Source organism: Pseudomonas sp. LBUM1659 (assembly GCF_059716045.1).
Genome location: NZ_CP166797.1, coordinates 1207646 through 1265316 on the forward strand (window position 1 = coordinate 1207646; position 57671 = coordinate 1265316).

A 57671-nucleotide genomic window follows, 5' to 3' on the forward strand; every position below is an offset into this window, starting at 1 on the left:
TGCACGCGACCCTTGTTCGGCTTGCCGTCCGGCAGGTTTTGCGCATTGAACACCACGCCCCAACTGGTCGGCGCGGTCTTGAACACGTTGGTGTTGTACATCAGCACGTTCGGGCCCCACTGATAGGGGGTGCCATAGGTCTGGTTGTTGACCACATACCAAGGCGCATCTTTGAGGCGCGGGTCGATGTTTTTCCAGTTCGGGATCAACGCCGTATTGATTGGTTGCACACGCTTGCCGCCGATCAACCGCAGCGAAGCATCGCCCGACGCCGTTACCAGGTCGTAACCACCCTTGGCCATCAAGCTGACCATTTCGTCGGAAGTGGCGGCAGTCTTGACGTTCACCTTGCAGCCGGTTTCCTTTTCGAAACCGGTCACCCAGTCGTAAGCCTTATCGCTTTCTCCACGTTCGATGTAACCGGGCCAGGCCACAATATCCAGTTGACCTTCGCCGGCGCCGACAGCTTTGAGCGGTTCGGCGGCCTGGAGACAGGCGCTGGCCAACAGCGCGGTAGTGATTGCACTGAGCAGTGCGGTCTTGTGCACGAACATGGGAATTCCCTCTTCTTTAATTATGGTCGGGGCAGTTGTGAACGTGGTGAAGCATGCCGTTAGCGGCTTGTTATTAGCGTAGTCAGAGATGCTGTCCGTGGCGCGCCATGATGTGCCGCACCACGCTGTAGTCCTGAAGCGAATCGCTGGATAAGTCTTTGCCGTAGCCCGAACGCTTCAGGCCACCATGGGGCATTTCGCTGACCAGCATGAAATGGCTGTTGATCCAGGTGCAGCCATACTGCAAGCGCGCCGCGACCTGCATCGCCTTGTCCAGGTTCTGGGTCCAGACCGAGGAGGCGAGGCCGTATTCGGAGTCGTTGGCCCAGTCCACCGCGTGTTCGAGTTCGTCGAAACGGGTCACGGTGACCACCGGCCCGAACACTTCACGCTGAACGATCTCATCGCTTTGTTTGCAGCCGGCCAGCAGTGTCGGTTGGTAATAGAAGCCGGCACCTGAGTGCACCGCTGCGCCGGTCACGCGTTCGATGTGCGGTTGACCGAGGGCGCGTTCGACGAAACTGGCCACGCGGTCGCGCTGGCGAGTGCTGATCAGTGGGCCGATTTCGTTGTCGGCATCGCGTTTGCCGGCGAAGCGCAGGCTGCTGACCGCCGCGCCGAGTTCGGCCACCAAACGGTCATGAATCCCGGCCTGTGCATAAATCCGGCACGCGGCGGTGCAATCCTGGCCGGCATTGTAGTAACCGTAGGTGCGCACGCCTTCGACCACGGCCTGAATGTCCGCATCGTTGCAAACGATTACCGGCGCTTTACCGCCAAGTTCGAGGTGCGTGCGTTTCAACGTTTTGGCGGCGGCCTGGAGGATTTTTTGCCCGGTGACGATATCGCCGGTCAACGACACCATGCGCACTTTAGGATGACTGACCAAATGGCTGCCGACGCCTTCACCGCCGCCGCAGATGATGTTGATCACGCCGCGCGGCAGGATCTCGGCCAGCGCAGGCGCCAGGGCCAGGATCGACAGCGGCGTGTGTTCGGACGGTTTGAACACCAGCGTGTTGCCGGCGGCGAGGGCCGGGGCGATTTTCCACGCGGCCATCATGATCGGGTAATTCCACGGCGCGATGGACGCGACGACCCCGATAGGATCGCGACGCACCATGCTGGTGTAGCCCGGCAGGTACTCGCCGCTGAGCTGTCCGGTCTGGCAACGCACGGCGCCGGCAAAGAAGCGGAACACATCAACTGTTGCGCTCAAATCGTCCTGGCGGGCCAGGTGCAACGGCTTGCCGCAGTTCAGCGATTCGAGACGGGCGAGGAGGTCGGCTTGTTTTTCGATGGCGTTGGCGATGTCCAGCAGCAGGTTTGAACGTTGCTGCGGTGTGGTCCGCGACCAACCGGCGAAGGCGCGGTGGGCGGCGAGGATGGCGGCTTCGACTTGCTCGGTGCTGGCTTCGGCGATATGCGTCAGCACTTCCCCGGTGGCGGGGTTGAGGATTGGTTCGACAAAACCCTGGCCTGCGACCAATTCGCCATCGATCAACAACGCGGTGAACAACGGGGTCTGCGCGCCAGCCATTTTGCGGGTTCTCTTTTCTTGTGTGGCCATGCTGCTCCCTGTGACTGGGGCCCGGCCGTCTTATATAGATGCATAAAGACTAGTGCGCGGACCCGAGGTCGACAAATTCTAAATACTGAAGGTGGCGTTCGATTAAATAGATGGCTTGCGCCCGCCGTGAGGTTGCTCGCGGGCGACGGTCAGGAACGGGTCCACCAGCGCCGGGCGCGCGGTGCCACGGCGCCAGGCCAGGCCGACGTCGAGGGTCTGGCTCAGGTCGGCAATCGGTCGTGCTTCGATAATGTCACCCTCCAGTGACCACGGGCGATAGGTCATGTCGGGCTGGATCGACACACCCAAACCGGCGGCCACCAGACTTCGTACTGCCTCTGTTGAAGCCGTTCTGAGAGTGATGCGCGGTTGCAGTGATGCCGCGGACCACATGCGCTGGGCGTTGCGATCCATCTCATCGACGTTCAATTGAATCAGCGGTTCTCGCGCCACGTCGGCAAGGTTGATGCTGTCGTGTTCCAGCAACGGATGCTGTGCCGGCAGCCATAAGCGATGGGGCGAATGCGTCAAGACTTCGGTTTGCAGGGCATGACGGTCTTCGAGGTTGGACAGGATCAGCACGCCGACATCAATCTCGCCACTGACCAGCAAATGCTCGATGTATGGGCGTTCATCCTCCATCACCCGGATCTCGACATTGGGATAGGCGCGCTGGAAACGGGTGAGCAAATCCGCCAGATAGTAACCGGCGACCAGGCTGGTCACGCCGATGATCAACTGGCCGGCAACCTGGTCGGTGCTTTGTTGCAGGCTGCGTTTGGCGTTGTCCACCGTTGCCAGAATCAGGTGCGCCTGGCGCAGAAATTGATGACCCTGGTGGGTCAGCGTCATGCCCTTGGCGTGACGATTAAACAGGCCGACGCCGATTTCCTGCTCCAGTTGCTGGATGGCCAGGGTCAGTGTCGATTGGGAAATGAATGCGGTTTGTGCGGCGGCGGAGATCGAACCGGTCTCGGCCACAGCAATGAAATGACGAATCTGACGCAAGGTCATCATGGGGGAAGTACCCGGTGGGCGGTTTTTATAGATTCGTATGAGTGTATATCGTTTTAATCGATGGGCTCCTCGGCGTTACAAGAGATGAGCAACATCTGGAAGCACTCTCGCCGGCAGGGGGCGGGCACTTTCGATCTAGGCTGGTGGCCGGTTTTCCCTTTCGTGGAGGCGGCAAATGAATACTCGTGGATTGCTTGACCAACTTCTCAAGTCCGGTCAGGACCTGTTGCAGAACAAGGCCGGTGGAAATCAGAACAAGGCATCCAGCGGCGGCCTCGGTGGTTTGCTCTCGGGCGCGAGCGGTGGTGCGTTGGCGGCGGGGGCAATGGGCCTGCTGCTCGGTAGCAAAAAGGCCCGGAACGTCGGCGGCAAAGTCGCCATTTACGGCGGCCTCGCCGCATTGGGCGTGGTTGCCTACAAAGCCTATGGCAACTGGCAGACCCAGCAGGCCACCGCGCCGCTTTCTAACACAAGAAGTGAACCACAAACCCTCGACCGCTTGCCCCCGGCGCAAGTCGAACTGCACAGCCAGGCAATACTCAAGGCGTTGATCGCTGCGGCAAAAGCCGATGGCCACATTGATGAGCGCGAGCGCGCGCTGATCGAAGGGGAATTCACCAAGCTCGACAACGATCAGGAGTTGCAGCACTGGCTGCATGCCGAACTCAACAAGCCACTGGACCCGGCGGAAGTAGCCCGCGCCGCGAGCACGCCGGAAATGGCCGCCGAAATGTACATCGCCAGCGTGATGCTGGTGGATGAACAGAGCTTTATGGAGAAGTCCTACCTTGCTGAACTGGCGCGTCAGTTGAGGCTGGAGCCGGGATTGAAAGCTGAGTTGGAGAAACAGGTGCTTCAAGCTTCAATGTAGGCCTATCCAGAGCAAATCTGATGTGGGGGCGGTGTACTGCCTAATATTCGATGTGACCACTTATCGGAATGAGGTGACTACTGTCAGATCTGACAGTAGTCAGTACCATTTCTCAAGCTTCCAATGGCTCTGTCTATTACTGGCAGGAGCCACCACCATGACAACCAAGTCTTCAACCGATAGCCGCAATGAAAAAATCGAGTCGCACGGCAGATTGACCGATCCTCGCGCCATTCCGCAAAAGCCTCTGCCCGAAGAATGGATCCACAACGCTGACGCTGAAATCCCGGTGGGGGATGGGCCGATCACTGTTGTCTTCAGTCGGGAGGGCGACCTTGCTTTTGTCCTGAATAACAGAGAGAACTCGGTCACAGTCATTGATGTCAGGTCGGCAAGGCCAATCAAGACTATTGAAGTTGGCTCTGGTCCCCGAGGTGCCAGCGCTAGTCCAAATGGTCGTGATGTTGTTGTTTGTCATGGCAACGCGGCTTCGGTTATCGATTGCAGCACCCTTGAAGTCAGGGCCGTCATTGAGGGCGTTTCAACCTTGGTGAATACGCCTTTTAGTCCGGATGGAAAATACGTTTATTTCTGCTCTTACGGGGATCCGGAAATTACGATTGTCGATGCGGAAAATTTGGAAGTGGTTGACAGGATTTCTTTAGAGGGGCGTCCTGACGTATTTTCCATAGTGTTGAGTCCGTCTAAGCCGTTGGCGTACATCAGTAACACCGAGCAGGGCGAGGTCTTGATTTTCCATACGCAGACTTGGGCATTAATCAAGAAGGTAAAAGTGGGTCAAGGCCCTACTGGTCTTGCCATCTCTTCAGATGGCGAACTTCTGGTGGGATGCAATTTTCAGGATGATACGGTTTCATTCATTCGTCTCAATGATGACGCAGTAGTTGGAACAGTTCGCGTTGGACCAAATCCGATTGCAGTTGTATTCAGTCCAGATGGGCATCGTGCCTACGTCGCCGATGGTGGGGGGGATACGGTATCGGTTATTGATGCTGAAAATTTTGAGAGAGTCGAGGTGTTGCCTGTTGGGCCTATTCCGTACGATGTGGCGATCAATCCTGAGGGGACGCGGGTATACACCGCTAATGTTGGTTCTGGCTCGGTTTCAGTCCTTAACGTAGGCCCATCCGAAATTGTCGAAGACTTTGAGTCTGTCGAGCCCACCCAAATCGGAGGGATTGGCGAAACAATGTTGACCGATATCTTCAAGGTGACACTGCTTGATGTATCGGATCCGAATCAGTATCTGGCAATTTCCAATGCGGATTGGGGGCGTGAGTGGGTAAGCGGGAATGCCCTCAATAATTATGATGCTTACACTGACAAGATGATGACGTACTCTTTGGAGTTGATTGAAGGTACTGCAAGCACCATCAGATTTTGGGTGGCTAACGGTAATAACACGTCGCTGATCCCTTATTTGGACGTATGGTTTATGCATGGGCCGGACAATGTGATCGATGCCCAACATTTCTCCTGGCCGCGGGATACCGTTTTCGAAATGCAGGTTGATTCTGGTCTCCTCCAAGGTATTCAGGCCATACAGATCAGGACGAATGGTCAGTTTGTTATCGATCAAATTACAGTTGTGCCGGAGTGAAAAGGTAAACACCCAATGTTGCCGGTGGTGACAAGTGTCACCGCGTAATCGTTCTTCGCGAGCAGGCTCGCTCCCACACTCGACCGAGTTGTCCAAACGGACGCGATCCAAGGTGGGAGCGAGCCTGCTCGCGATGGCATGCTCAGCAACGCCATGGATTTCATCGCCATTCCAACTTCCGTTTCTTCCGATTCACTACTGGCAATAGTCTTATAAATGAAACACTGCCCTCGGCTATACTCCCCAGCATTTGAACCACCCCGAGGACTGACTGTGAAGAATTGGACGTTGCGCCAACGCATCTTGGCGAGTTTTGCTGTAATCATCGCCATCATGTTGTTGATGGTCGTCGTCTCGTATTCGCGGCTGTTGAAGATCGAGTCAAGCGAAGCCAGTGTTCGCGAAGATGCGCTTCCCGGGCTGTATTACAGTTCGATGGTTCGCGGTGCCTGGTCCGACGGTTATCTACGGATGCTGGGCATGCTTGGTCTGGAGCAAGGGCAGGGCCTCAGCGCTGAGGATGTCTCGGAGTTCAAGGGCTACGCCACGCGTCTGCAAGAGCAAATGGAGCTCTATCGCGAGACGGTCACAACCGATCAAGATAAAGTCGAGTACGCCGCCTTCGAAAAATCTCATGAGGATTACAGCCGGATTCTGTCAGCCGTGATCGAGTTGTACAAACGCAACCAGGGCGCCGAAGCGATCAAGATGTTCAATGAAGAGCTGACCCCGACCTGGACGGCGGGTCGGATGAAACTCTCTGACATTTTGCGCCACAACAAAGCGGTGGCAGACCAGGACGTAGCAGCCATCGATGACGCCGTCGTCACCGCCAAAGTAGTCATGGGCATTTCCTTGCTGATCGCCGTACTGGCTTCCGCGCTTTGCGGCCTATTGTTGATGCGCGCCATCATGGCGCCGATGAACCGTATCGTGAGAATCCTCGACATCATGCGTACCGGCGACCTCAGCGGTCGCTTGAACCTGGAGCGCAAGGATGAATTTGGCGCCGTGGAAACCGGCTTCAACGACATGATGACCGAGCTGACATCCCTGGTCTCTCAGGCCCAGCGCTCGTCGGTGCAGGTCACCACGTCTGTCACCGAGATCGCCGCCACGTCCAAGCAACAACAAGCCACCGCCACCGAAACCGCCGCCACCACCACCGAAATCGGCGCGACGTCCCGCGAAATTGCCGCGACGTCCCGTGATCTGGTGCGCACCATGACCGAAGTCTCCACCGCCGCCGATCAGGCCTCGGTGCTGGCCGGTTCCGGGCAGCAAGGCCTGGCGCGCATGGAAGAAACCATGCATTCGGTGATGGGCGCGGCTGATCTGGTCAATGCCAAGCTGGCGATCCTCAACGAGAAGGCCGGCAACATCAATCAGGTGGTGGTGACCATCGTCAAAGTCGCCGACCAGACCAACCTGCTGTCGTTGAACGCCGCCATCGAGGCCGAGAAGGCCGGTGAATACGGGCGCGGTTTTGCCGTGGTCGCCACTGAAGTGCGGCGTCTGGCGGATCAGACCGCCGTGGCCACTTACGACATCGAGCAAATGGTGCGTGAGATTCAATCGGCGGTATCCGCCGGGGTCATGGGCATGGACAAATTCTCCGAAGAAGTGCGCCGTGGCATGTCCGAAGTGCAGCAGGTCGGTGAGCAGTTGTCACAGATCATCCACCAGGTTCAGGCGCTGGCGCCGCGCGTCTTGATGGTCAACGAAGGCATGCAGGCGCAAGCCACCGGTGCCGAACAGATCAACCACGCGCTGGTGCAATTGGGCGATGCCAGCAGCCAGACCGTCGAGTCTTTGCGCCAGGCCAGCTTCGCCATTGACGAGCTGAGCCAGGTGGCCGTCGGACTGCGCAGCGGCGTTTCGCGATTCAAAGTCTGATGAGCGAACTTGCGGCCAAACGCGGCGCCGTGGTGCCGGTCAAACAATCGTTGTTTCTGGTGTTTCGCATCGGCAGCGAACGCTTTGCCTTGCAGGCCATCGAGGTGGCGGAAGTGCTGCCGCGTCTGCCGTTAAAGCCGATTGCCAAAGCGCCGCACTGGGTGGCCGGGGTATTTGCTTATCGGGGTGCGGTGGTGCCGGTGATCGATCTTAGTGCGCTGACCTTCGGCCAACCGGCCCAGGCCCGCACCAGCACGCGGCTGGTGCTGGTCAATTACTGCCCGGATGAAACGATTCCGACGCAATGGCTTGGGCTGATTCTGGAGCAGGCGACTGACACGTTGCGCTGCGACCCGGCGGAGTTTCAGCCGTACGGCCTCGACAACCGTCAGGCGCCCTACCTGGGGCGGGTGCGCGAAGACGCGCAGGGGCTGCTGCAATGGGTGCGGGTTGCCGATTTGCTCGAGGAGCACGTTCGTGCGCTGTTGTTCCCGTCGCCGCCACTCGATCCGGCGCTGCTTGAGGAGCCGTCATGAGCAGCGATCAACGGTTTTTCGATTTCCTCAAAGAGCGCATCGGCCTCGACGTGACGTCGGTGGGACCTGCGATCATCGAGCGTGCGGTGCACCAGCGCAGCCTCGCGTCCAATGCGCTGACGGCCGACGAGTATTGGCACACGCTGCAACGTTCGCAGGACGAACAACAGGCGCTGATCGAAGCGGTGATCGTGCCTGAAACCTGGTTTTTCCGATACCCGGAATCGTTCGCGACGCTGGCGAAGCTGGCCACCAAGCGACTGGTCGAGATCAACAACATGCGCGCGCTGCGGATTCTCAGCTTGCCGTGTTCAACCGGTGAAGAACCGTATTCCATCGCTATGGCCTTGCTCGATGCCGGGCTCAAACCGCATCAATTCAAGGTGGAAGGCATGGACGTCAGCCCGCTGTCGGTGGAAAAAGCCCGGCGTGCGCTGTACGGCAAAAACTCGTTTCGCGGTCAGGACATCGCCTATCGTGAGCGGCATTTCCGCGCCGAAGATGACGTCTATCGCCTCAGCGATCGCGTGCTTGAACAGGTGCGTTTGCAAGTTGGCAACTTGCTGGATCCGGGGTTGCTGGCAGGCGAGCCGCCGTATGATTTTGTGTTCTGTCGCAACCTGCTGATCTATTTCGATCAGCCGACCCAGCGGCAGGTGTTCGAGGTGCTCAAGCGCCTGACCCATGTCGACGGTGTGCTGTTTATCGGTCCGGCCGAGGGCAGTTTACTGGGGCGTTTGGGGATGCGCTCTATTGGCATTGCGCAGTCGTTTGCGTTCAGCCGTCAGAGTGTGCCGGAGCCGGAACCGTTTCCAGTGTTTGTGCCGGCACCGCTGCCGGTGCGCCAACCGGCGCGCAGTGCGCCACCGCCACCCGTGCGCATTCGCCCGTTCGCCACCGTTACGCCGCCCCCCGACACGGCGAAAGCCTCGGACGCCACCGCGTTGCTGGCGAACATCGCCGTGCTGGCCAACGAAGGCAAAAGTGTTGAAGCCCGCGCCGCGTGCGAACAGTATTTGCGCAGCCACGAACCGGTCGCGCAGGTGTTTTACTGGCTGGGATTGCTCAGCGATGTCAGCGCAAACGCCTTCGAAGCCCAAGGTTTTTATCGCAAGGCGTTGTACCTTGAGCCGCAACATCCCGACGCGTTGATGCACCTCGCAGCCTTGCTGCAATCCCAGGGTGATGCAGCGGGTGCCAGACGATTGCAGGACCGCGCCGCCCGCAGCGAGCGCGCTGACAGTGAGCGTAAACGATGAACGCCTCCGACAGCTTTAGCGTCACCCACGAAGATGCCCAGGCCATCGACGATTGCTGGAACCGCATCGGTGTCCACGGCGACAAGTCCTGCCCACTGCTGACCGAGCACATTCACTGCCGCAACTGCTCGGTGTACTCGGCCGCCGCCACGCGCTTGCTCGACCGCTACGCGTTGCAACAGGACGACCGCGTACAACACTCGGCGACGGTCGAAACCGAGGTAAAAACCCGCTCGCTGCTGATGTTCCGGCTCGGCGAAGAGTGGCTGGGGCTGGCCACTCGCAGCCTGGTTGAAGTGGCGCCGCTGCAAGCCATTCATTCCTTGCCGCATCAGCGCTCCCGAGCCTTGCTCGGCGTGGCGAATGTGCGCGGTGCGCTGGTCGCGTGCCTGTCGCTGGTGGAGCTGCTAGGGCTCGACGCGACCAATAACGTTACTTCCAGCGCGCGGGTCATGCCGCGCATGCTGATCATCGCCGCCCACGGTGGGCCGGTGGTGGTGCCGGTGGACGAGGTCGACGGGATTCATGCCATCGACGAGCGGATTCTCGATGCCGCCTCACAATCCGGCACTCAGGCCAGCGGCAAATACACCCGAGGTGTGTTGCCTTTCAAAGGTCGCAGCTTGCGTTGGCTGGATGAAGAACAGCTGCTGTCCGCCGTGACCCGGAGCCTCACATGACCCCCGAGCAAATGCGCGACGCCTCGTTACTGGAGCTGTTCAGCCTCGAAGCCGAGGCCCAGACCCAAGTGCTAAGCGCAGGCCTGTTGGCACTGGAGCGCGACCCGACCCAGGCCGATCAACTCGAATCCTGCATGCGCGCGGCGCACTCGCTCAAGGGAGCGGCGCGGATCGTCGGTGTCGACGCCGGGGTCAGCGTTTCGCACGTGATGGAAGACTGTCTGGTCAGTGCACAAGAAGGGCGCTTGTACCTGCGGCCCGAGCACATTGATGCGTTGTTGCAAGGCACCGACCTGTTGATGCGCATCGCCACGCCCAACAACAGCCTGACGCCGGCGGATATCGACAGCTATGTGGCGTTGATGGCGCAGTTGCTCGATCCGCTGGCACCCGCCGCGCCGATCAGCATGCCCGTCATGCCCGAGCGTCAGCTAGAACAGCCCCGCGTCGAGCTGCCAGTCCCGGTCGTTGAGCAGCCTATCGCTGCGCCGGTCGAGCCTCTACGCCAGGCTAAACGCACCACCGAAAACGGTGAGCGCGTGCTGCGCGTGACGGCCGAGCGTTTGAACAGCCTGCTCGACCTGTCGAGCAAATCCCTCGTCGAAACCCAGCGTCTCAAGCCGCACCTGGCGACCATGCAACGCCTCAAGCGCATGCAAAACAACGGTCTGCGGGCGCTGGAAAACCTCAACGTGCATCTCAAGGATCACGCCCTGAGTCTGGAAGCCCAGGAAGCGCTCGAAGATGCGCGACGGTTGCTGGCGGAATCCCAGCAACTGCTGATCGAAAAAAACGCCGAGCTGGATGAGTTCGCCTGGCAGGCCAGTCAACGGGCGCAGGTGTTGTACGACACCGCGCTGGCTTGTCGCATGCGGCCGTTTGCCGATGTGCTGACCGGGCAGGTGCGCATGGTCCGCGATCTGGGCCGGGACCTGGGCAAGCAGGTTCGGCTGGAAATCGAGGGCGAGAAAACCCAGGTCGACCGCGACGTCCTGGAAAAACTCGAAGCGCCGCTGACTCATTTATTGCGCAACGCCGTGGATCACGGCATCGAATCCCCTGAGCAACGGCTGCTGGCCGGCAAACCGGCGCAAGGGCTGATTCGTCTGCGTGCCTCCCACCAGGCAGGTCTGCTGGTGTTGGAGTTGAGCGACGACGGCCAAGGCGTCGATCTGGAAAAGGTTCGCCGCAGCATCGTCGAGCGCCAGCTGTCCCCAGCGCAAACCGCCGCTCAACTGAGCGAAGAAGAGCTGCTGACGTTTTTGTTCCTGCCGGGTTTCAGCCTGCGCGACAAGGTCACCGAAGTGTCCGGGCGCGGCGTGGGGCTGGATGCGGTTCAGCACATGGTCCGCGAATTGCGCGGTGCGGTGGTGCTGGAGCAGACGGCGGGCGAGGGCAGTCGTTTCCACCTCGAAGTGCCGCTGACGTTGTCGGTGGTCCGTAGCCTGGTGGTGGAAGTCGGTGACGAGGCTTATGCGTTTCCGCTGGCCCACATCGAACGCATGTGCGACCTGGAGCCGGCAGACATTGTGCAAGTCGAAGGGCGTCAGCATTTCTGGCACGAAGGTCGGCATGTCGGGCTGGTGGCGGCCAGTCAGCTGTTACAGCGCCCGGTCAGCCAGAGCAGTCTGCAAACCCTTAAAGTCGTGGTCATCCGTGAGCGCGATGCGATCTACGGCGTGGCGGTAGAGCGTTTTATCGGCGAGCGGACGTTAGTCGTATTGCCGCTGGACGAACGACTGGGCAAGGTCCAGGACATCTCCGCCGGGGCCTTGCTCGACGATGGCTCGGTGGTGCTGATCGTCGACGTCGAGGACATGCTGCGTTCTGTGGATAAACTGCTCAACACTGGACGCCTGGAGCGCATTGCCCGCCACAGCAATCAGGTGGCCGAAGCGGCGCGCAAACGAATTCTGGTGGTTGACGACTCACTGACGGTTCGCGAGTTGCAACGCAAGCTGCTGCTCAATCGCGGCTACGATGTGGCGGTGGCGGTCGACGGAATGGATGGCTGGAACGCCCTGCGTTCGGAAGATTTCGATCTGCTGATCACCGACATTGATATGCCGCGCATGGATGGCATCGAACTGGTGTCGTTGTTGCGCCGTGACATTCGCCTGCAATCACTGCCGGTGATGGTGGTGTCGTACAAGGATCGTGAAGAGGACCGTCGTCGTGGACTGGACGCCGGGGCTGACTATTATCTGGCCAAAGCCAGTTTTCATGATGATGCCCTGCTGGATGCAGTGGTTGAGCTCATCGGAGGAGCACGGGCATGAAAATCGCCATCGTCAACGACATGCCCATGGCAGTGGAGGCTTTACGCCGCGCCCTGGCGTTTGAACCGGCGCACCAGGTCATCTGGGTCGCCGGCAATGGCAAGGAAGCGGTGCAACAGTGTGCCGAACAGACGCCGGATCTGATCCTGATGGATTTGATCATGCCGGTGATGGACGGGGTTGAAGCGACACGACGAATCATGGCCGAAACGCCGTGTGCCATTGTGATCGTCACCGTGGATCGCCAGCAAAATGTGCATCGGGTGTTTGAGGCCATGGGCCATGGCGCCCTCGATGTGGTCGATACCCCGGCGCTGGGTGCCGGTAATGCCCAGGAAGCGGCCGCGCCGCTGTTGCGCAAGATCATGAACATTGGCTGGCTGATTGGCGAGCGGGGTAATCAGGAGCGATCGGTGCGCAGCCCGCTGCGCAGCGCCGCCTCGCGCCAACGCCTGATCGCCATCGGTTCATCCGCTGGCGGGCCGGCAGCGCTGGAAGTTCTGCTCACGGGCTTGCCGCGAGATTATTCGGCGGCCATCGTGCTGGTGCAGCATGTGGATCAGGTGTTCGCCGCCGGCATGGCCGAATGGCTTGGCAGGGTCAGCGGCTTGAACGTGCGCCTGGCCGTGGAGGGTGAGACACCTCAGGCCGGAACGGTGTTGCTGGCGGGCACCAACCATCATATTCGTTTGTTGAAAAACGGTACGCTGGCCTACACCGCCGAACCGATCAACGAAATCTACCGACCCTCGATCGATGTGTTTTTCGAGAGTGTGGCCAATTACTGGAATGGTGATGCCGTAGGGGTCTTGTTGACGGGCATGGGACGTGATGGCGCGCAGGGGCTTAAACTCATGCGCCAACAAGGCTACCTGACCATTGCTCAGGACCAGAACAGCAGTGCGGTATACGGAATGCCCAAAGCGGCCGCGGCCATCGACGCAGCCAAGGAAATTCGTCCACTGGACAAGATAGCGCCACGATTGCTGGAGATTTTTGCGAAGTGACCACCATTAGCAGTAATCCTGGCCCAAGTAGTACTTCAGGTGATCGCACATGAATGATTTACAGCTCGATGATTTCAAAACCAACGAAAACGCCGCCATGGTGTTGTTGGTGGACGATCAGGCGATGATCGGCGAAGCGGTGCGTCGCGGGTTGTCGAACGAAGACAATATCGACTTCCACTTCTGCTCCGACCCGCACCAGGCCATCGCCCAGGCGATCCGTATCAAGCCGACGGTGATCCTTCAGGATCTGGTGATGCCCGGCCTGGACGGCCTGAGCCTGGTGCGCGAGTACCGCAATCATCCGGCGACCAAGGACATTCCGATCATTGTCCTGTCGACCAAGGAAGACCCGCTGATCAAGAGCGCGGCGTTTGCAGCCGGCGCCAATGACTATCTGGTGAAGCTGCCGGACAACATCGAGCTGGTGGCGCGGATCCGCTATCACTCGCGCTCCTACACGATGCTGTTGCAGCGCGATGCGGCGTACCGTGCGTTGCGGGTCAGCCAGCAGCAATTGCTCGACACCAATCTGGTGCTGCAACGGCTGATGAACTCTGATGGCTTGACCGGGTTGTCGAACCGCCGGCATTTCGATGAGTACCTGGAACTGGAGTGGCGACGTTCGCAACGTGACCAGAGCCAACTGTCGTTGCTGATGATCGATGTCGATTACTTCAAGTCCTTCAACGACAGCTTCGGTCATCTGGAGGGCGATGAAGCCTTGCGCAAGGTGGCTGAAGCGATCCGCGACGCCGGCTCTCGCCCGTCCGACCTGCCGGCCCGTTACGGTGGCGAAGAGTTTGCGTTGGTGCTGCCCAATACCACGCCGGGCGGGGCACGTCTGGTGGCGGAGAAACTCCGCCAAACCGTGGCCGCGTTAAACATTGCGCATATTGCACCGACCGAAGGCTCAAGCCTGACCATCAGCATTGGCCTGTCCACCGTGATCCCGCAACCGGGCAGCAATTGCCGGCAATTGATCTCGGCGGCGGACAAGGGGCTGTACCTGGCGAAAAACAATGGGCGTAACCAAGTCGGGATCGAGTGACTGGCGACTGGATTTTGTGAACACAGATACCGAGTCTGGCAAATACCCCTGTGGCTAGGGAGCTTGCTCCCGCTGGGCTGCGAGGCAGCCCCCCTGCATTCTCTTAAGCGGTTGAGACCTCCAGCAGCAATTCACCGTAGAGCTTCTCGCCGCCATGATGACGAAATGTCCGATGTTCGATGGTCGCCAGTTGCTCCTTCCTCGCCTCGATAGCCTTTTCTTTCGCCCGCTCCTCACCGAACTTTTCCACGTTGAAAGATCGTGAGAGTTTCTTGCCTTCACGGGTCGTCGTTTGCGCGATCCAGTAAGTGTTTTTGCCGTTCGTCTGTCGTGAAACACCCGCCAGGCCACTGGTGTTATTGACACGCAGCTTTTGACGGATAGTGCAGCTCAGTGGTGGTGGGAAGCGGAGCATCTGCTCATTGCGAAACCGTTCGGCAGCGACACGTGCTGGACCCTCGCCTTCATGGCTGATGAACGTAAATTCCTTGTGCACCTTCATGGCGCCATCCCGGTACAACGATACCCGCCAAGCCAGGGCTCCCGACTTCTTGTGGCGGACTCGGATGATTGCGTAGTCGTTAGCGGTTGCTGGTATATCCGGGATATCAGTGAGCATCTGTGCCCCGTTCTCGGGTGATGGCTGATCAATCGACATAGGTCACATACCTGGCCATCAAGTTAGGCCGCTGAAATGTATCGATGCTGGCGACGCGTTGATGCATCTCCTTGACCACCTGTTTGAACGTCGCATCGTCCATGTCGATCCAGAAACGCGGGTTGCGACCGGTGAGGCGGTCGTATTCGGCGGTGGTCGGGTCGAGGTGGCGGTATTCCTCGTATTGCGGCAAGTCGGGTAAGGGGCGGCTGACGTCCATGTAGTTCTGGATGAAATCCCACAAGGCGCACGCGGGTGGCGTCTCGGGGCCGGGGCAAAGGAGGGCGCCGAAGTTGATCATGATGTTGCGGTAGCGGTGGGCGAGGTAGAGCACGTTCATCGGCATGCCCTGACTGTCCGGGGAAGTGGCGATGTAGGCATCGAACTCGTAGAACGGCGCGGTGAGTTCACCGATGGTGCCGTTCTTTTTATATTCACCGTTGTTTTTGTAGTCGAAGACGGTGACCAGGCCGGTGCGGCGGTTGAGTTCCCAGATCGGGCCTCGGGAGGCTTTTATCCAGAGGCTTGGGAGGAACTTAATTACTACTGTGCCGACCCCCCAGCACACTGAAGGAAGTCCCAGCAAAATAAAAAGAGTTGCGCTGTAGTCGTCTATGATATTGGTCAATGGTTTTTTTGTATCTATAAGTTCGGCAGTCAATATGAAAAATGAGAGGGTCAAAAAAATTAGAAACAAAGTGCGTCCTACCCCTAGCATATAAATCCAGAAGTGGGAACTGACGGGATGAAGGGCATATCTAAAGCGCTCATGGTCATCCGTCATATGAAAATCAATATGATCGAATGGACTTTGTGAATAGGTTCCTGTGGCTATTTGCTCATCGCGGTCTCGCTGGATTTTTTCTTGATGTCGAAGGTCGTTTGGCGAGTAATCTTCCACAAAACTTACCGGGCATACATCATCTGCGTTACCCCACGGCAATCTGGCCTTAGCAAAACGCATGATCCACGATCGTTCAGATGAACGCTCTTGCTGAGGTATTTCCTTCGACCCATAGGCAGTCTGGGCGTACCACGATTCATCAGTCATTAGTTACTATTCCGCGATTTATTTGTCACTTCGTCTGCCCAGTAAAGCTCACCCTCACTACCGAAGTTTGGTTTGTTATGAGTTATATCAAATGGCGTACCGTCATTGGGCGGTGGCACAGGAAAGTGCCAGCGTTGATTTTTTTGTTCCAGTACACACTGCGCTCTCACTTGCCATTGTTGTGTAATGCCAGATGAACCTGTGACCGAATCGAAGGCGTAGCTCGGCGGGGTTTCGAAAAACAGTTCCAGACCCTGCGGTAGCAGCCGTTGTGCTTTGGGCGAAACGAGTTGACTGTTGGTCAGTTTTTTGAAAGGCACGGTTTCACTTTTTATACGCCCGCCTTTGACTTCGAACGTATTGAGTCGGCAGTGAGCATTAATATTGATCGCGCCCAAGTGGGTAACCAACCCCGGCAAGTTGCTTTCTATGCGAATGCAGGTATTGGCCGAAATCACCTGAAAAGGCGTATTGGCGTGAATGTCATGTTTGGCATTGGGAACGAATTCAGGGTTGCTGCCGATGTTGATGCGAATGTCGGCAAACAAACTGTTCGCCGGCACGACCGGTTGCTGGACCCGTACGGCGCTGGCGTGATGTTCGTAAAGGCTGGCGCGCTCGGCATACAACGTCAGCAATTGCTGCTGCAGTTGGATCTGTGAAAGCAGATGCCGCAAGCGGTAGTGGGGGTCTTCAAGTAATACGCCGCACATGTGTTGACGCTCAGTCGACATACGTCACATATCTGGCCATCAAGTTAGGCCGTTCAAACGTGTCGATGGTGTCGACGCGTTGATGCATTTCCTTGACCTCCTGCTTGAACGTTGCATCGTCCATGTCGATCCATAAACGCGGGTTGCGGCCGGTGAGGCGGTCGTATTCGGCGGTGGTCGGGTCGAGGTGGCGGTATTCCTCGTATTGGGGCAGGTCCGGCAGTGGGCGGCTGACGTCCATGTAGTTCTGGATGAAATCCCACAGGGCGCACGCGGGTTGCGTCTCGGGGCCGGGGCAGAGCAGGGCGCCGAAGTTGATCATGATGTTGCGGTAGCGGTGGGCGAGGTAGAGCACGTTCATCGGCATGCCCTGACTGTCCGGGGAAGTGGCGATGTAGGCGTCGAACTCGTAGAAGGGGGCGGATAGTTCACCGATGGTGCCGTTCTTTTTATATTCACCGTTGTTTTTGTAGTCGAAGACGGTGACCAGGCCGGTGCGGCGGTTGAGTTCCCAGATCGGGCCTCGGGAGGGTTTTATCCAGAGGTTGGGGAAGTGTTTTATGACTATTGAACCGACTGCCCAGCATAAGAGCGGGACGCCGAGAAGCCAGGAGTAGTATTCAATAAATATATTTTTAGTGAACTCCCACCAAGATTCATTTACCAACGAAATTAATGAGATGTGTCCGGGGATACTGAATATAAAACAAATGTAAAAAACCCATTTTCCTAAGGCTTTCATATATAGCCAAAAGTGAGAGCTCGCAGGAAGAAGCGCGTATCTGAATCGCTCGTGGTCATCCCTTATGTGGAAATCAATAAGTTCGTATGGGGTTGGGTAATAGTTGTTGATGGCTATTTGTTCCTCGCGTTGTCTTTTGGCTTTTTCTTGAAATCTAATGTCTCTTGGCGAGTAATCCTCCACGAAACTTACCGGGCATACTTCATCTGCGTTGCCCCAAGGTAACCTGACTTTAGCAAAACGCATTATCCACGACCGTTCAGATGATCGCTCTTGCTGAGGTACCTCATTAGCCCCGTACGCAGTTTTGGCGTAATACGACTCCTTAGTCATTAGTTAGTATTCCCGGGTTTGTTTGTAAATTCGTCAGCCCAATAAATTTTATCTACGCTTTCGAAGTTCGGTTTTTTATGGGTTTCATCAAAGGGCGTACCGTCCTTGGGTGGTGGCGCAGGAAAATGCCAGCGTTGATTTTTTTGTTCCAGTACGCACTGCGCTCTCACTTGCCACCTTTGCTCGATGCCAGATGAGCGTGCCGCTAAATCAAAGGCATAGCTTGGAGGGGTTGAGAAGAAAAGTTCCAACCCCTGCGGTAGCATTCTTTGTGCTTTGGGTTGGACGATTTCGCTATTGATCAGTTTTTTGAAAGGTACTATTTCACTTTTTATGCGCCCACCTTTAACTTCGTATTTACTGAGTCGGCAGTGAGCATTGATATTGAGCGCGCCTAAGTTTGAAATTAAGCCTGGCAAGTTACTCTCAATACGAATACAGGTGTTGGATGAGATCACTTGAAATGGTGTTTTTGCATGAGTGTCAATTTTGGCATTAGGGACGAATTCGGGGTTGGTACTCACGCTGATGCGAATATCGGCAAACAAACTGATCAGGTAATAAAAAGCACTCTGTGGATCCAGTAAATGCACATTGTTCGAATGAACTTGCGTACCGAAAGGGCCATTGACCAGCCACTCCTCGATAGGCTTGTCGCTTAGCCACCAGGCAATTCCGGCGCCGATTATGATCAAGATCAGCGCTACCCAACCTGCCGGACCAAGACCGAGGAAAGTGACGCCGCCGACAATCAGTACACTGAAAGCGCTAACTACGCCGCCTGCCGCCATCATCAGATAGCCCCACATTGCATCATCGCCCCACAGTAGGGCATACCAGGTGTCGTAAAAATTAACTGCGGCAAAAACTACGCCAATTGTTACTTGCGCTATGAGGCGCACGGTTAATGTCCTGACAATGCTTTTTTCGAAACGACGAAAAATTATTTTTGCCGCCTCATCTGAAATAGTAAAAATGACTTTGCGACCCGTCGCTAAAACCGATTTGGTACTGGCAAGTTTTACCGTCAGCATTTCCAAAGCGATAGCTAGATCCAACCCAGCTCCGAATGCGCCAATGCTGACGCGAAGTGATCCCTTCTCTCGTAAAACTTGTGATTGCCCCTGCAACTCCGTCCTTACATTCCAAACCTCTAACATCAAAACCCCCGCCGCAAACGGCAACGAGTTCAACACCCGATAAACCCGGCTTTTCCCCAACTCCGAAAGTTCATCTACACCCTTTTGCAGCGTTCCTTTCACATTCGTTTTGTCACCCGCCCGCGCTTCAACATCCGCTTTATGCACCGCATTAATCCGTCGATTCAGCGCACTAAGATTGCGCGCCGTCGAATGTTCCACCGGCATCACCAGCAGTTTGTAATTACCCGTAAGAGGAGCGCTCGGTATCTCAAATGCATCAGCGGCATTTCCCACTTTCAACACCCGACCTTCTGCATCCAGATACTCCCCCATAACCCGCCGTGGCCGCTGATCCCCGGACGGCACATCGGTCAAACCAAAGAGGTGATAACGCTGCGGATCAGCATCCCGACGATTGATGAAATGCACCTCGCCAAAGGTCTTGCGCAACAGTCCTACGCCGAGGCCATGCAGATAGGCGCTGGTAGGGGCAGGGGTGGCTTGTGCACCGGACAGTTTGTTCACTGCGCTGCTGGCGGTTTCAACAGCCCCCGCTAGATTTTCGTAAATGCTGACCAACGTCCCGACCGCTGCTTTCGATTGGCCGGTGAGGGTGCTACTCAGGCTGCCGCTGGCCAGCAGGCCTTCGAGCAAATGACCGTCAAGATGTTCGACTTGCGGGTAATAAGGCCCCGGATCGCTTTCGAATACGGCGAGGTGTTCGGCGCGCAACCGTCCATCACCGTCGTTAACCGTTTTCTCGCTGGGCGGCAGATAAGGCACGTCCAGTGCGGCGTTATCGACGGCGGGCCAGAGCATTTCGTGCAGCGGGTGCGCCGGGTCGTGGGCGATGTCGTTGAGCAATGCCTGGCCGACGCTGGCCTGGGGGCTGTAGAGGCTCAAACCGGTCACGGCGTTGGTGGCATCGCCATTACTGGACAGCGGATCGAGTTGCGCGGGCACAGTGGCGAGGCTCGCGAAGGTCTGGCTGACGGCAAACAGTGCGGCGAGGTAGTCAAACCCGTCCAGGCTCAAATGATCGGCCAGGGTTTGCTGCGTCACCGGTTGTTGCAGGCACTCGGCGAGCAGCGTCTGCGCCCTGTTCAGTTGTTGCCAGAGCAGGGCGCGTTCGGCGGTGGCGGTGAAGCGGTTGATGTCGCGACGGCCAGCCTCTTTCACCTTGTCGAAGCAGGCGTGCAATGGGTTTTTCTGGCCGCCGAGGGTCGCCGGCACGATCAATTGCTGGACCAGTACGGCGCTGGCGTGGTGCGGGTGAAGGCTGGCGCGCTCGGCATACAACGTCAGCAATTGCTGCTGCAGTTGGATCTGTGAAAGCAGATGCCGCAAGCGGTAGTGGGGGTCTTCAAGTAATACGCCGCACATGTGTTGACGCTCAGTCGACATACGTCACATATCTGGCCATCAAGTTAGGCCGTTCAAACGTGTCGATGGTGTCGACGCGTTGATGCATTTCCTTGACCTCCTGCTTGAACGTTGCATCGTCCATGTCGATCCATAAACGCGGGTTGCGACCGGTGAGGCGGTCGTATTCGGCGGTGGTCGGGTCGAGGTGGCGGTATTCCTCGTATTGCGGCAAGTCGGGCAAGGGGCGGCTGACGTCCATGTAGTTCTGGATGAAATCCCACAAGGCGCACGCGGGTTGCGTCTCGGGGCCGGGGCAAAGGAGGGCGCCGAAGTTGATCATGATGTTGCGGTAGCGGTGGGCGAGGTAGAGCACGTTCATCGGCATGCCCTGGCTGTCCGGGGAAGTGGCGATGTAGGCGTCGAACTCGTAGAACGGCGCAGTGAGTTCACCGATGGTGCCGTTCTTTTTATATTCACCGTTGTTTTTGTAGTCGAAGACGGTGACTAGGCCGGTGCGGCGGTTGAGTTCCCAGATCGGGCCTCGGGAGGGTTTGATCCAGAGGTTGGGGAGTTTGTCTATTACCAATTTCCCTGCTATCCAACTGAGTAGTGGTGTGCCGAGCGCTATGGAGGAAAACTTTAAAAAATCAGATGCTGTATCCTGCCATTTTTCATTGGTGATAGTTAGTACTAATATAAAAGTCATAAGTAGTATTATTAAAAAGAACCAAAATAAAAATCTACCTATCGAGTATAGGTGAATCCAGAAGTGGGAACTTGCGGGTAGAAGGGCGTATCTGAAACGTTCGTGGTCATCCCTTATGTGAAAATCAATAAGTTCGTATGGGCTCGGGGCATAGGTGCTCGTGGCTATTTGCTTTTCGCGTTCGCTCTTGAATTGTTCTTGGCTTCTAAGAACTCTCGGAGAGTAATCCTCAACAAAATTTACGGGTGTTACGTCTTCAGTATTACCCCAAGGCAGTCTGACCTTGGCGAAACGCATAATCCACGGACGTTCAGTTGAACGTTCTTGCTGAGGTACTTCGCTATTCCAATAGGCAGTCTCGGCGTACCACGATTCATTGCTCATTAGTTGCTGTTCCGTGATTTATTTGTCACTTCGTCTGCCCAGTAGAGTTCACCCTCACTGCCGAAGTTGGGTTTGTTGCGGTTTGCATCAAATGGCGAGCCATCCTTGGGCGGTGGCACAGGAAAGTGCCAGCGTTGATTTTTTTGTTCCAGTACACACTGCGCTCTCACTTGCCATTGTTGTGTAATGCCAGATGAACCTGTGACCGAATCGAAGGCGTAGCTCGGCGGGGTTTCGAAAAATAGTTCCAGACCCTGCGGTAGCAGCCGTTGTGCTTTGGGCGAAACGAGTTGACTGTTGATCAGTTTTTTGAAAGGCACGGTTTCACTTTTTATACGCCCTCCTTTGACTTCGAACGTATTGAGTCGGCAGTGAGCATTAATATTGATCGCGCCCAAGTGGGTAACCAACCCCGGCAAGTTGCTTTCTATGCGAATGCAGGTATTGGCCGAAATCACCTGAAAAGGCGTATTGGCGTGAATGTCATGTTTGGCATTGGGAACGAATTCAGGGTTGCTGCCGATGTTGATGCGAATGTCGGCAAACAAACTGATCAGGTAGTAGAAGCTACGCTGCGGATCCAGCAGGTGCGCATTGCCTGAATGAATTTGAGTGCCGAACGGGCCATTGACTAGCCACTCTTCAACGGGCTTGTCGGTTAGCCACCACGCCAGTCCGGCTCCGATTACGATCAATATCAGTGCTGCCCAGCCACCCGGACCCAGTCCCAGAAAGATGACGGTAGTAACGACCAGATTGCTGAGCGCGCTGATAGCGCCACCCACGGCCATCATTAAATACGCCCAACCGGCGTCATCGCCCCATTTCCACGCGTGCCAAGCGTCTGTCAAGCAAATGGCCGTAAGAACTAGTCCAGAACTTATTTGCGCAAGGATTCGACCGGTAAATTTTCTAACCAAACGCTTGGCGAAAGAACGGAAGACTTTTCTCGCTGACTCCTCTGGAATAGTAAAAAGAACTTTGCGACCAGCCATTAAAACTGATTTGTTAGCGGCGAGTTTTACTGTGAGTAATTCCAGCGCGATTACAAAGTCAATCATTGCACCACCAACTCCGCCAATGGCTCTGCCGAATCCCTTCTCTCTTATTACTTGATCGTATGCATGAGCTTCCATCCGCACATTCCAAACCTCCAACATCAAAACCCCCGCTGCAAACGGAAGCGAGCCCAACACGCGATAAACCCGGCTATTCGCCAGCCCCGCATGCTCATCCACACCCTGCTGCAATGCACTTTTCATGTTGGTTTTGTCAGTTCCCCGCGCTTCCACATCCTCTTTATGAACTGCATTAATCCGCTGATTCAGCACACTGAGGTTGCGCACCGTCGGATGGTCCAACGGCATCACCAGCAGTTTGTAATTTCCTGTGCGAGGGACGCTCGGCGTCTCGAACGCGTCGGTATTCCCCGCCTTCAGCGGCTGACCCTGAGCACTTAAATACTCACCCACGACCCGCCGTGGCTGCAGATCGCCGGACGGCACATCGGACAGGCCGAAGAGGTAGACACGCTGCGGATCAGCGTCACGCCGATTGATGAAATACGCCTCGCCAAAAGTGTCGGGCATCAAGCTGCGCAGCAGCCCCACGCCAAGCCCATGCAGATAGGTGCTGGTGTGGGCGTGGGTGGTCTGTGGTCCGGACGGTCTGTTCACCGCGCTGCTGGCGGTTTCGACGGCCCCCGCCAGATTTTCGTAAATGCTGACCAACGTCCCGACCGCCGCTTTCGATTGGCCGGTGAGTGTGCTGCTCAGGCTACCGCTAGCCAGCAGGCCTTCGAGCAAATGACCGTCAAGGTGTTCGACCTGCGGGTAATAAGGTCCCGGATCGCTTTCGAACACGGCGAGATGATCGGCGCGCAACCGACCATCCCCGTTGTTAACCGTTTTCTCGCTGGGCGGCAGATAAGGCACGTCCAGTGCGGCGTTATCGACGGCGGGCCAGAGCATTTCGTGCAGCGGGTGCGCCGGGTCGTGGGCGATGTCGTTGAGCAATGCCTGGCCGACGCTGGCCTGGGGGCTGTAGAGGCTCAAACCGGTCACGGCGTTGGTGGCATCGCCATTACTGGACAGCGGATCGAGTTGCGCGGGCACAGTGGCGAGGCTCGCGAAGGTCTGGCTGACGGCAAACAGTGCGGCGAGGTAGTCAAACCCGTCCAGGCTCAAATGATCGGCCAGGGTTTGCTGCGTCACCGGTTGTTGCAGGCAGTCGGCAAGCAGCGCCTGCGCCATGTTCAGTTGTTGCCAGAGCAGGGCGCGCTCAACGGTGGCGGTGAAGCGGTTGATGTCGCGACGGCCAGCCTCTTTCACCTTGTCAAAGCAGGCGTGCAATGGGTTTTTCTGGCCGCCGAGGGTCGCCGGCACGATCAATTGCTGGACCAGTACGGCGCTGGCGTGGTGCGGGTGAAGGCTGGCGCGCTCGGCATACAACGTCAGCAATTGCTGCTGCAGTTGGATCTGTGAAAGCAGATGCCGCAAGCGGTAGCGAGGGTCTTCCAGCAGCACGCCGCACATTTTTTGTCGTTCAGTCGACATACGTCACATATCTGGCCATCAAGTTAGGCCGCTGAAATGTATCGATGCTGGCGACGCGTTGATGCATCTCCTTGACCACCTGTTTGAACGTCGCATCGTCCATGTCGATCCAGAAACGCGGGTTGCGACCGGTGAGGCGGTCGTATTCGGCGGTGGTCGGGTCGAGGTGGCGGTATTCCTCGTATTGCGGCAAGTCGGGCAAGGGGCGGCTGACGTCCATGTAGTTCTGGATGAAATCCCACAAGGCGCACGCGGGTTGCGTCTCGGGGCCGGGGCAAAGGAGGGCGCCGAAGTTGATCATGATGTTGCGGTAGCGGTGGGCGAGGTAGAGCACGTTCATCGGCATGCCCTGGCTGTCCGGGGAAGTGGCGATGTAGGCGTCGAACTCGTAGAACGGCGCAGTGAGTTCACCGATGGTGCCGTTCTTTTTATATTCACCGTTGTTTTTGTAGTCGAAGACGGTGACCAGGCCGGTGCGACGGTTAAGTTCCCAGATGGGGCCGCGGGAGGGTTTTATCCAGAGGTTGGGGAAGTGTTTGATGACTAATGAGCCGATTGCCCAGGATAGGAGTGGTACGCCGAAAAGCCACGAGTAGTACTCGAATATTGAACGTTTTGTTAGTTCCCAGAATGGTTCTGTTGTTGCTGAAGTCATCACGAAGTGACTTGGAATGCTAAATATTAAAATAAAGTAAAAGAACCATTTCCCCAAAAGCCTCATGTACAGCCAGAAGTGAGAGCTTCCGGGGAGTAGGGCATATCTAAAGCGTTCGTGGTCATCCCTGATGTGAAAGTCAATGTCTTCAAACGGACTCGGAGGGTAGGTCTCGGTTGCAATTTTCTCTTCGCCTTCGCTCTTGAGTTGTTCTTGGCTTCTAAGTTCTCTCGGAGAGTAATCCTCTACAAAACTTACTGGTGCTACCTCTTCCGTATTACCCCAAGGCAGTCTGGCCTTGGCAAAGCGCATGATCCACGGACGTTCAGTCGAACGTTCTTGCTGAGGTACCTCGCTCGCCCCATAGGCAGTTTCGGCGTACCACGATTCATTGATCATTAGTTGCTTCTCCGTGATTTATTTGACACGTCGTCTGCCCAGTAAAGTGCACCTTCACTGCCGAAGTCGGGTTTGTTGTGGGTTGCGTCGAATGGCGTGCCGTCCTTGGGTGGTGGCGTAGGAAAGTGCCAGCGTTGATTGTGTTCCTCCAGTACACACTGCGCTCTCACTTGCCATTGTTGTGCAATGCCCAATGAACCTGTGACCGAATCGAAGACGTAGCTCGGCGGGGTTTCAAAAAACAGTTCCAGACCTTGCGGTAGCAGCCGTTGTGCTTTGGGCGAGACGAGTTGGCTCTTGATCAGTTTCTTGAACGGCACGGTTTCACTTTTGATGCGTCCCCCTCTGAGCTCGAACGTATTGAGTCGGCAGTGAGCATTAATATTGATCGCGCCCAAGTGGGTGACCAATCCCGGCAAGTTGCTTTCTATACGAATGCAGGTGTTGGACGAAACCACCTGAAAAGGCGTCTTGGCGTGAATGTCATGTTTGGCATTGGGGACGAATTCAGGGTTGCTGTCGATGTTGATGCGAATGTCGGCAAACAAACTGATCAGGTAGTAGAAACCGCGTTGCGGCTCCAGCAGGTGCGCATTGTCGGAATGAACTTGCGTGCCGAACGGGCCATTCACCAGCCATTCCTCAATGGGCTTATCGGTGAGCCACCAGGCCAGTCCGGCACCGATCACGATCAATATCAGCGCTGCCCAGCCACCGGGACCCAGACCCAGAAAGGTGACGGTAGGAATGACCAGATTGCTGAGCGCGCTGATAGCGCCACCCGCGGCCATTATCAGATACGCCCAGCCGGCGTCATCGCCCCATTTCCACGCGTACCAAGCGTCGTACAAGCTAATGGCTGTTAGAACCAAACCACTGGTTATTTGCGCAACCAGTCGCACGGTAAATTTTCTAACCAAACGTTTGGCGAAAGAACGAAAGATTTTTCTCGCTGACTCCTCTGAAATAGTGAACAGCACCTTGCGACCAGCCGCTAAAACAGATTGGGTGCCGGCGAGTTTCACCGTAAGCATTTCCAGCGCAATGGCCAAATCGAAAGCTGCACCAGCAAAGCCAGCACTTACACGAAATGAACCTTTCTCCCGTGTTACCTGCTCCCGCCCCTGCCACTCCATCCGCACATTCCAAACCTCCAACATCAAAACCCCCGCCGCAAACGGCAACGAGTTCAGCACCCGATAAACCCGGCTGTTCCCCAACGCCGCATGCTCATCCACGCCCTGCTGCAACGCGCTTTTCACTTTCGCGCTGTCTGCCCCCCGAGCTTCCACATCCTCTTTATGCACCCCATTAATCCGCTGATTCAGCACACTAAGATTGCGCACCGTCGGATGCTCCGCCGGCATCGCCAGCAGTTTGTGATCACTACCACGAAGGCGGGAGGGCGTCTCGAACGCATCCATATTCCCCGCCTTCAGCAGCGGCTCGCCATGAGCACTCAAATATTCCCCGATCACCCGCCGTGGCCGCTGCTCGCCGGACGGCACATCGGACAGGCCGAAGAGGTAGACACGCTGCGGATCAGCGTCACGCCGATTGATGAAATACGCCTCGCCAAAAGTGTCGGGCATCAAGCTGCGCAGCAGCCCCACGCCAAGCCCATGCAGATAGGTGCTGGTGTGGGCGTGGGTGGTCTGTGGTCCGGACGGTCTGTTCACCGCGCTGCTGGCGGTTTCGACGGCCCCCGCCAGATTTTCGTAAATGCTGACCAACGTCCCGACCGCCGCTTTCGATTGGCCGGTGAGTGTGCTGCTCAGGCTACCGCTAGCCAGCAGGCCTTCGAGCAAATGACCGTCAAGGTGTTCGACCTGCGGGTAATAAGGTCCCGGATCGCTTTCGAACACGGCGAGATGATCGGCGCGCAACCGACCATCCCCGTTGTTAACCGTTTTCTCGCTGGGCGGCAGATAAGGCACGTCCAGTGCGGCGTTATCGACGGCGGGCCAGAGCATTTCGTGCAGCGGGTGCGCCGGGTCGTGGGCGATGTCGTTGAGCAATGCCTGGCCGACGCTGGCCTGGGGGCTGTAGAGGCTCAAACCGGTCACGGCGTTGGTGGCATCGCCATTACTGGACAGCGGATCGAGTTGCGCGGGCACGGTGGCGAGGGCCGCTAAGGTCTGGCTGACGGCAAACAGTGCGGCGAGGTAGTCAAACCCGTCCAGGCTCAAATGATCGGCCAGGGTTTGCTGCGTCACCGGTTGTTGCAGGCAGTCGGCAAGCAGCGCCTGCGCCATGCTCAATTGTTGCCAGAGCAGGGCGCGTTCGGCGGTGGCGGTGAAGCGGTTGATGTCGCGACGGCCAGCCTCTTTCACTTTGTCGAAACAGGCATGCAGCGGGTTTTTTTGACCGCCGATCGTCGCCGGCACAATCAATTGCTGGACCATCACGGCGCTGGCGTGGTGGGGGTGCAGGCTGGCGCGTTCGGCATACAGCGTCAGCAGTTGCTGTTGCTGCTGGATCTGCGACACCAGATGCCGCACGCGGTAGCGTGGGTCTTCCAGCAGCACGCCGCACAAGCGCCGTTGCCGAGCCGCTTCCAGCACATCGACGACGGTGGGCTGGGGTTGCCAGAGATCCGCTTCATCGGTGGGCGGGGTTATTTCACGCAGTTGATCCAGCAGCGTGGCGAGGCAGTCGGCCCAGGCGCTGGTTTCTAGCGTTTCAGGTAACGCGGGTGTGGCACCTTGCTCCCACTGATCAAGGCAGTCCTTGGCTTCGGTTATACGCTGCGCCGCGAATTGCCCCGAGAGGTCGCACACGTAACGCCCCGGATGGTCCAGCAGGTATTCGAAACCGCTTTGGCGTGCTCGTTGTGGGGCGATCAGACTGACCGGAAAGGCCCGCTCGGCGAGGTTGCGCCAGGTGACGGTGGCTTTCGTTGCGGTATCGGACGCTTGCGCGTCCCACGCGTTGATGCCGCTGAAGGCCTCCAGCATCGCCTGCCCATCGGGCTTCTCGTCGAAAATCCGCTTGAATGCGTGACTCTCGCATTGCAGCGTGGGGCTCTGACACCGTTGGGCGCGCAACGCCGGGTCTTCCTCGAGGCGTTTGAGGCGTGCAGCGCTGAGCTGGATTTCGCTGAAACACAGTTGCACGGCGTCGGCAGCTTGATTATTCCAGGTGGCGGGGAGCCAGATGTCGCTGAGGTCGACACCGCTCGCTTGTCGGTAATCGCCGCTGAATCCGTCATTCTGGCGATACGTCTGCAGGTCGACGTCGCGGTAAGTTGTGAGCTCCTCGTCCTGTTGTACTTCCAGCTCTCGCCAGAGGCGATCACGGTAAAACACATAGACATAACCGCTGCGGCACAATACCGGCGTGCCCAGGTCGTCGCGGCTGCGAGTACCGGGCAGTGCGGCGAACGGCAGGACCGGCACGATCTGATTCCACTGGGCTTCCAGTTGACGCGGGGTGACCCGCACGTCGTCCAGCAACGGCAGGCGAATCGGCGGCCCTCGGGTGGTGGCAATTTCCAGCCACAGCTGATGCTTGAGTTGTGCCGACCAATCCCACACAAACAACTCGCTGTGGACGCTGGTCAAACGCTCGGTTTCGCACACCGCCTCATCGGTCAGGGCCTGGAGTGGTTCGAGGCCGGACTGATCAACGATCACCAGGCGCTGGTTTTTCGAATGAGCAGTGCCAATGACTTGAACAATCAGCTTGTCGGGCTCGCAGCAGGGACCACCGGTCAACTTCCCGAGGCGGGTCATGACTGAGCCTGCGTGCAGTGGGTGCTCAGGAATGCGCTGATGGCGTCACTGTCGTCGATGCCCTGGGTCAGCGCTTGTTCCAACAACTCATTGGCCTGCACAAATGAGTGCTGTGGATGTTGCTGCCACCAGTCATAGAGAAACTGTTCATTGCGCTGGCGCGTCAAGGCGTGTTCCTGGGCTGCGCTCAGAACCATCGCCCGGTGTGTCCGCTCAATGCGCCAATCCGACGCGTGGAGGTTGTTCAGTTGCTGCCAGCCGGTTTCACCTGTCGCTTGGGTGGCCCACGTCGCGCCGAACCAGCGCAGAGCATTGATCGGGCCCAACCACAGGCTAAGGTCTTGCGCCGAACAGGCGCCAAAAAAATAGCTGGCGACGGTCGGGTTGCTGTAACGCAGCACGCCTTTGCGTTGCTGGTCGAACTTGACGATTAGAATCTGGCGTAAATGAGCGAGTACAGAGGGCGTGTCACAGGCGCTTTCGATCATCAGGCCGGGCCATTCAGCCGGGGTTTGCTCGATCGCCTGATTGAGCGTTGGCTGGTTGTTCAGCCTGACCAGCAGGGGGCTGTGCTCGGCGAAACTGTTGAGTGAAGTGCCGGCGAACAGCCTCTGGGTGTCGGGATGTGTCGACATGCTGTAAAGGGTTTTGAGCTGAGCGGCCGGGCGCTCCAACAGAATCCAGGTATTCATGGTCGAGCTCCATAGCCCAAGGCTTTACGGCATTGGCAGTCGCTTAGCGGGCAGTCCATCGGCGTTCCACCGCTGGGCATCTGGCAGAGTTCAATCAAGGCTTCGTCGCCGAGTAGTTGTTTGAGTAGTGCGGTTGAAACCGTTTCGGGGAGTGGCGGTTCGCTCGTGTCGAGCGCCACCGGGGCCGCCGCCATGAGCGGCATCGGTGCACCGCCTGCCTGAATGGGCACACTGCTGAAAACCCCTGCTGAATTGATCGTGATCCACGCACCGCCGGCCTGGATCGTGGCGCTGGCGCCGCCATCGATGACAATGTTTTGGCCGGCACTGAGGTGGATCTGCTGTTGAGCGCTCAACCGATGGCTGGTGGCGCGAACATGACGGTCGCCATGCACCGTCAGGTGGTCGTCTTGCCTGATTTCCGTCAGTCGGTTGCCGTGGGTGATGTGCTGTTCTTCTGCGTGCAGTTCATGACGGGCATTGCCCCCGACTACGATGCTGCGCTGGCTGTCGACTTGCACCCGCTCGTCGTTCAGCACGTGTTGTACGTAATCGCGCTGGGCGCGGATGGAAATTTCCTCGGCCCCCTTGCGATCTTCGATGCGCAGTTCGTTGAAGCCTCCGCCGCCGGGGCTGCTCTGGGTTTTGAACACGCTGCGGGTTTTGTCGGCGGGCAGGTCGAGTGGGGTCGGGTTGGCGCCGTTTGGCAGGCAGGCGACGATCAACGGTTTGTCCGGGTCGCCTTGATAGAAGCCGACGATCACTTCCATGCCGACACGGGGTATCAGCACGCTGCCGTAACGATCATGGGCCCAGCCGCTGGCGACTCGCACCCAGCAACTGGAGTGATCGTTGTGATCGCCGTCGCGGTCCCAGGGAAACTGAATACGTACGCGGCCGTACTCGTCGCAATGGATTTCTTCGCCTGGCGGGCCGCAGACCACGGCATGCTGGTAGCCGTTGATCGTGGTTTTTGGATGGTCGAGCGCAGGTCTGAAGGGCACCTCCCATGGTGTGGCGAGAAAGGTGTTGCGGTAGCCCTGAGAAAACTCGCCGCTTGAGGGCGTGATGGTCGACTCCTGGAGCACTTGCGGTTGTTTGCCGATGTGGATGACTTCGGTCAGCAACCACAAGTCATTCCATTCCTGGCGCGGGTGGTCGGTCAGGGGAAGGAAATGACCACTGAGCAGCATTGGCTGGTCGCTGCGTCCAGCGGCTTGTCGATAATCGCTGCGGTGCCGTTCAAGTGCGCGTCTCGCACGATGTTTGCCGTGTTCGCGATCGGTGAATTGGCCCGGAAATCCGTAGTCTTCGAGACGCAGCTGCGAAGGATCTTTCGCGGCGCTCTCCAATTGCAGCAAAGGCTTCTCGAAGTCGTAATCTCGACGAGTCACGCCAGAGCTGCGGGTTTCCATTGCGACGCAGAAGGCCTTGATCACCGGGGCATCGGCGACCAGTCCGCTGTCTTGCAGGTAAGCGGTGGGATGGTGAAGTCTGGGGAACACTGTTTGATCATCCCCGAACACCAGCATATGCCCCTCGCGGCTGTGCTCAAAGTGGTAGTGCAGGCCTTCTTCTTCGCAAAGTCGTTGCAGAAAATGCAGGCAACTCTCGCCGTACTGGACGCAATAGTCCCGTGGACGGTAGTCCGTGCCGAGGGCAAAGCGGTAGGAATCGCCGAGGATTCCTTGGGCTTCCAGTACTTCAGCGATGATCTTCGGCACGCTCAGTTTCTGGAATATTTTCTGATCGAAACGGTGACCCAGGTAGGCAAGGCTGGGCATCAGGCTGAGCTGATAGTGTGTCAGGCGTTTGCCTGAGTCGCCTTGGCCGACGCTATAAACCTGACCGTGAACTCCGGCGCCGTGGCGATCAAAGCCGAGGAATGCCGGGCGATGCAGAAGGCTTTCCAGGTCCAGGTCGGGACGCTCGCTGACCAGTTTCAGATCGAAGCGAAAGGGTTGGCTGATGGCTTCCTTTCCAGTGAACTCAAGAACTTGCAGGTCGTGGGTGAAACCCTCGATGTCCAGGAGGAAAGAGGCTTGGTTGGCAGGGCTGAACATCACACATCCCTTGTGCTGATTTAGAAGGGCGGGACTGTGAATGAGTGAATTTGGAATTGATGCAGGGCAATTCTGCTTCTAGTGTGGGAATAGTGTTTTTACTTGGTAGGATTTTTCTTTGAGAAGTTTTCCTCTCTTTGATGCTGTCAAAACGGAATTGGACGGCATTCAGTCCGCCAGGCGGGCTGCCGTGACAGCCTGATTACGTTATACTCGCCGGCTTTCAAAAGTTCGCCAACGAGTGCTGCCCGCCATGGAAATCAACCCGATCCTTAACAGTATCAAGGACCTGTCCGAGCGCTCCGAAACTATTCGGGGGTATCTTTGACTACGATCAAAAGCATGAGCGTCTGACTGAAGTCAATCGCGAGCTTGAAGATCCGTCTGTCTGGAACAACCCTACATACGCTCAGGAACTGGGCCGCGAGCGCTCCTTGCTGGCGCAGATCGTCGAAACCCTCGACGAAATGCATTCCGGCCTGGCCGACGCCAAAGACCTGCTGCTGATGTCCGCTGAAGAAGAAGACCAGGCTGCCGTCGATGACGTCGCTGCCGAAGTCGAGCGCCTGCGCGAGTCGCTGGAAAAACTCGAATTCCGTCGTATGTTCAGCGGTGAAATGGATGCCAACAACGCCTACCTGGACATCCAGGCCGGCTCCGGTGGCACCGAGGCTCAGGACTGGGCCAACATCCTGCTGCGCATGTACCTGCGCTGGGCTGACAAACGCGGTTTCGACGCAACCATCATGGAACTGTCGGCCGGTGAAGTCGCCGGGATCAAGGGCGCTACCGTGCACATCAAGGGCGAATACGCCTTTGGCTGGTTGCGTACCGAAATCGGCGTGCACCGTCTGGTACGCAAGAGCCCGTTCGACTCCGGCAACCGTCGTCACACCTCATTCTCGGCCGTGTTCGTGTCGCCGGAAATCGATGACAACATCGAAATCGATATCAACCCGTCGGACCTGCGTATCGACACCTACCGCTCCTCGGGGGCCGGTGGTCAGCACGTAAACACCACCGACTCGGCCGTACGTATCACCCACGTACCGTCCAACACCGTGGTCAGCTGCCAGAACGAACGCTCCCAGCACGCCAACAAAGACACCGCGATGAAAATGTTGCGGGCGCGCTTGTACGAGCAGGAAGTGCAGAAACGCAACGCCGCTTCCCAGGCCCTGGAAGACACCAAGTCCGACATCGGCTGGGGTCACCAGATCCGCTCGTATGTACTCGATGCGTCGCGAATCAAGGATTTGCGCACTAACATCGAACGCAGCGACTGCGACAAGGTGCTCGACGGCGACATCGACGAATACCTGGTGGCCAGCCTGAAACAAGGCCTGTAAGACATGCAATACGGGATCGACTGAGACACCCCACGATCCCTGTAGGAGCCGGCTTGCCGGCGATCCCCAGGCCGCAGGCCTGGGGGCAACGAACCCGTGATGGAATATTTAAAGACATGAGCGACTTAGAACTCGACCCGCAAGCCCTGCAACAGGAAGAAAACTCCCTGATCGCCCTGCGCAAGGAAAAGCTTGCTGCCGAGCGCGCCAAGGGCAATGCCTTCCCGAATGACTTCCGCCGCGACAACTACTGCAATGACTTGCAGAAACAGTACGCGGACAAGACCAAGGAAGAGCTGGCAGAGGCTGCAATCCCGGTCAAGGTTGCCGGTCGCATCATGCTCAACCGTGGTTCGTTCATGGTGATCCAGGACATGACCGGTCGCATCCAGGTCTACGTCAACCGTAAAACTCTGTCCGAAGACACCCTGGCCGCGGTGAAAACCTGGGACATGGGTGACATCATTGCCGCCGAAGGCACCCTGGCCCGTTCCGGCAAGGGCGATCTGTACGTCGAAATGACCAGCGTGCGCCTGCTGACCAAGTCGCTGCGTCCGCTGCCGGACAAGCACCATGGCCTGACTGACACCGAGCAGCGCTACCGTCAGCGTTACGTTGACCTGATCGTCAACGAAGACGTGCGCCAGACCTTTCGCGTGCGTTCGCAAGTCATCGCGCACATCCGCAGCTTCCTGATGCAACGTGACTTCCTGGAAGTCGAAACGCCGATGCTGCAAACCATCCCGGGCGGCGCAGCGGCCAAGCCGTTCGAGACTCACCACAACGCGCTGGACATGGGCATGTTCCTGCGAATTGCGCCTGAGTTGTACCTCAAGCGCCTCGTTGTTGGCGGTTTCGAGAAAGTCTTCGAGATCAACCGCAACTTCCGTAACGAGGGCGTTTCGACTCGTCACAACCCTGAATTCACCATGTTGGAGTTCTACCAGGCGTACGCCGACTACGAAGACAACATGGACCTGACCGAAGAACTGTTCCGTGAACTGGCGCAGCTGGTTCTGGGCAGCACCGACGTGCCTTACGGCGACAAAGTGTTCCACTTCGGTGAACCGTTCGTGCGTCTGTCGGTGTTCGACTCGATCCTCAAGTACAACCCTGAGCTGACCGCTGCCGACCTGCAAGACGTCGACAAGGCTCGCGCCATCGCCAAGAAAGCCGGCGCCAAGGTGCTGGGCTTCGAAGGTCTGGGCAAGCTGCAAGTGATGATTTTTGAAGAACTGGTCGAGCACAAGCTGGAGCAGCCGCACTTCATCACCGAGTACCCGTTCGAAGTGTCGCCACTGGCCCGTCGCAACGATGACAACCCGAACGTCACCGACCGTTTCGAACTGTTCATCGGCGGCCGTGAAATCGCCAACGCCTACTCCGAGTTGAACGACGCGGAAGACCAGGCCGAGCGTTTCATGGCTCAGGTAGCGGACAAGGACGCGGGCGACGACGAAGCCATGCACTACGACGCCGACTTCGTTCGCGCGCTGGAGTACGGCATGCCGCCAACGGCGGGTGAAGGCATCGGCATCGACCGTCTGGTGATGCTGCTGACCAACTCTCCGTCGATCCGCGACGTGATCCTGTTCCCGCACATGCGGCCGCAAGCGTAAGTGTTTCAATTAAAAAGCCGCCTTTTCAGGCGGCTTTTTATTGCCTGTCTGGTACAAACGTATCAATTTGTTGCTTTCATCTGAAAGGAAAGACCTGTCGTGAATCATGCAATGGCTCAAGAAGGTGCAGCGGGTATCGCCACTGCGGTCGCTGAAAGTGTTCAGTACCAGGGCCGCAAGGCCAGCCGACAGGGCAGCGAGCAGCGTCGGCAGGTCATTCTCGATGCGGCGATGCGCATTGTCGTGCGCGATGGTGTGCGGGCCGTGCGTCACCGCGCGGTGGCCGCTGAAGCCGGTGTGCCACTGTCAGCGACCACCTACTATTTCAAGGACATCGATGACTTGCTCACCGATACCTTCGCTCAGTACGTGGAGCGCAGCGCGGCGTTCATGGCCAAGCTGTGGGTGAACAACGAAGGCCTGCTGCGCGAGATGGTGGTCAGTGGCGACGGCAGCCCGCAGGCGCGTTCGAAACTGGCGGACGATATTGCACGGTTGATGACGGACTATGTTCACCGCCAACTGATCAGCCGTCGCGAGCACTTGATGGCGGAACAGGCGTTCCGCCAAGAGGCTTTGTTGAACCCGCGTCTGGCGGAGTTGGTGCGCGCGCATCAGCAAATCCTTCTCCAGGGTACGCTCCAGCTTTTCGAGGTATTGGGTTCGCGTGAACCACAAGAGGATGCCAAAGTGTTGACGGCGATTATCGGACGGATGGAATATCAGGGCCTGCTCAACGACGCCGAGCCTGTGGGTGAAGTAGAAATGCTCGATATCCTCAATCGTTACATGCACTTGGTATTGGCCTCGGTGTAATCCCAGTGGGCACCAAAACCCCTGTAGGAGTGAGCCTGCTCGCGATTGCGGTTTAACATTCAACATCGATGTTGGCTGACACACCGCTATCGCGAGCAGGCTCACTCCTACAGGCGGCCGGTGGCCGCTTGAGGACTGCGTTGTGTTCATAGGGAGTGTTGAATGAAAGCCTGGCGCGTCGTGGTGATCGCCTTGTCGTTCCTGCTACTCAGTGGCTGCCTGGTGACCTTCAAGGAACCTCTGCCCGCAAGCGAGCCCGCGCCCAAAGGTTTGCTCGGCAAATGGACCAGCACCAACGCGTGGGGCGAGCCGATGAACCTGGAACTGAGGCGCATCGGCGACAATCGCTATCAGGCCGTCAGCTACTTCAAGGCCAAACCCGGCGAACGTGAAGCGTATCCTTTCACCGTCTCGCGTCATGGCAGCCGCTGGTATCTGTCGGCGAAGATACCCGCCAGATTCGGTGGCCATTTCACCATTGCCGGTTTCGAGATCACGGATAAGCATGAACTGGTGGTCTACAACCTCGATATCGAGCAGATCAACCAGGCCCGCGGACAAAACGTCTTGAGCGGCGAAGGCTTCCAGACCGACGACGGCGACGGCGTATTGGTCAACAATGCGATGGATCAGGTCTTCAGCTACCTCGACGATCCGGCCAATTCCGATGTCTTCGTCGAAGCCGTGCGTTATCAGCGCTTGGCCAAAAGCAAATAAACCCAGCACATAACGGTTTTTCTACAGGAGTTACGGGTGGACGAATACCAGCAGACGATACGCATTTTGTCCGATCGCATTGTGCTGGCGCAGACGCCGATTCGCGTCCTCGATGCGGTCAAGTGGGACGACAGCATCCGCCAAGGGTTCCTCAAGGCCAAGGGCAAGGAAATGCCGGCCATTGACCGCGATTACTACCTCAATCGGCCACTGTCGTTCGATTCCAGCAAAGTGAAACTGGAATTCCAGAACATCGAACGCGACATTACCCGTCAGCTCGGCCAGTTCAACCCGGTTGGCCAGATCATGCGCCGCATGTGCAAGGAATACCGGATGGTGGTGCGCATGCTTGAAGCGCGCGGCACTGAGGATTTCGGCCTGATTTCCCAGGAACTGTACGGCGCAGCCTCCGACGCGTTCCACGCCGGCGACCCGACCCTGGCTGATCTGGGGTTGATGCTTTCCGATTACTTGAACAACATCGACGGCCGTGGCGATCTCAAGGATGAGCCAAAAATCCTCACGGCCAAGGAAGCCGTGCACCTGTTGCAAACCCGATTGAACAAGGTGTTTGGCGAGGCCGAAGAGACCATTCGGGTATTTGAGTCCGACGGGATCGTCGCCGATGCGGCAGCCGGTGCCGACTACATCAAGATCCGCGCCGATGCGATGTTCAACGATCGCGACGTGCGTGCCCTGGAAGTGCACGAAGGGCTGGTGCATGTCGGCACCACGCTCAACGGCTTGAACCAGCCGATTTGCACCTTCCTGTCCAAAGGTCCGCCGTCGTCGACGGTGACTCAGGAAGGCCTGGCGATCCTGATGGAAATCATCACGTTCGCTTCCTACCCGAGTCGCTTGCGCAAACTGACCAACCGCACTCGCGCCATTCACATGGTGGAGGAGGGCGCGGACTTCCTGCAGATCTTCGAATTCTTCCGCGAGCAGGGCTTCGAGATGGCGGAAAGCTACGGCAACGCCAGTCGGGTGTTCCGCGGTTCAGTGCCAAACGGCCTGCCATTTACCAAAGACTTGTCCTACCTCAAGGGCTTTATCATGGTTTACAACTACATTCAGTTGGCCGTGCGTAAAGGCAAGCTTGAGCAGATTCCGCTGCTGTTTTGCGGCAAGACCACGCTGGAAGACATGCGCACGCTACGCCAGTTGGTTGATGAAGGGTTGGTGGTGCCGCCCAAGTATCTGCCGGATCAGTTCCGCGACCTGAACGCGCTGTCGGCGTGGATGTGCTTCTCCAACTTCCTCAATCACCTGAGCCTGGACCGGATCGAAGCGGACTACTCAAACATCCTGTGAACAACAAGGGCCCTGTAGGATCAAGCTTGCTCGCGATGGCGGCTTAACATTCACTATTGATATCGACTGACACGACGCCATCGCGAGCAAGCTCGGCTCCTACAGGCACAGTGTTCTAACCCCTGTTTGCGCGAGGTTTCAACGGATGAGATTCCTCGGCATTTTGTGCCTGCTTCTGACCTTGAGCGGTTGCAGCTCCCTGCTGTTCTACCCCGAGCCCGGCCAGCTGTTCACCCCGGAAAAAGCTCATCTCGAATACCGCGACGTCACCCTTGTCACCGCTGACGGCCTCAAACTCAACGCCTGGTGGTTGCCAGCCAAGAACGGTGTCGAAGTCAAAGGCACGGTGCTGCACTTGCACGGCAACGGCGGCAATTTGCCGATGCACCTGGGTGGGAGCTATTGGTTGCCCAAGCACGGCTATCAAGTGTTGCTGATCGACTATCGCGGCTACGGCTTATCCGAAGGGAAACCAAGCCTGCCGGCGATTTATCAGGACATTGACGCCGCGTTCAAATGGCTCGATCAGGCACCCGAGGTCAAAGGCAAGCCGCTGATCCTGCTCGGCCAAAGCCTCGGTGGCTCGATGGCCGTGCACTATCTGGCTCAACACCCCGAACGCCAGACACAACTCAAGGCGTTGGTCCTTGACAGCGCGCCCGCCAGCTATCGCAGTGTCGGCCAATATGTCTTGAGCACCTCATGGCTGACTTGGCCGTTCCAGGTGCCGTTATCCTGGCTGGTGCCGGACGGTGACAGCGCAATCAACTCGATGGCGCAGATCAAAGATGTGCCGAAACTGATCTACCACAGCATCGACGATCCGATCGTGCCCCTTTCCAACGGCATCCGACTGTATCAAGCTGCGCCGCCGCCACGCGTGCTGCAACTGACCCGAGGCGGTCATGTGCAGACGTTCGTCGACCCGGTCTGGCAGAAAGTCATGCTGCGTTATCTCGACGACCCGCAGCATTTCAACGGCCTGCGCCGCTTGGGTGAAATCCCCAATTACCCGGCACCCCCGAATTCAGAAGATGAACCACCAGAGAGCCCGCAATGAGTGAAGAACGTAACGCCATTCCGCTGATCATCACCGGTATCTGCAGCATCCTCGGCACCGTTGGCGCCTTGTGGTACTACGGCTACCTGCATTTCGCCAAGCCTGAGGATGCGTTGCTGCTCAGCGACTTCACCATGCTCAAGACCGTGCCGGGCGAAGACTACAAAGTCTCCCTCGAACCGGCCGCGCAAGTGGCCCAGTGCATCGATGGCGTGCTGGTGCTGTTCGACACCGAGCAAAAAGGCCTGACCGGCGTGTTGATCAACAACAAGAAAAAAGCCGTGCGCTGCATGGGGCAGGAAACCTCGCAGAAGCTGGAGCAATAACCCGGTCCTGCATTCACCATCGACCTACTGTAGGAGTGTGTTTTGCCCAATGAAAAAGCCCCGTCTGATCGACTCAGGCGGGGCTTTTGTGTTTCAGCAGGTGTTGTTTAGTTCGAACTCACCGCCGAACGCGGGATCACTGGCTGGTTATCATTGGAAATGGTCACCTCAACCCGACGGTTCATCGCCCGGCCCGACACGCTGGAATTCTCCGCGACCGGGTACTCCTTGCCGTAACCCTGAGCGACGATGCGCGCTGGATCAACGCCCATCTTCACCAGCGCTACGCGCACGGAACCGGCTCGACGCTCCGACAACGACTGGTTGTGGCTCTCGGTGCCGGTGCTGTCGGTATAACCCTCGACGATCGCTTTGCGATCCGGGTTTTCTGAGAGGAACTGCGCCAGTTTGTTGATGTTCACCAGACCGCTGGATTTCAGGTCAGCCCGGTCGGTGGCAAACAACACATCACCAAACGTCACCAAGGTGCCGCGGTCGGTTTGCTTGGCGTTCAGGCTGTTTTGCAACTGCTTGATCTGTGCATCTCGCGCGTCCAGACGCGCCTGGGCACGTTGCGCCGAAGCGTTTTTCAGATTGGCTTCAGCGGTGCGCAGAGCGATGGTCTGTTTAGCCACTTCAACGCGCTGATTGGTCAGGTAAGCCAGTTGGTCGACCGTGGCCTGATCTTCCTTGTCCAGGTAAGCCTTGTCGGCTTTGTCCAGGTAATCACTGGCGTCTTTGGTTTCCAGCGCCGCGACTTTGCTGGCTTGCGGATTGGCTTGCAGGCCGCTGTAATTGGTACGCGCCTGTTCCAGGTTCGCGTTAGGCGGAGTCGAGCAGGCCGCCAGGGCAACGCTTGCAGCGAGGAGAGCGGGGATCATCAATTGAGTACGCATAATCGTTCGTCCTTTCTATCGGTAAGAGCTTCAGGTCTGGGGGCTGGATGCGCGCTTACTGCACGGTGCGCTGACTTTCCTGACGCAGTTCCTGAACACCTTTCTGAGAATCCTTGAGCGTCTGTTCGGCTTTCATCGCCTGAGCCTTGCGTTCAGCAATGCGAGCGTCCCACTCGGCCTGTTCGGCCAGCATCCGGGCCTCGTCATATTTTTTGTCGTGCATGGCAATTTCGGCTTGTTTGAACTTGTCTTGCGCGGACTTCATCTCCACGGCTGCAAATTCAGTTCCGCCGGCACTGACAGCGTCGTTGACGGCGGATTGGGTGACGGCGTATTGCTCGGTCGGCGGGTTGCCTGCGCAACCGGCCAGAATGAAACTGCTGCCGATTGCCAAAGCCGCCAGTTTCAGGCCGCGCAAGTGGGTGAATGAGGTGTTGGCAGTTCGGGTTTTCATGGTCTTCAACTCCATTGGAATAACTCCTGAAAAACTTGAATATCCATCCTGGTCTGGAGCCGTAGCCGACATACTTGATGCGCGAAATGAAACGACCGTACCAGGCGTGGTTACTGGGTACGACCCGAGGCATTTTTTAAAAGTTCAGACAAATTGATTCCGCCAGAGAAAAAGCAGGTACGTCTCTAAGACGGGGACTTTGGCGGTGCGAGGTGGTATACCCAAACTTTTTAACGCTTGGAAATACGCCATTTTTGAAGGTTATTACATCTCCTGTGGGAGCAACCTGTGGCGAGGGGGCTTGCCCCCGTTGGGCGGCGAAGCAGCCCAGAAATCTCTGACGCACCAACGATCTTATGAGTGCTACGCACTCAAACGGGGCGATGCGGCGTTCCGACAAGCCCCCTCACCACAGGGCTCACACAGTTTTATATCGGCAGAATCAGTGTTTTTGCTTGTCGCTACCCGACGATAAATCGTGCAAATGACGACGGGACAAGGCGAGAAAACGCGGCGTGGGACCAACGTCTTCGTACAGCGGATCACCTTCTTCGTCAGTGGCCACAACGGTCGAACCCTTCACGTAGGGAAAGCTTTTTTCGAGCTCTTCCAAGGCAGCGCCGATCAGTTCGCCCAGAAGCTCTTCGGGTTGGCGTTTGGGGTACATTTCAGTAATGGCCGCCAGCCGTGCGGCGGCTTCCATGTCCAGATGAATCGTGTAGCCCGTTTCAGTCAGGCGACCCTTGGCGTTTTCTTCCCAATGTTGGGCAAGCTCGCGAATTTTCATGGTGACCTCAGTGCGTTCCTGCTCGTGGCAGGCCATGTCAGTGACCGGCTGTGGCCGGCGAAAGCCGTTATGCGGCTTTCTCTTCAGACTAGCTTCTACGCGGTAGGTTTGAAGTCCCTTCGTCGTTTGCTTGTAAGAACGGCTTTACGGCGGCACTCTTGGGGACAAAGCATGATGTTTATGGCCGCCCGGATTTTTGCTGGAGAACTGCTGATGACCGATATTGATGCACGCTTGCGCGAAGACGTTCACCTGTTGGGTGAGCTGCTGGGCAACACCATTCGTGAACAGTACGGGGATGGCTTTCTCGACAAGATCGAGCAGATCCGCAAAGGCGCCAAGGCTGACCGTCGCGGTTCGATGGACGCCGAACTGAGCGCCAGCCTCAACCAATTGAGCGAAGACGAGTTGCTACCGGTGGCGCGGGCGTTCAACCAGTTTCTCAACCTGGCCAACATCGCCGAGCAATATCAGCTGATTCACCGCCGCGAAGCCTCGCAACCCGCACCATTCGAGGCGCGAGTGTTGCCGGAACTGCTCGCTCGCTTGCGCGCCGAAGGACACAGCGCCGACGCCCTGGCCCGGCAATTGGGGCGACTGGAGATCGAGTTGGTGCTGACCGCGCACCCGACCGAAGTCGCGCGCCGCACGCTGATCCAGAAGTACGACGCGATTGCCGCGCAATTGGCCGCACAAGACCACCGCGACCTGACCCCGACCGAACGCGAGCAGATCCAGGCAACATTGCAGCGCCTGATCGCCGAAGCCTGGCACACCGAAGAAATCCGCCGCACCCGTCCGACTCCGGTAGACGAAGCCAAGTGGGGATTCGCGGTGATCGAACATTCGCTGTGGCAGGCCATCCCCAATTACCTGCGCAAGGCCGATAAAGCCCTGTATGACGCCACCGGCCTGCGCTTGCCACTGGAGGCTGCGCCGATTCGGTTCGCCTCGTGGATGGGTGGCGACCGCGACGGCAATCCCAACGTAACGGCTAGCGTCACCCGCGAAGTGTTGCTGCTGGCGCGCTGGATGGCCGCCGATTTGTATGTGCGAGATGTCGATCAACTGGCCGCAGAGTTGTCGATGCAACAAGCCAGCGAGGCATTAAAAGCCAAGGCCGGGGACAGCGCTGAACCGTATCGCGCCGTGCTTAAACAGCTGCGCGAACGCCTGCGGGCGACGCGTAACTGGGCGCACGCGTCCTTGACGACGACCACTGCGGCACCGGCCGGTGTGCTGCAAAACAACCGCGACCTGCTTGATCCGCTGGAGGTGTGCTACCACTCGTTGCATGAATGCGGCATGGGCGTGATCGCCGACGGCCCGTTGCTCGATTGCCTGCGTCGGGCGGTGACCTTCGGCTTGTTTCTGGTGCGCCTCGATGTGCGTCAGGATTCGTCGCGGCACACCGCGGCCATGACTGAAATCACCGATTACCTGGGCCTCGGTCGCTACGAAGATTGGAGCGAGGACGAGCGCATCGCGTTCCTGATGCGCGAACAGAACAACCGTCGGCCGTTGCTGCCGGCGTATTTCAAGCCGTCGGCCGATACCGCCGAAGTACTCGCAACCTGCCGGGAAATCGCCGCCGCCCCTGGCGCATCGCTCGGTTCGTATGTGATCTCCATGGCTGGTGCCGCCTCCGACGTGCTCGCCGTGCAACTGCTGCTCAAAGAAGCTGGCGTGCTGCGGCCGATGCGCGTGGTGCCGCTGTTCGAAACCCTTGCGGACCTCGATAACGCCGGCCCGGTGATCGAAAAACTGTTGCTGCTGCCGGGCTATCGTTCGCGCTTGCAAGGTCCGCAGGAAGTGATGATCGGCTACTCCGACTCGGCCAAGGATGCCGGCACGACAGCGGCGGCCTGGGCGCAGTATCGGGCACAGGAACGCTTGGTCGACATCTGCCGTGAGCAGCAAGTGGAACTGCTGTTGTTCCACGGTCGTGGCGGCACCGTGGGGCGTGGCGGCGGTCCGGCGCACGCGGCGATTCTGTCGCAGCCACCGGGTTCGGTCGCCGGGCGTTTCCGCACCACCGAACAAGGGGAAATGATTCGTTTCAAATTCGGCCTGCCAGACATCGCCGAGCAAAACCTCAACCTGTACCTGGCCGCAGTACTGGAAGCGACCCTGCTGCCACCGCCACCACCGGAGCCTGCCTGGCGCCATTTGATGGACGAATTGGCCGCCGATGGCGTCAAGGCGTACCGCGCCGTGGTGCGTGAGAACCCGCAATTTGTCGAGTATTTCCGCCAGTCGACGCCGGAACAGGAACTGGGGCGTTTGCCACTGGGCAGTCGCCCGGCCAAACGCCGCGCCGGCGGGATCGAAAGCCTGCGCGCGATTCCGTGGATCTTCGGCTGGACCCAGACGCGCCTGATGTTGCCGGCCTGGCTGGGCTGGGAAGCCGCGTTGAGCAAGGCGCTGGAACGCGGTGAAGGCGAGCTGTTGGGACAGATGCGCGAGCAATGGCCGTTCTTCCGCACCCGCATCGACATGCTGGAAATGGTCCTGGCCAAAGCGGACGCTGACATCGCTCAATCCTACGATGAGCGTCTGGTCGAGCCGGATTTGCTTCCTTTGGGTGTGCATTTACGCGACCTATTGTCGCAGGCGTGTGCCGTGGTCCTTGGGTTGACTGGTCAGTCGCAGCTACTGGCACATAGCCCTGACACCCTCGAATTCATCCGCTTGCGCAACACCTACCTCGACCCGCTTCATCTATTGCAGGCGGAGTTGCTGGCCCGTTCGCGACAACAGGACGTGGCGCAAGGCAGCCCGGTAGAACAGGCGTTGCTGGTGTCTGTGGCGGGGATTGCCGCGGGTTTGCGAAATACCGGGTAAGGTTTTTGCCGTGGGGCGAGGCACACGGCGCGGGCATCGAGTGCCTGTTGGCGAGGGCCGAAAAAGGTCGGTCAGGCGACAGTTAATGATGGGGTTGCGACTTGGGGCACTCCATCGAAAGGTCACATGAGGGGGCGGTTTCTCCGACTTTCGGCGGCTTGTGTGGGCAGGATCTGCTGTGTATCTTGAGCAGCCTTTGGCCGTTTGGGCGGCCACGACCCTATTTTGAGATTGGCCCCACGAGGCGAATCTGACGTTAACCATATAAAAATTGAGGAGCACATCGATGCGCGTCATTCTGCTGGGAGCTCCCGGGGCCGGTAAAGGTACTCAGGCTAAGTTCATCACCGAGAAATTCGGCATTCCGCAAATCTCTACTGGCGACATGTTGCGTGCAGCCGTCAAGGCCGGTACCGAACTGGGCCTGATCGCCAAGAGCGTCATGGACAGCGGCGGTCTGGTCTCCGATGACCTGATCATCAACCTGGTCAAGGAACGCATCAGCCAGGCCGATTGCGCCAACGGTTTCCTGTTTGACGGTTTTCCGCGCACCATTCCTCAGGCTGAAGCCCTGGTGAAGGCCGGCGTCGAGCTGGACCACGTGTTGGAAATCGACGTCAAAGACGAAGACATCGTCCAGCGTATCGCCGGTCGTCGTGTTCACGAGGCCAGCGGCCGCGTGTACCACATCGTCTACAACCCGCCGAAAATTGCCGGTAAAGACGACATCACCGGCGACGAGCTGGTACAGCGCAAAGACGACACCGAAGAAACCGTGCGTCATCGCCTGTCGGTCTACCACGCCCAGACCGAGCCTCTGGTGAAGTTTTACCAGGAGCTGTCCGCCGCTCAAGGCAAACCGAAGTACAGCCACGTCGAAGGTGTTGGCTCGGTTGAAGCGATCACCGGCAAAGTGCTTGAAGCACTGAGCTAAAAAAACGCTTCATCTTCTACGGCCCGCTTGCGGGCCGTAGTTGTTTATACTGGCGCACTTTTTCTGACCTCTCTTACGGAAACATCGATGAGCACCTTGCTGGCCCTGGACACCGCGACTGAAGCTTGCTCCGTTGCCTTGCTGCATGAAGGCAAAGTCACGAGCCATTACGAGGTGATCCCGCGCCTGCATGCGCAGAAGCTGTTGCCGATGATTCAGCAATTGCTCGCCGATGCCGGGACCACCCTGCAAGCGGTTGATGCCATCGCCTTCGGTCGTGGGCCGGGCGCGTTTACCGGTGTGCGAATCGCCATTGGTGTGGTGCAAGGCTTGGCGTTTGCCCTGGATCGTCCGGTATTGCCGGTGTCGAACCTGGCGGTACTGGCGCAACGCGCGTATCGCGAACACGGTGTGAGCCAGGTGGCGGCCGCCATCGATGCGCGGATGGATGAGGTGTATTGGGGTTGTTACCGCGAAACGGCGGGGGAGATGCGCCTGGTGGGCAAGGAAGCGGTGCTGCCACCGGAGGTGGCGGCATTGCCGGCGGATGCCAGCGGCGAGTGGTTTGGCGCGGGCACGGGTTGGGGGTATGCCGAGCGTATAGCCGTCAGCCTGACCGGGCACGACGCGGGCATGTTGCCGCATGCCGAAGACCTGCTGACGCTGGCTCGATTTGCTTGGGAACGCGGTGAGGCGATTGTCGCAGATGAGGCGCAACCGGTTTACCTGCGCGATAAAGTGGCGACGCCTAAGGCTCGTTGATTTCTAACAGTGAGTTGGTGCCATCGCGGGCAAGCCACGCTCCCACAGTTTTTGAGCCGACCGCGGATTTTGTGAACCACACAAATCCTGTGGGAGCCTGGCTTGCCCGCGAGGGCGATCTACCCAGCGCAGCCAATCGTCGATTTATACCCGCAGCTTTAAACCTTTTCCCGATTCTGTGTTCTAGTTATCACCGAGCGGTTTGCGAAGTGGGTAATGCGCCACTAGACTGCCATCATTGAAACCGGACATGTACTCATGCGTATAGACGGCGTTTCCTCTCAGTCCTATCCCATCAAGCGCAAGCCTCGCAAAGGCCCTGTGGCGGAAGACGATTATGTCGATATCGACGGTGAGCTGGAAATTCCCTCCGAAGAGCAAATGGCTGCCCGTGCTGCCAAAGCCTCTGCGCAACGCCTGAGCAATCTCCCCGCTCGTCAGCAAGACATGATCTACCAGCGCGCCATGAGCAAAAGTGTCGCCACGGCACTCGCCAGTTACCTGAGCACGGCCAGTTTTGTCGATTGGGATACGGATGTGCTGGGTCTCGACCTGTACATCTGATGCGGCTGCCTTACTACCTCGGCTGCCCGTCCTGGAGTGAAAACGCCTGGCGCGATTACCTCTATCCGCCCGACGCGAAACCCGCCGAATTTTTAAATCTCTATACCCAAATATTCAACGCCGTAGAAGGCAATACGACCTTCTACGCGAGCCCGGCTGCCACCACGGTGCAGCGTTGGGCTGAGGCTATGCCCGAACACTTTCGTTTCACGGCCAAATTCCCCGGTGACATCAGCCACGGCGGTGACCTGCGCGAGCAACTGACTGCCGCCGAAACCTTTGTGCAATTGCTCAGCCCCTTGGGTGAGCGGGTTTCGCCGTTGTGGCTGCAATTGTCGAAAAGCTTTACGCCGCAACGATTGCCCGAACTGGCCGCTTTCATTGATGCGCTGGAGCGACCGCTGGCCGTCGAGGTGCGCCACGACGCGTTCTTTGACAAGGGGGATGCCGAGCGAATGCTCAATCGCCTGCTGCTGGATCGCGGTGTCGAGCGTATCTGCCTCGATCCGCGCGCGCTCTTCAGTTGCCTGTCGACTAATCCTTCAGTGCTCCACGCCCAATCGAAAAAGCCCAAAGTGCCGCCGCGCCCGGCAGCATTCACCCAGTTCCCGCAGGTCCGTTTCATCGGCCATCCCCAACTGGAAGCCAACGATCCGTTTCTGCTGCCGTGGGTCGAGAAAATCGCCGCGTGGATCGAAGAGGGCCGCACGCCCTACATCTTCTTGCACACGGCCGACAACCTGCTGGCCGCCAAGCTGGCACAGCGTTTTCACGCACAATTGATGCTGCGTTTGCCTGGCCTGCCGCCACTGCCTGAGCTATACAGAGAACCCGCAGCGGAGCAACTTGGCTTGCTCTGAGGCGGATTCGTACCCCTTTTCAGGAGCCTGCCAATGGACGCGCAAACCCTTCGAGCCCAGGCGTTCAAAGCACTGCACGAACGCGCTGGCGCTTTTGTCATTCCCAACCCGTGGGACGCCGGCTCGGCGAAGATGCTTGCCAGCCTGGGGTTCGAGGCGCTGGCGACCACCAGCGCCGGTTACGCCTTTTCCAATGCACGCCCCGACGGCGCGATGACCCTGGACGATACGCTGGCGAATGTCCGTGCGATTGTCGCGGCGACTAATCTGCCGGTGGCGGTGGATCTGGAAAACGGTTTTGCCGACGACCCCGCCAAGTGCGCCCAAAGCATTTTGCGCGCGGCGGAGGCCGGTGCTGTCGGCGGCTCTATCGAAGATGCCACGGGCCGCGAAGCCGCGCCGATCTACTGCTTCGAACATGCCGTGGCGCGCATTGAAGCGGCGGTGGCGGCGGCGCGCAGCTTGCCGTTCCCCTTCATGCTGACCGCGCGTGCCGAGAACTTTCTACACGGCAATCCGGATCTCACCGACACTATCCGCCGCTTGCAGGCGTTCGCCGAGGCGGGGGCCGACGTGCTCTATGCGCCCGGGCTGCGCAGTGCTGAAGACGTGTTGGCAGTGGTCCGTGCGGTGGCGCCTAAACAAGTCAATGTGTTGATGTCCGGCGGGTTGAAATTGACGGTCGAGCAGTTGAGCGAAATGGGCGTCAAACGCGTCAGCGTCGGTTCGGCGCTGGCCCTGGCGGCGTATGGCGAGTTTTTCCGCGCGGCCGAAGAGATCAAGACCTCGGGCACCTTCGGGTTTACCTCGCGGTCCATGCCTTATGCGCAGGCAAACCAATTGTTCAAAGGCTGATGGCAGGGTTTTGCTGAGTTTTACGCAGCGATGCGCAGGTTTTGCAGAACGATCGGGCGAGCCCAGCCGCTATCGAAGTCGAGTTGTTTCTGTTGTTCCACCAGCTCTTGGTGGGAGAACGGCGGGAAGGGTTTGTCCAGCAGGTCCATTTCGAATTCGGCGATCGGCAGGTGCAGCGGACGTGGCTGCGGCGCCGGGCTGGCTTGCGGCACAGGTTGGCCGGCGGTGAGCACGATGGGGCGGACCCAGCCGCTTTCGAAGTCCTGTTGTTTTTGCTGAGCGACGATTTCTTCCGCCGGGAACGGTGGGGCGGGTTTGTCGGCCAGGTCCATTTCGAACTCGGCAATCGGCAAAAACAGCGGCTCGGGCGGTCGGACCACGGTTTCGGTCACGTTGCATTCGCGCTGGGAAACGATGTGCGCCAGCAGCTCGCTGCCAACCGTCGGTTCGACCGGGCTGTTGAGATCGACCGGTGGAAATTTGAGCGACTCTGGTACCCCATCACCCGGCTGATCGGCCAGTGCCCGGGCAAAAAAATCTTGCCATAGGTGACTGACACCGCCCAGCGCTTGGGTATTTCGCAGGTTGTAATTGCCGTAGGGCGAGATAAAACCTGTGATTGTGGTTTGAAAGTCTGACATTTCTCTCGGTCGACGCTCAGCTCTGGCAAAATGCCTATCAGTTTTGTTATCGGCCGTTTTTGCCGATCATTAATTTTTTGAGCGTGTTTTCCGATGATTGATCAACCGGCGGTTTGCCGCATCCACGTCGAGGCCCTGGGCACGAACTTTCAGCCACAAGCCGAGCAATGGGCCGAGCGCCTGGGCTTGCCGTTGCGGGTGGATGACGGCGAATTTGCCTTGCAGGTCGGCGAGCAGGGTTTGCAGCTGCAACAGCTCGGGGCGGATGCACCGGGGCCGGTGCGGGTGGACTTCGTCGAAGGCGGGGCGGCGCATCGCCGGTTGTTCGGTGGTGGCACGGGGCAGATGATCGCCAAGGCCGTTGGCATCGCGCAGGGCGTGCGTCCGCGTGTTCTGGATGCCACGGCGGGGCTGGGCAAGGATGCGTTCGTGCTGGCGAGCCTGGGCTGCGAGATGAGCCTGATCGAGCGTCAGCCGCTGATCGGTGCCTTGCTGGAGGATGGCCTGGCGCGCGGCGCGGAAGATTTCGACGTGGCGCCGATCGTGGCGCGGATGAAGTTACTCAAGGGCAACTCAATCGAGGTGATGCGCAATTGGGAAGGGGAGCCGCCGCAGGTGATCTACCTCGACCCGATGTTTCCCCATCGTGAGAAAACCGCGTTGGTGAAGAAGGAAATGCGCCTGTTCCGGCCGTTGGTGGGTGATGACCCGGATGCGCCGGCATTGCTGGAAGCCGCGTTGGCATTGGCCAGTCATCGGGTGGTGGTCAAGCGCCCGCGCAAGGCGCCGTGCATTGCCGGACCCAAGCCGAGTCATGCGCTGGATGGCAAATCCAGCCGGTATGATATTTACCCCAAGAAAGCGTTGAAGCCTTAAAGACCGTGTCGCCCCCTTCGCGGGCAAGCCTCGCTCCTACAGAAGCCCCGCCGTCCCTGTAGGAGCGGGCTTGCCCGCGAAGGCGCCTAACCAGACACTCAATTTCTATCAATCTGTCTCTGGCCGATAAGCCCGCATAAACAACCCCACCACTTCCCGCACATGCTCCTCGGCCGCATCCCCGGTCACCGGCTCGCCGCAGCCATACAACAAGCGAAAATTCCCCGTGCCCTTGAGCAGGCAAAAGAAATGCTCAGCCGCATTGCGCGGTTGATCGATGCTCAATACACCGCTTTGATCGACCTTGGCCAGCAACCGCTCCATGCCATCCAGCATGCGTTGCGGTCCGGCCTCGAAGAAGATCAGCGAGAGTTTCGGGTCCTGGCTGCCCAGGGTGATCATCAGACGGTGCAGGTTCACCGATTCATCGCTGTTGATCAGATGATGAAAGCCATGCGCGATGTTCAGCAGCACAGTTTCCACCGCAATGCCGTCCGGCAGTTCGAAAAACAGCGGTGGCAGTTGCTCCTCGCACTTGGCGACAACGGCGGCGGAGAACAGCGTCTCCTTGTCGTTGAAATGGCTGTAGACGGTCAGCTTTGACACGCCGGCCTCGGTCGCCACCGCATCCATGCTGGTGTTGGCGTAACCATTGCTCAAAAACAGAATTTTCGCCGCATCAAGGATGGCCTGGCGCTTGGCCAGATCCTTGGGACGTCCCGGACCATTGGGTGCTGAAAGTTTGTTCGACATTCTTCGCTTTAATACTGGACTGGTGAGTTTGCTATTAATACCATACTGGCCAGTATAATTATTCCAAGCACCATTAGCGAAAGGTCGTTCACCATGTTCCGCTATGCCTTGCCCCTCGCGTTGCCAGTCAGTCTGGCGTTTTTATTGACTGCGTGTGGTCACGAAGAGGCGCCTCAAGTCACCATTCGCCCCGCCATGGTGGTGCAGCCAGAGCCTTCGGCGCAGGCGATGGAAAGCTATCCCGGTGAAGTGCGTGCGCGTTATGAACCGGATCTGGCGTTTCGCATTGGCGGTAAAGTCAGCCGACGACTGGTCGAAGAAGGGCAGCGGGTCAAGGCTGACCAGCCTCTGGCAGAGCTCGATCCACAGGACGTGCGCCTGCAACTGGAAGCCACCCGCGCCCAGGTCGCCGCCGCCGAGGCCAACCTGAACCTGGTACGCGCCGAGCGGGATCGCTACAAGACCCTGATGGACCGGCAGATGGTCAGCCGTTCGCAGTACGACAACACCGAAAACCTTTACCGCTCCGGTGAAGCACGCCTCAAGCAAATCAAAGCCGAATTCAACGTCTCGACCAATCAGGCGAGCTACGCGGTGCTGCGTGCGCCTCAGGATGGCGTGGTGGCCAAGCGGGCCGTGGAAGTCGGGCAAGTGGTGGCCGCCGGGCAAACCGTCTTCACCATTGCGACCGATGGCGAACGTGAAGTATTGATCAGCCTGCCGGAACAGAGTTTCGGTCGCTTCAAGGTCGGTCAGCCGGTGTCGGTAGAACTCTGGACCCAACCTGATCAGCGCTTCGCCGGACGCATCCGCGAACTGTCGCCCGCCGCCGATCCAAAATCCCGCACCTTTGCCGCCCGTATCGCGTTCACCGCCGGCAAAGTCCCGGCGGAACTCGGCCAAAGCGCCCGGGTGTTCATCCAGACCGCAGAAACCATCGCGCTGTCGGTGCCTTTATCGGCCGTCACAGCGGAAAACGGTGCAACGTACGTTTGGGTGCTCGGCGCCAACAACACCTTGAAAAAAGCCCCGGTCCGCGTCGGTGCATTCGGCGAGAAAACCGTGCCGGTGCTCGAAGGCTTGAACGCCAGCGACTGGGTCGTGGCCGCTGGTGTTCATGTGCTGCATGACGGGCAGCAAGTGCGTCCGGTGGATCGCGCCAACCGCGTGGTCAATCTGGCGGACAAGGAGTAATTCCCGATGGGTTTCAATCTTTCCGAATGGGCGTTGCGTAATCGCCAGATCGTACTGTTCCTGATGCTCCTGCTGGCCGTTGTCGGTGCACTTTCCTACACCAAGCTCGGCCAAAGCGAAGACCCGCCGTTTACCTTCAAGGCGATGGTGATTCGAACCAACTGGCCGGGTGCCACGGCTCAGGAAGTGTCGCGCCAGGTCACCGAGCGCATCGAAAAGAAGCTGATGGAAACCGGCGAGTACGAGCGCATCGTCTCGTTCTCCCGTCCGGGTGAGTCCCAGGTGACGTTTATTGCGCGCGATGCCATGCATTCGGTGGACATTCCCGAGCTCTGGTATCAGGTCCGCAAGAAGGTCAACGATATCCGCCACACCTTGCCACCGGGTATTCAGGGGCCGTTTTTCAACGATGAATTCGGCACCACTTTCGGCAACATCTATGCCCTGACCGGTGACGGTTTTGATTACGCGGTGTTGAAGGATTACGCCGACCGCATCCAGATCCAACTGCAACGGGTCAAGGATGTGGGCAAGGTCGACCTGCTCGGGTTGCAGGACGAGAAGATCTGGATCGAGCTGTCCAACGTCAAGCTCGCCACTCTTGGCTTGCCGTTGGCCGCTGTGCAACAAGCGCTTGAAGAGCAGAATGCGGTGTCGACCGCAGGGTTCTTCGAAACCGCCAGCGAGCGATTGCAGCTACGGGTTTCGGGGAATTTTCAGACCGTCGATGAGATCAAGAACTTCCCGATCCGCGTCGGTGATCGCACGTTCCGCATTTCCGATGTGGCTGACGTTCGCCGTGGTTTCAATGATCCTCCCGCACCGCGCATGCGCTTCATGGCCGAAAACGCTATCGGTCTGGCCGTCGCGATGAAGGGCGGTGGCGACATTCTGGTGCTGGGCAAGGCGCTGGAAATCGAGTTCGACCGCATCCAGAAAAACCTTCCGGCCGGCATGCAATTGCGCAAGGTATCGGACCAGCCCGCTGCGGTGAAAACCAGCGTCGGCGAATTCGTGCAAGTACTGGTGGAGGCCTTGGCGATTGTGTTGCTGGTGAGCTTCTTCTCACTCGGCATGCGCACCGGCATGGTGGTGGCGCTGGCGATTCCGCTGGTGTTGGCGATGACCTTTGCCAGCATGTATTACTTGGGGATAGGTCTGCACAAGATTTCTCTCGGTGCGTTGGTGCTGGCGCTGGGCTTGCTGGTGGACGACGCGATCATCGCCGTGGAAATGATGGCGATCAAAATGGAACAGGGTTTCGACCGCGTCAAGGCCGCCAGTTACGCCTGGACCAGCACGGCGTTCCCAATGCTCACTGGTACGCTGATCACTGCCGCCGGGTTCCTGCCGATTGCCACCGCGCAATCGAGCACCGGCGAATACACCCGCTCGATCTTCCAGGTAGTGACCATCGCGTTGCTGGCCTCGTGGGTGGCTGCTGTCGTCTTTGTGCCGTATCTGGGGGAGAAACTACTGCCCGATCTGGCGAAGATTCATGCCGCCAAACACGGCACGGGTCAACCCGACCCTTACGGTACACCGTTTTATCAGCGTGTCAGGCGTCTGGTGGAGTGGTGCGTACGGCGACGCAAAACCGTGATCGTGCTGACGATCCTGATGTTTATTGCCTCGGTGGCGCTGTTCCGCTTCGTGCCGCAGCAATTCTTCCCGGCGTCGGGTCGGCTGGAGTTGATGATCGATTTGAAACTGGCCGAAGGCGCGTCCCTGAGCAACACCGCCGATGAAGTTAAACGCCTTGAAAGTCTGTTGAAGGATCACGCGGGTATCGACAATTACGTGGCCTACGTCGGCACCGGTTCACCGCGTTTTTACCTGCCGCTTGATCAGCAGCTGCCGGCAGCGAGCTTCGCGCAGGTTGTGGTCCTGGCCAAGTCCATCGAGGATCGCGAAGCCCTGCGTACCTGGCTGATCGAAGCCCTCAACGAACAATTCCCGGCCCTGCGTGGGCGGGTCACGCGTCTTGAAAACGGCCCGCCTGTCGGTTATCCGGTGCAGTTCCGGGTGACCGGTGAGCACATCGACGAAGTCCGCGCACTGGCCCGTAAAGTGGCGGCCAGGGTTCGTGAGAATCCGCACGTGGTCAATGTGCACCTGGACTGGGAAGAGCCGAGCAAAGTGGTGTACCTGAACGTCGATCAGGACCGCGCCCGAGCGCTTGGCGTGAGCACGGCGAACCTGTCGAAGTTCCTGCAAAGCTCGCTGACCGGTTCCAGCGTCAGCCAGTACCGCGAAGACAACGAGTTGATCGAGATCCTGTTGCGCGGCACCTTGCACGAGCGCACCGAACTGTCGTTGCTGCCGAGCCTGGCCGTGCCGACCGACAACGGCCGCAGCGTTGCGCTGTCGCAGATTGCGACGCTGGAATACGGCTTCGAAGAAGGCATCATCTGGCACCGTAATCGCCTGCCCAACGTGACCATCCGCGCCGACATCTATGGCAAGGAACAACCGGCAACGCTGGTGCAACAGATCATGCCGACGCTCGAACCGATTCGCGCCGAATTGCCGGACGGTTACTTGCTGGACGTCGGTGGCACGGTAGAAGACTCCGCTCGCGGACAGAATTCGGTGAAGGCCGGTGTGCCGCTGTTCATCGTGGTGGTGCTGACGTTACTGATGCTGCAACTGCGCAGTTTCTCCCGCACGGTGATGGTGTTTCTGACCGCGCCGCTGGGGCTGATCGGCGTGACGTTGTTCCTGATCGTGTTCCGCCAGCCGTTCGGTTTTGTCGCGATGCTCGGGACCATCGCGTTGTCCGGGATGATCATGCGCAACTCGGTGATCCTGGTGGACCAGATCGAACAGGACATCGCGGCAGGCCTCAAACCCTGGCAGGCGATTATCGAGGCCACAGTGCGCCGCTTCCGCCCGATTGTATTGACCGCGCTCGCGGCGGTGCTGGCAATGATCCCCTTGTCACGCAGCGTGTTCTTCGGGCCGATGGCGGTGGCGATCATGGGCGGGCTGATTGTGGCGACGGCGCTGACGTTGCTGTTCCTGCCGGCGCTGTATGCGGCGTGGTTCAGGGTGAAGAAAGAGCCGGTCTGACTTCCTACATGTATTTCAGATCTTTCTGATATTGAGTCAGGGGGATCTGAATGCTGTACTCACGACTCAGTTTCACGAGTTTTTGAGTCAGAAGTCATGAAAAAACCGCCTGCTTTAACGGGCAGGACCGACCCAGTGTTCGACCTGTTGATGAAATCGCCCCACAAGGAACGCCTCCCGGACTAACTGGCCCTGCTGAAGCCGCTGGATGATCAGGGGCGTTACCTTCCATTTGATGAATTGCGTTACCGCTGGGCGCCGGGGCTGGAATCCAGATTGTGCTGGGCCTTGGTCAAAAAGGCCCGGACAGCACAGTATTCCTGCCTTCTGCCCTTGGGCGAACCGGTCCAGTGGGGCAATTTTGTGCTGACGCCGTTAGCACAGAAAGCCATTTCGGCAGTCGATCGGCAAACCACCACCGCCGCGCTGGAATACATGACCAGCCAAATCGGTGAGCGCGCGCATTTCAGCTATCTGCTCAATGACCTGATCGAAGACGAAGCCATCAGCAGCAGCCAACTCGAAGGCGCTGCAACCACCACGCCGGTGGCCAAGGACATGCTCAAGTGCCATCGCCTGCCGCGTACGCCCGATGAGCGAATGGTCATTGGCAACTACCAAATGATGAACTTCGCGTGGGAACAGCGTTATGAACCACTGAGTGTGGAGCTCATCACCGCGATGCATCGTGTGGGTGTCGAGGGTATTGATGACGCGCAGTATTCGCCGGGTGAATTCAGAGGCACCAATGATGTGGTGGTGCAGGACGGCGAGGGCAACACCGTGCATACCCCGCCGCCCGCAGCAGGGCTGGTGTCACGCTTGCAGGTGCTGTCGAAGTGGATCAATCAGTCCCACAACGATATCAACCGTGGGGACTACCTTCCTTCTTTGGTCAAAGGTATCGCGCTGCATTTTGCTTTGGGCTACGAGCATCCTTTTCGCGATGGCAATGGTCGTGTCGCGCGGGCGCTGTTTTACTGGTTTATGTTTAAAAATGACTATTCGGCGTTTCGCTATATTGCGATCAGTGTTTTGCTGCGCAACGCGCCGGTGAAATACGGGCGGTCGTATTTGAATACCGAGGCCGATGAACTGGACCTGACTTACTTCATCGATTTTCAGTGCTCGGTGATCCTGCGGGCTGTCGGTGGTTTTACCGAGGTCTATCGCAAGAGTCTGGACTACGCCGAACGTTTTGATCGTTGGTTGATGGCGTCGGGTTTTTTCGACCCACTCACCGAGAAGCAGCGCGCAGTCTATCAAGTGGCCAAGAGCGGGATGGCCAAGGAGTTCCCGGCCGTCAATGTGAAGGAAAACCTCGACTGCTCTTACAACACTGCTTCGGCGACCTTGAACGGGCTGGTTGATCTGGAGGTGTTTGAGAAACGGAAGATGGGGCGCGAGTGGGTGTTCTTTTTACGGGCGGCACCCGTGGGCTCATCCATCATGGAGGCCATTTAAATGAAAAGCCCGCTGAACCAATAAAGGTCAGCGGGCTTTTTTACAGCGTTCAGTCGCTCGGAATTACAACGTCCCAAACACCTTCTTCGCCAGACTGGTCGCCGCCGCCGCAGGGTTCTGGCGGATGGTTTCTTCCTGTTTGCCGATCATCTCGAACAAGCCGTTCAGGGCTTGCTCGGTGACGTAGCTTTCGATGTTGGCGTTCTTCGTGTCCAGCACACCCATGGTCGCAGCCTGACCGGCGAACGTGTTGTATTGCTTGGCCAGACCGACTTGATCAGTGGCCTGCTTCACAATCGGCAGGAACTTGGCGCGGATCTGTTCGCGACTGGTTTTGTTCAGGTATTGAGTGGCCGAGTCGTTGCCGCCGCTGAGGATGCCCTTGGCATCTTCCACACTCATTTTCTTCACCGCGTCCACGAGGATCGGCTGGGCCTGGGTCACGGCGGTTTCAGCCGCTTTGTTCATGCTGGCTTCCAGTTCGTCGACCTGATCGCCCATGCCGAACTGCTTCATCTTGCCGGCGACCTTGCCGAGCTTGCCCGGCAAACCGATTTTCACCTCCGGGTTGTTGCTGAAACCACCCGGTGTGCCGAGTTGTTTGACCGCCAGTTGTGCGCCTTGAGTCAGGGCATCCTTGAGGCCGCCGGTGGCGTCTTTTTGCGACAGGTCGCTGAGCGTCAGCGCCAGTGCGCTGGCGGAGATCATCAAGCCTGCGCAGAGGCCAGCGAAGCGAAGGGTAGGGCGGAGCATGACAGCTTCCTTGTTCGGATTGATGAGGAACGGACTTTGACAGTCGTTGTGCCGGCTTATTGTTGGCGTGAAGGTTATCAGCCTTTGCTGAAGGGTTTTAATACGACAGAGCCGGGATAGACTTCGATTGAATTGCGGTATTCATTTTCAGTCGCCGTCAGGGTATAGCGTTTACCCGGCACAACAGTGTCCGGATCGTACTCCAGATAAAACGCCTCTGCCATTTGTTCACTGATATGCACTTGAGTCAGTTGCACCGTCGCGTTGTCGTGCTCATGGGCAACAATGGTCACCGCGTATTCGGGTTCTACGGCTTGAGGTTCTTGCGCCTGGATGTAGAGGCGACCGATCGGGCTCAGGTGCAGTGTTTGGCGGTGAGGGGTGCGGTGGACAACGATGAAGTGGTCCAGGTCAATCAGCAGTGGCACACCGTTGTGGGTCATGCTGACACTCACGCGGTATTTGACGCTGACATCGGAATAACTGTGTGCGAATGAGAAGTTCCAGCGGCCGCGGTACAGCATCGGTTTACGGGATTGTGCCACTTTGATGGGGGGCTGAGTGTTTGCCGTATGAACGCTTATATTAGTCTCGGCCTCGCCGCCGGTGGGAGGCATAAAGTCTTCAGGCAAACTAAATGTCAGGGTGATGTATTGGGTGGAGTTATCTAAAGAGTTCATCGCGATATCCATATCGTGGTGGGTTATTTGGAAAGATCTATTAATCCATAATCGGCCAACTATAAGAACATCCATGTTCTTATCGTTGTTGTCAGGAAGTTACTGGGTCCAACTAAGCCTGATCCGCCGCATCTTCACTGCGATGCAATGCCACCTGACGAATCGACAATCGAATCTCCGCCGGCAACACCCGTTTGGCCGCACCTTCGGCCAGTTCGCCGAGCAATTCGTGATAGCTCAACTTGCCGGCTTCGTCGCGCTTGAGCACGTCGAGGTCCAGCATGGTCTGGATAAAGTGGCGGAACAGGCTCTTGTCGAAGAACTCCGGGGCGTTCAGGCCATGGAGGATCGACAGGCGCTGGGCCATGACCGTGCACAAGTCTTCCAGCTCTTCGGCGCTGATGCTGTTCTGGCCGCTGTTGAGCAGTAAAGAGACGGTCATATAGAAGCGTTGCAAGGTCTGGGCAATGCTCTTCGACAACAAAGTCAGCAACACAAAATGCCGCGAGCTAGGTGCCGGACGCAGGTAGACATTGTTTTCGAAACGC

Annotated in this window: 47 protein-coding genes and 1 pseudogene (2 of these 48 running past the window's edge); 26 read left to right on the forward strand and 22 right to left on the reverse strand. The window is 58.0% G+C overall.

Annotation, left to right across the window (positions count from 1 at the left end; translation table 11 throughout):
* The 3 genes from ydcS to ACA048_RS05320 form a co-directional block, all read right to left on the reverse strand.
* Window positions 1-554 carry the 5' end (the start) of a putative ABC transporter substrate-binding protein YdcS gene (gene ydcS / locus ACA048_RS05310; protein WP_497628230.1) on the reverse strand. Its footprint begins 598 nt before the window's first position, so 554 of the gene's 1152 nt are visible here — the first part of the coding sequence; the start codon lies at window positions 552-554; its stop codon lies off the left edge, out of view.
* Window positions 555-636: 82 nt separating this feature from the next.
* Complete coding sequence (locus ACA048_RS05315; RefSeq protein WP_497629802.1) at window positions 637-2094, reverse strand: gamma-aminobutyraldehyde dehydrogenase; 1458 nt, start codon at window positions 2092-2094, stop codon at window positions 637-639.
* 132 nt (window positions 2095-2226) lie between these two features.
* Window positions 2227-3141 carry a LysR family transcriptional regulator gene (locus ACA048_RS05320; protein ID WP_008072897.1) on the reverse strand — a complete coding sequence of 305 codons (915 nt, stop codon included), beginning with the start codon at window positions 3139-3141 and terminating at the stop codon, window positions 2227-2229.
* 175 nt (window positions 3142-3316) lie between these two features.
* Here ACA048_RS05320 and ACA048_RS05325 point away from each other — a divergent pair, with 175 nt between their 5' ends.
* From ACA048_RS05325 to ACA048_RS05365, 9 genes are all read left to right on the forward strand, one after another.
* Window positions 3317-4012, forward strand: a complete 696-nt coding sequence (locus tag ACA048_RS05325) for a tellurite resistance TerB family protein (protein ID WP_497628231.1) — start codon at window positions 3317-3319, stop codon at window positions 4010-4012.
* 157 nt (window positions 4013-4169) lie between these two features.
* A complete protein-coding gene (locus tag ACA048_RS05330; protein WP_497628232.1) occupies window positions 4170-5633 on the forward strand; it encodes a YncE family protein in 1464 nt (487 codons plus the stop codon).
* Between the two features lie 273 nt (window positions 5634-5906).
* On the forward strand, window positions 5907-7529 hold the full coding sequence (locus ACA048_RS05335) for a methyl-accepting chemotaxis protein (protein WP_497628233.1): 1623 nt from the start codon (window positions 5907-5909) through the stop codon (window positions 7527-7529).
* Window positions 7529-8065, forward strand: coding sequence for a chemotaxis protein CheW (locus tag ACA048_RS05340; protein WP_497628234.1), 537 nt, complete (start codon window positions 7529-7531; stop codon window positions 8063-8065). The genes ACA048_RS05335 and ACA048_RS05340 overlap by 1 nt, the downstream gene beginning before the upstream one ends.
* The gene (locus tag ACA048_RS05345) at window positions 8062-9324 is read left to right on the forward strand and encodes a CheR family methyltransferase (protein ID WP_497628235.1); all 1263 of its coding nucleotides are present in this window, start codon (window positions 8062-8064) and stop codon (window positions 9322-9324) included. The genes ACA048_RS05340 and ACA048_RS05345 overlap by 4 nt, the downstream gene beginning before the upstream one ends.
* Window positions 9321-10004, forward strand: coding sequence for a chemotaxis protein CheW (locus ACA048_RS05350; RefSeq protein ID WP_497628236.1), 684 nt, complete (start codon window positions 9321-9323; stop codon window positions 10002-10004). Before ACA048_RS05345 ends, ACA048_RS05350 begins: the two co-directional genes overlap by 4 nt.
* Window positions 10001-12283: a hybrid sensor histidine kinase/response regulator gene (locus ACA048_RS05355; RefSeq protein WP_497628237.1), complete on the forward strand. Its 2283-nt coding sequence runs from the start codon at window positions 10001-10003 to the stop codon at window positions 12281-12283. Before ACA048_RS05350 ends, ACA048_RS05355 begins: the two co-directional genes overlap by 4 nt.
* Entirely contained in the window at window positions 12280-13290 is a 1011-nt protein-coding gene (locus ACA048_RS05360; RefSeq protein ID WP_497628238.1) for a chemotaxis response regulator protein-glutamate methylesterase, read from the forward strand. Before ACA048_RS05355 ends, ACA048_RS05360 begins: the two co-directional genes overlap by 4 nt.
* A gap of 49 nt (window positions 13291-13339) precedes the next feature.
* On the forward strand, window positions 13340-14341 hold the full coding sequence (locus ACA048_RS05365) for a diguanylate cyclase domain-containing protein (RefSeq protein ID WP_497628239.1): 1002 nt from the start codon (window positions 13340-13342) through the stop codon (window positions 14339-14341).
* 103 nt (window positions 14342-14444) lie between these two features.
* Here the strand turns inward: ACA048_RS05365 and ACA048_RS05370 are convergent, their stop codons facing one another.
* The 11 genes from ACA048_RS05370 to ACA048_RS05420 all read right to left on the reverse strand — a co-directional run bounded on the left by ACA048_RS05370 (window position 14445) and on the right by ACA048_RS05420 (window position 31533).
* Entirely contained in the window at window positions 14445-14999 is a 555-nt protein-coding gene (locus ACA048_RS05370; RefSeq protein ID WP_497628240.1) for an AP2/ERF family transcription factor, read from the reverse strand.
* Entirely contained in the window at window positions 14989-16050 is a 1062-nt protein-coding gene (locus ACA048_RS05375) for a hypothetical protein (protein ID WP_497628241.1), read from the reverse strand. The genes ACA048_RS05370 and ACA048_RS05375 overlap by 11 nt, the downstream gene beginning before the upstream one ends.
* Complete coding sequence (locus ACA048_RS05380; RefSeq protein ID WP_497628242.1) at window positions 16050-16727, reverse strand: hypothetical protein; 678 nt, start codon at window positions 16725-16727, stop codon at window positions 16050-16052. Before ACA048_RS05380 ends, ACA048_RS05375 begins: the two co-directional genes overlap by 1 nt.
* Before the next feature lie 46 nt (window positions 16728-16773).
* Window positions 16774-17751: a hypothetical protein gene (locus ACA048_RS05385; protein WP_497628243.1), complete on the reverse strand. Its 978-nt coding sequence runs from the start codon at window positions 17749-17751 to the stop codon at window positions 16774-16776.
* Between the two features lie 86 nt (window positions 17752-17837).
* Window positions 17838-20384, reverse strand: coding sequence for a hypothetical protein (locus ACA048_RS05390; RefSeq protein ID WP_497628244.1), 2547 nt, complete (start codon window positions 20382-20384; stop codon window positions 17838-17840).
* A complete protein-coding gene (locus ACA048_RS05395) occupies window positions 20374-20931 on the reverse strand; it encodes a hypothetical protein (RefSeq protein WP_497628245.1) in 558 nt (185 codons plus the stop codon). The genes ACA048_RS05390 and ACA048_RS05395 overlap by 11 nt, the downstream gene beginning before the upstream one ends.
* Before the next feature lie 503 nt (window positions 20932-21434).
* The gene (locus tag ACA048_RS05400; protein ID WP_497628246.1) at window positions 21435-23885 is read right to left on the reverse strand and encodes a hypothetical protein; all 2451 of its coding nucleotides are present in this window, start codon (window positions 23883-23885) and stop codon (window positions 21435-21437) included.
* Window positions 23886-23979: 94 nt separating this feature from the next.
* The gene (locus tag ACA048_RS05405; protein WP_497628247.1) at window positions 23980-25044 is read right to left on the reverse strand and encodes a hypothetical protein; all 1065 of its coding nucleotides are present in this window, start codon (window positions 25042-25044) and stop codon (window positions 23980-23982) included.
* A complete protein-coding gene (locus ACA048_RS05410) occupies window positions 25044-28778 on the reverse strand; it encodes a toxin VasX (protein WP_497628248.1) in 3735 nt (1244 codons plus the stop codon). Before ACA048_RS05410 ends, ACA048_RS05405 begins: the two co-directional genes overlap by 1 nt.
* A complete protein-coding gene (locus tag ACA048_RS05415; RefSeq protein ID WP_497628249.1) occupies window positions 28775-29470 on the reverse strand; it encodes a DUF4123 domain-containing protein in 696 nt (231 codons plus the stop codon). The genes ACA048_RS05410 and ACA048_RS05415 overlap by 4 nt, the downstream gene beginning before the upstream one ends.
* Window positions 29467-31533, reverse strand: coding sequence for a type VI secretion system Vgr family protein (locus ACA048_RS05420; RefSeq protein WP_497628250.1), 2067 nt, complete (start codon window positions 31531-31533; stop codon window positions 29467-29469). Before ACA048_RS05420 ends, ACA048_RS05415 begins: the two co-directional genes overlap by 4 nt.
* Window positions 31534-31786: 253 nt before the next feature.
* Here ACA048_RS05420 and prfB point away from each other — a divergent pair.
* From prfB to ACA048_RS05455, 7 genes are all read left to right on the forward strand, one after another.
* Window positions 31787-32882, forward strand: a protein-coding gene (gene prfB, locus ACA048_RS05425; protein ID WP_266010021.1) for a peptide chain release factor 2 whose coding sequence is annotated in 2 segments (ribosomal slippage) — window positions 31787-31858 and window positions 31860-32882 — 1095 coding nt in all. Because the reading frame shifts where the segments join, the coding sequence is not laid out codon by codon here.
* A 116-nt stretch (window positions 32883-32998) separates the two neighbouring features.
* Window positions 32999-34501 (forward strand): lysine--tRNA ligase, encoded by a 1503-nt coding sequence (gene lysS, locus ACA048_RS05430; RefSeq protein ID WP_477789332.1) that lies wholly within the window; start codon window positions 32999-33001, stop codon window positions 34499-34501.
* 99 nt (window positions 34502-34600) lie between these two features.
* Window positions 34601-35317: a TetR/AcrR family transcriptional regulator gene (locus ACA048_RS05435; RefSeq protein WP_497628251.1), complete on the forward strand. Its 717-nt coding sequence runs from the start codon at window positions 34601-34603 to the stop codon at window positions 35315-35317.
* A gap of 162 nt (window positions 35318-35479) precedes the next feature.
* Window positions 35480-36034 carry a hypothetical protein gene (locus tag ACA048_RS05440; RefSeq protein WP_497628252.1) on the forward strand — a complete coding sequence of 185 codons (555 nt, stop codon included), beginning with the start codon at window positions 35480-35482 and terminating at the stop codon, window positions 36032-36034.
* Window positions 36035-36070: 36 nt separating this feature from the next.
* A complete protein-coding gene (locus ACA048_RS05445) occupies window positions 36071-37348 on the forward strand; it encodes a flavohemoglobin expression-modulating QEGLA motif protein (protein WP_223511974.1) in 1278 nt (425 codons plus the stop codon).
* Between the two features lie 145 nt (window positions 37349-37493).
* Window positions 37494-38408, forward strand: a complete 915-nt coding sequence (locus tag ACA048_RS05450; protein ID WP_497628253.1) for an alpha/beta hydrolase — start codon at window positions 37494-37496, stop codon at window positions 38406-38408.
* Window positions 38405-38734, forward strand: a complete 330-nt coding sequence (locus ACA048_RS05455) for a PA3694 family proteiin (RefSeq protein ID WP_497628254.1) — start codon at window positions 38405-38407, stop codon at window positions 38732-38734. The genes ACA048_RS05450 and ACA048_RS05455 overlap by 4 nt, the downstream gene beginning before the upstream one ends.
* A 107-nt stretch (window positions 38735-38841) precedes the next feature.
* Here ACA048_RS05455 and lptF read toward each other — a convergent pair whose 3' ends face one another.
* The 3 genes from lptF to ACA048_RS05470 form a co-directional block, all read right to left on the reverse strand.
* Complete coding sequence (gene lptF / locus ACA048_RS05460; RefSeq protein WP_497628255.1) at window positions 38842-39630, reverse strand: lipotoxin F family OmpA-related lipoprotein LptF; 789 nt, start codon at window positions 39628-39630, stop codon at window positions 38842-38844.
* A gap of 55 nt (window positions 39631-39685) precedes the next feature.
* Window positions 39686-40099 carry a DUF4398 domain-containing protein gene (locus ACA048_RS05465; protein ID WP_497628256.1) on the reverse strand — a complete coding sequence of 138 codons (414 nt, stop codon included), beginning with the start codon at window positions 40097-40099 and terminating at the stop codon, window positions 39686-39688.
* Between the two features lie 427 nt (window positions 40100-40526).
* Window positions 40527-40871, reverse strand: coding sequence for a pilin assembly protein (locus ACA048_RS05470; RefSeq protein ID WP_497628257.1), 345 nt, complete (start codon window positions 40869-40871; stop codon window positions 40527-40529).
* Between the two features lie 213 nt (window positions 40872-41084).
* On the opposite strand from ACA048_RS05470, the gene ppc reads away from it, so the two are divergent.
* The 6 genes from ppc to ACA048_RS05500 all read left to right on the forward strand — a co-directional run bounded on the left by ppc (window position 41085) and on the right by ACA048_RS05500 (window position 47690).
* Window positions 41085-43715, forward strand: a complete 2631-nt coding sequence (gene ppc / locus ACA048_RS05475; RefSeq protein WP_497628258.1) for a phosphoenolpyruvate carboxylase — start codon at window positions 41085-41087, stop codon at window positions 43713-43715.
* Between the two features lie 286 nt (window positions 43716-44001).
* Window positions 44002-44649, forward strand: a complete 648-nt coding sequence (gene adk, locus ACA048_RS05480) for an adenylate kinase (protein WP_027924949.1) — start codon at window positions 44002-44004, stop codon at window positions 44647-44649.
* Between the two features lie 87 nt (window positions 44650-44736).
* Entirely contained in the window at window positions 44737-45411 is a 675-nt protein-coding gene (gene tsaB, locus ACA048_RS05485; protein WP_497628259.1) for a tRNA (adenosine(37)-N6)-threonylcarbamoyltransferase complex dimerization subunit type 1 TsaB, read from the forward strand.
* A gap of 258 nt (window positions 45412-45669) precedes the next feature.
* A complete protein-coding gene (locus tag ACA048_RS05490) occupies window positions 45670-45975 on the forward strand; it encodes a hypothetical protein (RefSeq protein WP_497628260.1) in 306 nt (101 codons plus the stop codon).
* Window positions 45975-46835: a DUF72 domain-containing protein gene (locus tag ACA048_RS05495; protein WP_497628261.1), complete on the forward strand. Its 861-nt coding sequence runs from the start codon at window positions 45975-45977 to the stop codon at window positions 46833-46835. The genes ACA048_RS05490 and ACA048_RS05495 overlap by 1 nt, the downstream gene beginning before the upstream one ends.
* A gap of 33 nt (window positions 46836-46868) precedes the next feature.
* Window positions 46869-47690, forward strand: coding sequence for an isocitrate lyase/PEP mutase family protein (locus ACA048_RS05500; RefSeq protein WP_497628262.1), 822 nt, complete (start codon window positions 46869-46871; stop codon window positions 47688-47690).
* A 20-nt stretch (window positions 47691-47710) separates the two neighbouring features.
* Here the strand turns inward: ACA048_RS05500 and ACA048_RS05505 are convergent, their stop codons facing one another.
* Window positions 47711-48331, reverse strand: a complete 621-nt coding sequence (locus tag ACA048_RS05505; RefSeq protein WP_497628263.1) for an energy transducer TonB — start codon at window positions 48329-48331, stop codon at window positions 47711-47713.
* 93 nt (window positions 48332-48424) lie between these two features.
* On the opposite strand from ACA048_RS05505, the gene ACA048_RS05510 reads away from it, so the two are divergent.
* Entirely contained in the window at window positions 48425-49207 is a 783-nt protein-coding gene (locus ACA048_RS05510) for a class I SAM-dependent methyltransferase (protein ID WP_497628264.1), read from the forward strand.
* 108 nt (window positions 49208-49315) lie between these two features.
* On the opposite strand, the gene ACA048_RS05515 is transcribed toward ACA048_RS05510, so the two are convergent.
* Window positions 49316-49960: a TetR/AcrR family transcriptional regulator gene (locus ACA048_RS05515; RefSeq protein WP_497628265.1), complete on the reverse strand. Its 645-nt coding sequence runs from the start codon at window positions 49958-49960 to the stop codon at window positions 49316-49318.
* Between the two features lie 93 nt (window positions 49961-50053).
* On the opposite strand from ACA048_RS05515, the gene ACA048_RS05520 reads away from it, so the two are divergent.
* The 3 genes and pseudogenes from ACA048_RS05520 (at window position 50054) to ACA048_RS05530 (ending at window position 55690) form a co-directional block, all read left to right on the forward strand.
* Window positions 50054-51154, forward strand: a complete 1101-nt coding sequence (locus ACA048_RS05520; protein WP_497628266.1) for an efflux RND transporter periplasmic adaptor subunit — start codon at window positions 50054-50056, stop codon at window positions 51152-51154.
* A gap of 6 nt (window positions 51155-51160) precedes the next feature.
* Window positions 51161-54226: an efflux RND transporter permease subunit gene (locus tag ACA048_RS05525; RefSeq protein WP_497628267.1), complete on the forward strand. Its 3066-nt coding sequence runs from the start codon at window positions 51161-51163 to the stop codon at window positions 54224-54226.
* 96 nt (window positions 54227-54322) lie between these two features.
* A pseudogene (locus tag ACA048_RS05530) lies at window positions 54323-55690 on the forward strand (Fic family protein).
* Between the two features lie 63 nt (window positions 55691-55753).
* On the opposite strand, the gene ACA048_RS05535 reads toward ACA048_RS05530, so the two are convergent.
* The 3 genes from ACA048_RS05535 to plsB form a co-directional block, all read right to left on the reverse strand.
* Window positions 55754-56443, reverse strand: coding sequence for a DUF4197 domain-containing protein (locus ACA048_RS05535; RefSeq protein ID WP_497628268.1), 690 nt, complete (start codon window positions 56441-56443; stop codon window positions 55754-55756).
* Window positions 56444-56520: 77 nt separating this feature from the next.
* The gene (locus ACA048_RS05540; RefSeq protein WP_497628269.1) at window positions 56521-57198 is read right to left on the reverse strand and encodes a hypothetical protein; all 678 of its coding nucleotides are present in this window, start codon (window positions 57196-57198) and stop codon (window positions 56521-56523) included.
* Window positions 57199-57235: 37 nt separating this feature from the next.
* Window positions 57236-57671 carry the 3' end of a glycerol-3-phosphate 1-O-acyltransferase PlsB gene (gene plsB / locus ACA048_RS05545; protein ID WP_497628270.1) on the reverse strand. 2048 nt of this gene lie beyond the right edge of the window, so only the last 436 of its 2484 coding nucleotides appear in the window; its start codon lies beyond the right edge, outside the window; the stop codon is at window positions 57236-57238.

Coding starts and splice junctions, on each gene's coding strand:
- ACA048_RS05355 (WP_497628237.1), top strand. CDS start 10,001: ATGACCCCCGAGCAAATGCGCGACGCCTCGTTACTGGAGCTGTTCAGC.
- ACA048_RS05360 (WP_497628238.1), top strand. CDS start 12,280: ATGAAAATCGCCATCGTCAACGACATGCCCATGGCAGTGGAGGCTTTA.
- ACA048_RS05515 (WP_497628265.1), bottom strand. CDS start 49,960: ATGTCGAACAAACTTTCAGCACCCAATGGTCCGGGACGTCCCAAGGAT.
- ACA048_RS05455 (WP_497628254.1), top strand. CDS start 38,405: ATGAGTGAAGAACGTAACGCCATTCCGCTGATCATCACCGGTATCTGC.
- ACA048_RS05325 (WP_497628231.1), top strand. CDS start 3,317: ATGAATACTCGTGGATTGCTTGACCAACTTCTCAAGTCCGGTCAGGAC.
- ACA048_RS05505 (WP_497628263.1), bottom strand. CDS start 48,331: ATGTCAGACTTTCAAACCACAATCACAGGTTTTATCTCGCCCTACGGC.
- lysS (WP_477789332.1), top strand. CDS start 32,999: ATGAGCGACTTAGAACTCGACCCGCAAGCCCTGCAACAGGAAGAAAAC.
- ACA048_RS05330 (WP_497628232.1), top strand. CDS start 4,170: ATGACAACCAAGTCTTCAACCGATAGCCGCAATGAAAAAATCGAGTCG.
- ACA048_RS05405 (WP_497628247.1), bottom strand. CDS start 25,044: ATGATCAATGAATCGTGGTACGCCGAAACTGCCTATGGGGCGAGCGAG.
- ACA048_RS05440 (WP_497628252.1), top strand. CDS start 35,480: ATGAAAGCCTGGCGCGTCGTGGTGATCGCCTTGTCGTTCCTGCTACTC.
- ACA048_RS05365 (WP_497628239.1), top strand. CDS start 13,340: ATGAATGATTTACAGCTCGATGATTTCAAAACCAACGAAAACGCCGCC.
- ACA048_RS05500 (WP_497628262.1), top strand. CDS start 46,869: ATGGACGCGCAAACCCTTCGAGCCCAGGCGTTCAAAGCACTGCACGAA.
- lptF (WP_497628255.1), bottom strand. CDS start 39,630: ATGCGTACTCAATTGATGATCCCCGCTCTCCTCGCTGCAAGCGTTGCC.
- ACA048_RS05370 (WP_497628240.1), bottom strand. CDS start 14,999: ATGTCGATTGATCAGCCATCACCCGAGAACGGGGCACAGATGCTCACT.
- ACA048_RS05540 (WP_497628269.1), bottom strand. CDS start 57,198: ATGGATGTTCTTATAGTTGGCCGATTATGGATTAATAGATCTTTCCAA.
- ACA048_RS05410 (WP_497628248.1), bottom strand. CDS start 28,778: ATGACCCGCCTCGGGAAGTTGACCGGTGGTCCCTGCTGCGAGCCCGAC.
- ACA048_RS05450 (WP_497628253.1), top strand. CDS start 37,494: ATGAGATTCCTCGGCATTTTGTGCCTGCTTCTGACCTTGAGCGGTTGC.
- ACA048_RS05470 (WP_497628257.1), bottom strand. CDS start 40,871: ATGAAAATTCGCGAGCTTGCCCAACATTGGGAAGAAAACGCCAAGGGT.
- ACA048_RS05535 (WP_497628268.1), bottom strand. CDS start 56,443: ATGCTCCGCCCTACCCTTCGCTTCGCTGGCCTCTGCGCAGGCTTGATG.
- adk (WP_027924949.1), top strand. CDS start 44,002: ATGCGCGTCATTCTGCTGGGAGCTCCCGGGGCCGGTAAAGGTACTCAG.
- ppc (WP_497628258.1), top strand. CDS start 41,085: ATGACCGATATTGATGCACGCTTGCGCGAAGACGTTCACCTGTTGGGT.
- ACA048_RS05385 (WP_497628243.1), bottom strand. CDS start 17,751: ATGCGTTTTGCTAAAGTCAGGTTACCTTGGGGCAACGCAGATGAAGTA.
- ACA048_RS05350 (WP_497628236.1), top strand. CDS start 9,321: ATGAACGCCTCCGACAGCTTTAGCGTCACCCACGAAGATGCCCAGGCC.
- ACA048_RS05390 (WP_497628244.1), bottom strand. CDS start 20,384: ATGTCGACTGAGCGTCAACACATGTGCGGCGTATTACTTGAAGACCCC.
- ACA048_RS05520 (WP_497628266.1), top strand. CDS start 50,054: ATGTTCCGCTATGCCTTGCCCCTCGCGTTGCCAGTCAGTCTGGCGTTT.
- ACA048_RS05525 (WP_497628267.1), top strand. CDS start 51,161: ATGGGTTTCAATCTTTCCGAATGGGCGTTGCGTAATCGCCAGATCGTA.
- ACA048_RS05320 (WP_008072897.1), bottom strand. CDS start 3,141: ATGATGACCTTGCGTCAGATTCGTCATTTCATTGCTGTGGCCGAGACC.
- ACA048_RS05495 (WP_497628261.1), top strand. CDS start 45,975: ATGCGGCTGCCTTACTACCTCGGCTGCCCGTCCTGGAGTGAAAACGCC.
- ACA048_RS05415 (WP_497628249.1), bottom strand. CDS start 29,470: ATGAATACCTGGATTCTGTTGGAGCGCCCGGCCGCTCAGCTCAAAACC.
- ACA048_RS05340 (WP_497628234.1), top strand. CDS start 7,529: ATGAGCGAACTTGCGGCCAAACGCGGCGCCGTGGTGCCGGTCAAACAA.
- ACA048_RS05465 (WP_497628256.1), bottom strand. CDS start 40,099: ATGGAGTTGAAGACCATGAAAACCCGAACTGCCAACACCTCATTCACC.
- ACA048_RS05315 (WP_497629802.1), bottom strand. CDS start 2,094: ATGGCTGGCGCGCAGACCCCGTTGTTCACCGCGTTGTTGATCGATGGC.
- ACA048_RS05345 (WP_497628235.1), top strand. CDS start 8,062: ATGAGCAGCGATCAACGGTTTTTCGATTTCCTCAAAGAGCGCATCGGC.
- tsaB (WP_497628259.1), top strand. CDS start 44,737: ATGAGCACCTTGCTGGCCCTGGACACCGCGACTGAAGCTTGCTCCGTT.
- ACA048_RS05375 (WP_497628241.1), bottom strand. CDS start 16,050: ATGACTGATGAATCGTGGTACGCCCAGACTGCCTATGGGTCGAAGGAA.
- ACA048_RS05420 (WP_497628250.1), bottom strand. CDS start 31,533: ATGTTCAGCCCTGCCAACCAAGCCTCTTTCCTCCTGGACATCGAGGGT.
- ACA048_RS05490 (WP_497628260.1), top strand. CDS start 45,670: ATGCGTATAGACGGCGTTTCCTCTCAGTCCTATCCCATCAAGCGCAAG.
- ACA048_RS05510 (WP_497628264.1), top strand. CDS start 48,425: ATGATTGATCAACCGGCGGTTTGCCGCATCCACGTCGAGGCCCTGGGC.